Genomic DNA, 56,233 nt, shown 5'->3' with positions numbered 1-56,233 from the left:
ATGCTGGTCTCGATATCCGTCGTCATTGGATCGCAACGTCGAGATCGGCCCAGATGCGCCGGACGTAGCGGCTAAAATCCGGGTTTTCGCGCAGCGAGATGACGTCGGCGCGATCGGAGCCGAGTTCGATCTCATAAGCCGCCTTCACCGCAGTCGGCCGCCGCGTCAGCACGATGACGCGATCCGCAATCGAAACCGCCTCCTCAATGTCATGGGTGATGAGCAACATCGAGCGCCCGCCTTTGCGGACCAGACTGACCATGTCACTCTCGATGAGCAGCTTGGTCTGAAAATCGAGTGCGGCGAACGGCTCGTCCAGGAGCAGCACGTCCGGGTCATTCACCAGCGTGCGCGCCAACGCGACCCGCTGCCGCATACCGCCCGACAACGTCGCGGGATAGTGGTCTGCGAACCCATGCAGTCCAAGCTGGTCGAGCATGGCCCGGCTGCGGCCTTCGGCCTCGGCAGCAGGAACACCCCGGATCTCCAGGCCGAGCATGGTGTTGGCGAGCGCCGTGCGCCACGGGAACAGGAGGTCCTTCTGAAGCATGTAGCCGACGTTCTGAGGCTGACCAACGACCTGCCGACCGTGCCAGCGGATGCGGCCGGCATCGGGCGCCAGCAGACCACAGAGCGTGTTGAGCAATGTGGTCTTGCCGCAACCGGAGGGACCGACAATGCTGACGATCTCACCCTTGCGCAGCGTGAGGCTGAGATCGGCAATCACCGGCACGACCTGCCCGTTGAGGTCGTAGCCTTTTGCGACGTGCTCGACGACGAGCGGGAGAGCAGTGCCGTTCACGGCCTCGCCCTCGCCAGGCCTTGCGTGTGTGGCAGCCTCAACGCTCATTTCAGGCTGGCAATCGCCTTTTCGGCAAACGAGTTGTCGATGATCTGATCGAACGGGACTGATCCCTTGGCGTTACCGAGGTAGATCTGCATGTCCATCAGGTTCTTCCACTGATCCTGCTTGGTGATGACCGACTGCGCGGGAATGAGATATTTCAACTCGGCGTCGATCGCCTTGTCGACGACGTCGCCGGGAAGATCGGGGAATTCCTTGCGCGCGACCTCCTTGGCGAAGGCGGGATCGGCGTAGGTCTTGCGCGAGGCCTCCTCGAAGGACGTGACCAGCGCCTGCACCATTGCAGGGTCCTTCTGGAGCGTCGAGGGCAGCACCATGATGCCGGTATTGCAGAACGGCCCGACATAGTTCGAGAAGTCGAACACGACCTTGGCGCCTTGAGCCTCCGCGGCGGCGACGCTCGGCTGATAGGCGACCGCCATGTCGGCCTGCCCGGCCAGCATCGCCGCGATCTCGGTGCCGGGATTGACCGGAACGATCGTAGCGTCGGTGCCCAGCTTCAGGCCGGCTTTCTCCAGCATCCGCTTGGTGACGCTGAAATTTGTGTTGGGCTCGGGCGAAGTGACGATCTTGAGACCCTTGAACTCCTTCGGGTCGGTGATCGGTTTGAGCGTCTTGGACACCCCGAAATAGTGCGCACGCTGCACGACCGTACCGACCACGACGCCGGGGCCGCCGTTCTCGCGGGAGATCTGCGCCATGGTCGCATCGCCAATCGCGAAATCCGCGGAGCCGCCGAGCACGGCCGCAAAGGTCTGGGTGTCGCCGCCGGCGGCGGTCACCTTCATGTCGAGACCGTTCTTCTTGAAGATGCCGGCGTGCATGCCGACGTAGAGGTTGATGTAGCCCAGATTGTGCACGGCCTCGCTGAAGCGAACGGTCTTGAGCTCGGCGGCGGAGGCAATGCGGGATCCAAGCAACGGCGCGGCGCCGATTCCAGCAGCGACAACGGACGAGGCGGCAAGGAAGGTGCGGCGGCTGAGCGCACGGCTGCTCGGCGGAGCGGGACGAACACGGTCGGTCATGGCGCTGACTTCTCCAGGGAAATGCTGGCGGGGTAGCCCAAAGACTAGGCGCCGACTGCTCCGCATCAAGCCGAAATAAGCGACGCAATTTGCTTGCGATTTGGCGCGGCCCCTCAATATGTCACGCCATTGACGCAGAGTGCCGGTGCATGGCCTGAAGACGCGGCTTTGCTGCCCGCCGCATCATCGCGCTGCCGAATTCAGCACCGCGCGCGAATGGTTTTCGTCATTTCTGACATTTTGACTGCATAAAAGATTTGCAGGCCGCGTAGCGTATAGCCACGCCGTCCGCGACGGCCGCACGCGACTACGGATTGACGCGCACCGAGGAGAAGCGGCCAGTCAAGGCTCCTCCGCATTTTTCGGCCGCGATGCGGCTCGCCCGGGTCGGCTCGCGCGGCGGCGCCGGGGACTGCAAAGGAACCTCGTCCTTCCTGACGCCGCCATCCGCCTTGCGCAGAAGTTCGAAGAGATTATTGACCAGCCCGCGCAAACGCAGATTCTCCGATTTCAGATCGTTCATCCGCTGGACGGCGGGAACATCGAGCGTGCCGAAGTTGCGACGCCACCGGTAGAAGGTACGTTCTGTGATGCCGGCGGCCTTGCAGATTTCTGCAATGGACACCCCGGAACTCGCCTCGGCGAGGAGATGAATGATCTCATTCTCGGTGAATCGGGATCGCCTCATCGTTCTCTCCATCGGCCCGTCATTTGCAGAGGCTCGAACGCCGGCCCCGCGCTGGGCCTGAGGTCAGTATAGCCGAAGGATTGCCGGCGCCTAGAATATCCGAGGACGATTTTGCCGATCGCAGCCGTGGCGATCCGGGGCGGATTGCTCTTGGAGCCAAAAATGCCGAACCGCTACGCCTGGAGTTGTCCAATGCAGCGCCGCCACGAGATACCCGCCACGCCCGAAAACATGGTGTGGGGCTATTTGGACTGCAACACGCCGCCTGTCCTCGAGGTCAGTTCCGGCGACAGCGTGACACTGCACAGCTTCCCGGCCGGAGGAAAGGAGACGCTGCCGGACGACCGGTCTTTGGTCCCCGAAGACTATCTGCTCGCCCTGGATACCATGCAGCCCGGGCCGGGGCCTCACTTCATTACCGGGCCTGTCTATGTGCGCGGTGCCAATGTCGGCGATGCGCTCCAGGTCGACATCCTCGACGTGAAGGTGCGCCAGGACTGGGGCTTCGTGTCAGTCCTTCCTCTGCTCGGAACGCTGCCGGACGAGTTCACGGATTATGAAACGATCCATCCCAGGATCGACCGCAAGCGCGAGGTCTGCATCATGCCGTGGGGCACTGAGATCCCGCTCGCTCCCTTTTTCGGCATCATCGCCACTGCCCCGCCACCGAGTTGGGGCCGCTGCGGCTCCCCCGTTCCGCGCGCGTTCGGCGGCAACATGGACAACAAGGAGCTGCGGGCCGGCACGACGCTGTATCTGCCGGTGTTCAACGAGGGCGCATTGTTCTTCGCCGGCGACGGCCACGGCGTGCAGGGCGACGGCGAAGTCTGCATCACCGCGCTCGAGACCGGCGTGACCGGGACATTCCGCCTGACCGTGCGCAAGGACATGGATATCAAATGGCCCTTTGCCGAGAGCGCGACGCATCTCATGTCGATCGGCCTCGACGAGGATCTCGACGATGCCGCCAAGCAAGCGGTCCGGGAAATGGTCAAGCATGTCTGCGCACGGACGAACCGAACGCGCAACGAGGCCTACATGTTGTGTTCGCTGGCCGGCAATCTGCGCGTCACGCAACTCGTCGACGGCAACAAGGGCATCCATATGCTGTTGCCGAAGGCGCTGCTATAGCGGCCCGCCCAGGCACCGAAATTCGATCCCAGGCACGGCTATCGCCGGCGTGGCCCCGCCATGCGTCGCCGGCGGCTTGACCTTTGCCGATTATGTAACATATAAAGTTACATGAAACGGGATTCCCGACTATCCGGCGTGCTCCACGTGCTGCTGCACATGGCACAGCAGCCCGGGCCGTTCACGTCCGAGACGCTGGCGAAAGCCATGACCACGAATCCCGTGGTGATCCGGCGCATCATGGCGGGCCTGCGTGATCTCGGTTACGTCCGCTCCGAGAAGGGGCATGGCGGCGGCTGGCGGCTTGCGTGCGACCTCACGAAGGTGACGCTGCGAGACGTCTACATGGCGCTCGGCAGTCCCTCGCTGCTGGCCATGGGCAACCGGACCGAGGCGCCGGGCTGCCTGGTCGAGCAGGCCGTCAATGCCGCGCTCGATCAGGCCTTTCGCGACGCCGAGGCACTGCTGCTGTCGCGGCTCGGCGAGGTCACGCTGGCGATGCTGGGCGAGGACCTGCGCAAGCGGCTCGGGTCTCGAAAGATCCACGATATCAGCGCGCATCGCGCGAACGGCTCTAAAGCATGATGCGATCAGATGTGATTGCGCCGCCGGCGGTGCACTCCCTCTCCCGCTTGCGGGAGGGGGCTGGGGAGAGGGTGTTTCCGCAATGGGACAGTCTCCAAGGGGAGAAAGCCCTCACCCGGCGCGTGGGACGATGCTTCGCATCGCCCAGACGCGCCGACCTCTCCCGCAAGCGGGAGAGGTGAACGAGCGCCGCGGCAATCGATTCATCCTAAAGCCATTCCGCTCCATTCACTGGGACGACATCATGACCGACATTCAAGCCGCATTCTCCGATCCGCAGTTCGTGGCGAGATACACCGAGGGGCCGCGGCGCTTCGTACCCGGCTACGACGCCATGCAGTCGATGGCGGCGATTCTCCTGGCCGAACGCGTCCCCGGCGATGCGCGGGTGCTCGTCCTCGGCGCCGGCGGCGGCCTCGAGCTCAAGGCCTTTGCGCAAGCGCACCCCGCCTGGAGCTTCGACGGCGTCGACCCGTCCGCGGCGATGCTGGCGCTCGCCGGCCAGACTCTGGGCGAACTCGCACCACGCGCACGCTTTCATCACGGCTATGTCGACGATGCCCCGGAGGGGCCGTTCGACGGCGCCACCTGCCTGTTGACCCTGCACTTCGTCGACGTCGAAGAGCGGCGCCGCATCGCCTCGGAGGTGCGCCGCCGGCTCAAGCCGCGCGCACCTTTCGTGGTCGTGCACCTGAGCGCGCCCCATGGCGAGGAGGAACGCCCGCTGTGGCTGTCGCGCTATTCCGCATTCCTGGCCGCATCCGGCGTCGAGCCGGACCGGGCGGCGGCCGCGCGCGATGCCGTCACCAACCATCTGCAGATCCTCGCGCCCGCGCAGGACGAGGCGATTCTGCGCGAGGCCGGCTTCTCCGACCCCACCCTGTTCTACGCCGGCTTCGCCTTCCGCGGCTGGGTGGCCTACGCCTGAGGCGTCACGGCTCGGTCACCGATCTACCGGCACGCCGGGGCCGAGATGATACCGACTTGAAAAGAACACCAACGGCGTGGAGTCACGATGGTCGCAGCCCGAGACTTCAGCGATGATCAGGGTGTGGTCGCTGACCTCGACGTGCCGTGTGACCTCGCAGGCGAACCAGGCCATGCAGCCGGACAGGCGCGGCAGGCCGTCGACGATCTCGTAATGCGGCGCCGCGCCGGTGTTCGGCTGGCTCGCAAAATGCCGCGACAGATCCCGGCCGTGATCCGGCAGGACGTTGACGCAGTAACGTCCCGTCGCCGAGATCGCCCGAAGCATGCGGCCGGGCATGACGGAGACCAGCACGGTTGGTGGCGAAAGGCTGACGGTGACGAAACTGTTCGCGGTCATGCCACAGACACAACCGTGCTCGTCCAACGCGGTCAGCACGGCGACGCCGGTCGCAAAGCGCGACGCGGCCTCGCGGAACGAGGCGGGATTGACGCGGGGCATCTCAGTCTCCGCTCGCATCGATTTCAAGCAATCGCCCTGACGGGCTCAGGCGGCGCCGACATGCGCTCGATCCAGGCCTGGATGCGCTGCGGCGTGGAGATGCGGTCCCACTGCCGGTCCGGATAGTTGAAATTCTCCGTGAACTCGTTCGCCAGTGCCGGATTCTGGCTCATCGCGCCGATCAGCATGCCCAGCGCTTCCGTCGGCGGCTGCAGCATCACATTGGTCCAGCGCGAGGCCGCCAGCACGCGGTCCTGCCGCTTCAGATCGATCTTCTCGCAGAGGCGCGAATCGAGCGCGTCCGCGTTGACGATCTCCTCACCGAGCACGAAGGCCGCATAGGAGGCGACATTGGCGCCCTGGCCCATCATGGGATCGACGATGGCATGGACGTCGCCGAGCGCGATCGCGCATTTGCCGTCGTCGAGTTCGACCACCGTGTTGCGCACGGTCGGGACCACGCCGCCTTGCAGCAGATCCTGCGGCTGCGCGAGATCGAAGCGGGCGGTATCGATGCGGTCGTAGGTGGTCGGGTGATGCTTCTCCAGCTTGCCCAGCAATACCTTCAGGAAGTGCTTCGGGTTGTCGTCGTAGCTGAGCGTCGCCAGCTCCTCCATGTCGCCGCCCGGGACATTCTCCATCAGCAGCGCGTTGGCAATCCCGCCGAAGGTAATGGTCGGGATCACGATCATCTCGCCATGCCCGGGCGAGACCGAAAGCGTGACGTTCATGGGATCGGGCTGCCGCACGCCGTTGTAGAGCCCGACGCACAGCCGCCGCTGCGGCTGCGAATAGGGCGTGTGCTCGGGGCGGTAGGTGAAGAGCTGACCGAGCGGCCCCTTGCCGGTGGAGACGACCAGCAGATCGAAGCGCGCGACCAGCGGACGGATGTCGCGCTCCTCGATGCGGCGATATTCGATCCTGCCGCCGCGCGTCGTGAAGTCCTGCATCAGGGCAGGAAGATAGATCCGGTAATCGACGGCGCGGCTCGGCTTGGAGAAGTCGCCGCGAAAGCTCAGCGGCTGCGGGAAATTGAAGACGTGGTCGTGGTAGTAATAGTGATCCTTCGGATCGGTCCAGTGATTGACGCCGAGATAGTCCTCGCGGGCGATCGTGACGTGGTGATGCGCGACGGTATTGAGCAGCCGGATGTTGCGGTAGTCCTCGGGCGGCCGATCGGTGATGACCGTGGCGTCCACGCCATGCTTTTGCAGGTAGAGCGCGAGATGCAGGCCGGCGATGCCGGCGCCGACAATTCCGATATGGCGTGCCACGTGACTCCCTCCCGATTGCTTGTTTTGAGGCAGCCTAGCGGCCCGACATGTTGCGCACTACGGAATATATGGGATATCATTTATTCCGGATCGGAATGAAATATGGACCGGATCGATTGCCTGCGTGCTTTCGTTCGCACCCTCGAAGGCGGCAGCTTCTCGGCGGCGGCCAAGGAGCTCGGCATTGGCCAGCCCGCGATCAGCAAGCGCATCGCGATGCTGGAGAGCGAGTTCGGCTCGCAGCTGTTCTCGCGCACGACGCGCACGCTCAAGCCGACGGCCGAGGCGCACCGGATCTACGATCTCGCGCGCCAGATCCTCGACAATTTCGACATGGCGCGGTCGCGCGTCGAGCACGCCGCGCCCCGCCCGACCGGCACGCTGCGGATCGGCGTGCCGTCATCGTTCGGACGGCGCTACATGATGCCCGTCATCGCCGAATATGTGCGTCACTATCCTGAGGTTCGGGTCGACATCCGCTTCAGCGAGCGGTTCGTCAATCTGGTGGAGGAAGGCATCGAAATTGCCCTGAGGATCGGAAACCTGGAGGCGAGCACGCTGGTCGCCCGCCGGCTCGGCACCGTGCAGCGCTACCTGGTTGCGACGCCCACCTATCTGCACGGCCGCCCGATGCCGCGGACGCCCGACGATCTCGGCGCGCACCAGTGCATCGTCTATTCCAGGATGTCGCCGGCGCATCAATGGGCGTTCGAATCCGAGCATGGACGTCACGTCGCGTCCATCAACGGACCCATTCATGTCGACGATGCCGACGCGATGCAGGAGGCGACGATGCATCATCTCGGCATCGCGGTCCTGCCCGACTGGAATGCCGCGGACGGTCTTCGCAGCGGCGAGCTCGAGCATGTGCTGCCGGACTACACGATCGCCGCGCTGCCGCTGCATGCGGTCTATCCGGAGACGCAGTGGATGTCGCCACGCGCGCGAGCCTTCCTGAATCTCCTCGTGGAGCGCGCCGAACATTTCGCAATGTCCTGGCCGCAGAGCACCGGCATCCGTGCAGATGGTTGACGCCGTCCCGCGCATCATTAAATGACGCCCATGAAAAAGATCGGATTTCTCTCCTTCGGGCACTGGACGCCCTCGCCGCAATCGCAGACCCGCTCTGCCGGCGACACGCTGCTGCAATCGATCGAGCTTGCCGTTGCGGCCGAGCAGTTAGGGGCAGACGGCGCCTATTTCCGCGTTCACCACTTCGCGCGGCAGCTGGCCTCGCCCTTCCCGCTGCTTGCGGCCGTCGGCGCCAGGACCAGCAGGATCGAGATCGGCACGGCCGTGATCGACATGCGCTATGAGAACCCGCTCTACATGGTGGAGGACGCAGGCAGCGCCGATCTCATCGCCGGCGGCCGGCTGCAGCTCGGCATCAGCCGCGGCTCGCCGGAGCAGGTGATCGACGGCTGGCGCTATTTCGGCTATCAGCCGGCCGAGGGCCAGAGCGATGCCGACATGGGCCGGCGCCATGCGGAGGTCTTCCTCGACCTGCTCCGCGGCGAGGGTTTTGCCCAGCCCAATCCGCAGCCGATGTTTCCAAATCCGCCGGGCCTATTGCGCCTGGAGCCGCATGCGCAAGGCCTGCGCGAACGCATCTGGTGGGGCGCCGGCTCGAACGCGACCGCGGTGTGGGCGGCGAAGCTCGGCATGAACCTGCAGAGCTCGACGCTGAAGAACGACGAGACCGGCGAAGCTTTCCATGTGCAGCAGGCCGCTCAGATCCGCGCCTATCGCGCGGCATGGAAAGAGGCGGGGCACACCCGAGAGCCGCGCGTGTCCGTCAGCCGCAGTATCTTCGCACTGATGAACGATCGCGACCGCGCCTATTTCGGCGGAGAGCGCGGCGGCGAAGACCAGATCGGCTTCATCGACCCGCAGACCCGGGCCATTTTCGGCCGGAGTTATGCGGCGGAGCCCGACGTGCTGATCGAGCAACTCCGCCAGGACGAGGCCATCGCCGAAGCCGATACCTTGCTGCTGACGATCCCGAACCAGCTTGGCGTCGCCTATTGCACGCATGCGATCGAGGCGATCCTGGAGCATGTGGCTCCGGCGTTGGGGTGGCGGTGACATGGACCGGCGCGGCACGACCAGAAGTCGCGATTGACTTCGTGCACCACCCCCGCCAAGGATCCCCCGGGGACTGTTGGACTGAATCAGGGGGTTGGAATGGGCTTGCGTCCGGGGATCTTCGTTGCGGCTTTCTTGCTTGCGGGGTGTGCGTCAGGGCCGATGGGCAGCGCGGCTCTGACAGATAACGTCAAAGCAAATACCGCACGGCTGGTGGTCTATCGCTCATCCGCCCTGGGTTTCGCAGTCCAGCCAAGCTATGCGGTCGATGGACGCGTCATTGGAGGCAGCCAGGCTGCGGGGTTCGTCGCCTGCGAGCTGCCTCCGGGCCGCCACGAGGTTGCAGTCAACAATCTTCCGCTGAGCAGCAACCTGTTCGGGCAAGGAAGTGAGAAGGTGAGCCTCGATCTGCGTGCCGGCAGCACCACCTACCTCTCCGCCCAACCGCAGATGGGAATCGTCACCCCCGGTGCAATCACGTTGATCCAGGTCACCGAGAGCCAGGGCCGTGCCGACGTCGCCGGCTTGCATCAGAGCAACAGCTCATGTGGCAAGGCTTGATCTGAGGCGCTTCGCTGCCGAAACGCGGATGAAACGTCTTATCCTGCAAATCATCTTGCGCCTTGGCCGCTATGCGATCCTTCCCGTCGTCGCGCTGGCTTGCACGATTCTCGCCATCTGGCTGATGATCATGGACCGGTACACGATTGCGGCGCTGGCCACGGCACCGATTGTGTTCACAATCTTCATGGCCGCGATGGCACTCGCAATTGGGCTGCTGTTCCTGCCTTCGCGCAAGCATCGCAGCTTCGAAGCCGACGAGGAGACCGCCCCGGGGCTCTGGGCGGTATGGAAGGAGCTCGATCGCGGCTTTGTCGGATCGAACCGCACTCTGCTGGTCAACACCGATTTCAACGCTTCGATCTCGGAAGAAAGCCGGTATGCCGGAGTGTTCGGGCAGCATGTCACGATGACCGTTGGTCTGCCATTGTTGATGATCCTGGATCAGCGGGCGGTTCGTGCCGTTGTCGCTCATGAAGTGGCGCACGCCCGGCTTCGGCACACCTCGGGAGGCACCAACCTTGCGGATTTCATGGCGGCCGCGGAGAACGTTTTCTTCTACGCCGATCCGGAGCACACCGTTACCGGATATATTGTCCGCATCCTCCTCCATTCCCTGCTCGAAAGGCTCGAAAAGGAATACCGCGCGTTGTCACGGGAGAACGAGCTTGCCGCCGATTTCGAAGCGGCCGAGCAAGTTGGACGCGAGGAGATGGCACGCGCGCTCGTGATGATGGAGGTTTGTGGAGCACGTCTGACCGATCTCGTGTTCGCCCCGCTGCAGAAGGAGGTGCTCGGCGCAATCAAGGCGCCATTACCGCCGTTCGCGCGAATCTTAGATCAGATCGCAGCCATAAGAGCGCCCGGACCCATGACCGCCGCCGTTGCCAGTCTGAGCCGCGAGCACGATCCCGATTCGACACATCCGCCTTTTGGCCAGCGGCTGGCGAGCCTCGGATACACCGACATACCTGACATCGGCGAGATACAAGCGTCCGCAGTTGACCAGCTTCTCTCACCGGACGCTGCCAACGAACTCACCTTCCGATTCGATGAGGAATGGCGGAAGAAGGTCCAGGAGTGGGTCAGCGTCGGCAGATGAATGTGCGGGCTGTGGATGAGCGGCCCGTCATGCATGTCCAGTTGCTTCATTGCCCGATGGCGCCTGATGCCGATCGTTCGATATTTCATGTCTGCGAGCTGTATCAGCCTGGCGTTGCTGTCTTGGTTGGATCACTGCCTGCCGCCGCTCGGAGACAAACGGGGAGGTGCACCCGCCCCAGTCTCATCCCGTCTTCGTGCCGGTGATGACGGCCAGCGCCTCGACGAGGCGGTCGAGGTCGGCCTCGTCAGTGTAGAGGGCGGGCGTCACACGGATGCACTGGCCCCTGGCGACGCCGGCCCGGCGCACTGTCATAATCTGGTGGCTGTCCCTCAGCTTCGCCACGATAACCTCGTTGTCGACCTTGCTGGTCTTGCCGGTGAGGCGGAAGGACGTGATCGCGCCATATGAGCCGGCTTCATCCGGCGTCAGAATCTCGATGCCCTTGAATCCGCGGACGCGGCTCACCCAGTAGTCGCGCAAATAACGCAGGCGGGCTTGCTTGGCCGCCGCGCCGATCTGCTGATGCAGCGCCACGGCCGTGGGCACCGTCAGCACCGTGGCGAAATTGACCGTGCCGGTATGCACCCGCGAGCGGATGTCGCTCTCCGGAAAATCCTCGTCGCCCATGTCGCGATCGATGGCCGCGAGGCGGTCCTTCCTGATGTAGAGGAAGCCCACGCCGACCGGCGCGCCAATCCATTTGTGCAGATTGAACCCGACGAAATCGGCCTCGAGCTCGCCCACCCGGAAGTCGATCTGTCCCCAGGAATGGGCGGCGTCGACGATGACGTCGATGCCCTTGGCCTTCGCCATGCGGGCGATCTCGGCGACCGGCATGACGAAGCCGGTGCGGTGGCCGACATGGGTCAGGAGGAGGAGTCTCGTCTTCGGGTTCGTCTCGATGGCGCGGGCATAGGCGTCGAGCACCGCCTGGCGGGTGGCGGGTTCCGGTACATCGAACTTGACCACATCGACGCCGCGGCGCGCCTTCAGCGCGTTCATCGCATACTGCATCGAATCATAGTCGAGATCGGCATAGAGCACGCCGTCGCCGGGCTTCAGCCTGTTGTAGCCGCCGATGAGGAGCTGAAGCGCTTCGGTCGCGCCGCGGGTGAGCGCGATTTCCTCGGGTGCCGCGCCGACCGCCTCCGCCACCCTGGCGCGTACGGCCTCGAAATCCGTACCCGCGCGCAGCCGCGCGTAATAGGTGTTCTGATAGTTGACCATGTCGGACTGGCGGATGAACTCGCGCCTGACGGGCTCGGCCATGATGCCCCAATAGCCGTTCTCGAGATTGACGACATCAGGCGTGACGGCATAGAGCCCCTTCACAGCCGTCCAATAGGCCTTGTCGGTGGCGACAGCGGCCACGGAGCCGGTCGGCTGCGCCGGAAGGCCTTCGGCCGCCATCGCCGGTGCCGCAAGCGGCACCACGGCTGCTGCCGCGAGGCCCTTGAGGACGAGCCGGCGGTCGGCTGAAATCGTCTTGATCAGTTGCATGTCAGCTCTCCCCAGAGCGTTCTCGAGCGACGTGACGTCCGGCTCGCGTCAAGAGAACGCGTCAAGCAGCAATCCAGAGCTCCGTTCTGATGTCATCGGAACCGAAGAGGCTCTGGCGCGCCGGGAAAAAAGCAACGGACGATGCAGCTAAGATGACCGGAGCATGACAATGCGATGATCGCCAAGCCAATGCCGGCCGGCTCCGCTTTGGGCCGCTCGCAGGCGGGCGCCCAACCGATCGGCGGGATCGCCGGCCCTGATCGGGTAAGGCAGGTTGCGGATGTCGTGCAGCGGATCCTGCTCATCAGAGCGACGGCAACATCGACGCCACCGCGTTGTCGTCAAACCGCAAGGCCCAATGCGCCACCCTCGGGCTGAGGCGCCACTGCACCGGCGGGCACATGATTGACGACGACGCCGGTCGGCACCGCCGCATGTTTTGACAGCGCCGCGGCCACCCTGCGCATCGCGGCTGAACCGAGCTCGCCGGCGCGCGCCACCAGGATGATCAGGTCCGCATGCGCGGCCAGGGCGATGGCGTCGGGCTGCAAGGCGAGATTGCCGGCGTGGACGATGATCAGGTCGAACTCCGAACGAATGTCGTCCTCGGGCCGCGCATCGGGCTTGCGGCCGGCGCTCAGCAGCTCCTCGATCGATTGAAGGCCCGCCGTGGTCGAACCGTCGTGCCATTCGGTCACCGGCGGCTGGTGACTTGCGAATTCCGGCTGGAGCCGGATCAGCACGCTCATCATGCCCCGATTCACGGCGGCGCGATTGAGGGAGCGCGCAACCGTGTTGCCGCCGGCGCTCTTGCCGACCGACAACACCAGCGCCACCTTGCAGCCGCGCACCGGCACACGGTCGATGCGTTCGAGCAGCGGCCGCAGATGGGGGCCGACATCGAGCTCGGCCGAGGTGGCGACCGGCTTTTGCCAGACGGTGCTGGTCCCGGCTCCGGATGACAGCTCGGGGATGCGGACCCAGACGGGAAGGCTGGGCATCGGCTCGGCCCGGGCCACGCCGGCGGGCGGTGGCTGGACGTGCCGGTTGGGCGCCTCCTCCGCATCCACAGATGCCGGCGCCTGAGTGGACCCGGGCTCGTCGGCGGACACGCTCGTCATCACCGCAACGGCGCCGGTCGACGTCAACAGCGAGCCGATCGCCAGCGCCGCGAGCAGCAAGGCGAGCGGCGGACGCGTCGAGCGCACCGGCGGAATGGCGATCGAGGCGACCTTGGTCTGGGACGCCTGCAGCTGACGCTGCTCGTTGGTCGTCTTGAACCTCGACAGGAACTGCTCGTAGATGTTCCTGTTGGCGTCGGCGTCGCGCTGCAGCTCCTGCAGCTTCACGAGAGCCTGGCCGTCGACCAGCATCTTGGTCTCGACGGCCTTGAGCTGCTTCTCCAGCGCGTTCTGCTGCTCGCGCTGGGCCTCATATTCGGACTTTGCCGTGTCGATGTTCTTCTTCCGCTCGATCTCGATCTGCCGGTTGATGTCGGCGAGCTGGCTGTAGGAGATCGCGAGGTCGGGATGGCGGTCGCCATACACCGCCTTCTTCTGCGCGATCTGGTCGTTCAAGGTCGAGCGCTGCGCGCGCAGCATGCTCAGCAGATCCTGCTTCACCGGCCCTTCGACATTGGCCTTGAGGTCGCGCTGCACCTGCTCGTAGCGTGCCTTGGCCTCCTCGGTGCGCGCGCGAGCCGCGGAGACCTGCTGGGTCAGATCGGTCACGCGCAATTGCTGCGTGGTGGATTCCTTGCCGGCATTGACGATGTTGTGCTCGAGCCGGAAGGCGGCAACGGCATCTTCCGACGCGCGCAGGCGCTCGTTCAGCGTCTTCAACCGGTCCTTGAGCCAGTCGGCCGCCTCGTCGGTTGCCTCGGTGCGAACGCGGCCCTGGCTGGCAACGAATGCCTCTGCGATCGCATTGGCGTAGTAAGCGGCCCGCTCGGGGCGGTTCGAGGTGAAGGAAATCGCAATGACGTAAGTGAGCCCGCGGCGGGTGATCTCGAGGCGGTTGCGGAATCTTTCGAGCAGGCGCGTCATGTCGGTATAACCGCCGGCGACATCGTCGTCGTCCGCGATCTTGAGCTGCTCGATCAGGGGGCGGAGAAAGCCGTCGGATTTCGCGATCTCGATCTGGCTCTGGAGCGCTGCGGCATCCTGGCCGATACCCGGCAGCACCTCCTGATCCGAGGTCACGCGCAGCTCGCGGGGATCGAGCACCACCAGGGCCGTCGCGGCGTAGCGGACCGGAAGAACCACCAGGACGACGATGCCGAGGGCGAACAGCGCCGCGGCCAGCGTCAGAATGCGCCGGCCGTTCTCGCGCAGGAAGGAGAGTGTACCGGAGACGGTCAGCGATCCCTTGATCAGGGCCGGCCCGGTGCCGTCAGGCTTCACCTTCGCAGCCCGCGGCGCTTCCCACGAAGCCGCTTGCTCCGTCGGGGCGATGCTTCGCGGAGATGCGCGGCTACCGAACGCCATGGGTTGGACTCGAAATCAACTGACAGTCATAGCTCAGAGGCTTGCCGCACCGTAAATATCCATGGTTAACCGGCGGTTACGGCGCGCGGCGCGAAGCCGTCATGGCACGCGGCTCGGCCATGCCGGCGGCAACGGCGGCTTGGCTGTGGCCGGGGGCTCGAGCTCGACATGGCCAAGCAGGCAGGACCGCAGGGTCTCGATCTCCGGACAATCGGCGGTGCCGAGCGGGCCGATCAGGAAGCCACTGTCCAGAGGCTCACACCTGTAGCCTGGGTGGCGCTGCACGCGGTCGGCGATCACGACGTCGACCTTGCCTTCGAGCAGCTCGTGCAGCCCGGCCGGCTGGCTGATGCGAACGGCGAGCTGGGGCTGGGCCCTGCGGAACCGTGAAAGGCGCGCCCGCAACCCATCGACGGCAAAGCTCGCGTGAAGCCCGATATGCAGCAAGCTCGTGACGCCCTCGGGCTTGAGTTCGGCAGTGGCCTCGGCGAGGCCGCGAAACGCCTGACGCACCCGCGCCAGATAGGTTTCGCCGCCGGACGTCAGGATGACCTGCCGCGTCCGTCTCTCGAACAGCTGCACGCCCAGCCGCTCCTCCAGCAGGCGGACTTGCTGGCTGACGGCGCCGGCCGTGACGTGCAGCTCGTGAGCGGCCTGCTTGAAGCTGAGATGGCGCGCCGCGGCCTCGAAGGCGCGCAGGGCATTGAGTGGCGGCAGCAGATACGTCATGGCCGGCTCCGGACGATGCAGGAAGGTTCGGGAAGATGCATGAGTTTCGTTCGCGCGACAAAAGAGAAATCCTGCTTTGTCGCCGCTGACGGCGGGCGATACCCCGGGGCCAACCTCCAAGCAGCCCGAGGAAACCTGCCCCAGTGCCGCCTGACATGCCGTCGATCGAAAATTCCTATTCCTGGATTCGTCTCGCCGCCTCCATCATCCTCAGCACATTGGGCTGCGTCGGGATGTGGTCCCTGGTCGTCGCCTTGCCGGCGGTGCAGGCCGATTTCGATGCGCCTCGCGCCGAGGCAACCTTGCCCTACACGCTCACCATCATCGGCTTCATGATCGGCGGCATCGTCGTCGGCCGGTTGGCGGATCGCTTCGGCATCCTCCCGCCCCTGGCCGGCGGCACGATCCTGATGAGCCTCGGCTACGTGCTCACGGCCTTTGCTCCGAGCCTGTCAATCTTCGCGACCATTTGCGGCCTCACGATCGGCCTCGGCGGCGCGGCGAGCTTCGCGCCCCTGGTGGCCGACGCCTCGCTGTGGTTCGACAGGCATCGCGGCCTCGCCGTTTCCCTGGCGACGGCCGGCAGCTCCCTGGCTGGAGTGGTCTGGCCGCCCGTCGTCCAGCATGCCATCGCGGCGATCGGCTGGCGGCAGACCCATATCGGCATCGGCCTGTTCTGCCTCGCAACGATGCTGCCGCTCTCCCTGGTTCTGCTGCGGCGGCCGATCTTCCACAAGATGACGCCCGCAGCGGCGAGCAGCGGTGACACGATGCAGGCCATAGGCCTGTCTCCCGGTGCCACGCAGGGTCTGCTCGCCCTTGCCGGGATGTGCTGCTGCGTCGCCATGTCGATGCCGCAGGTCCACCTGGTCGCCTATTGCGGCGACCTCGGCTACGGCCCTGCGCGCGGCGCCGAGATGCTGGCGGTCATGCTCGGCTTTGGCGTCGCGAGCCGGCTGATCTTCGGCTGGGTGTTGAACCTCATCGGCGGCCTGCCGACCTTGCTGCTGGGCTCGGCGATGCAGACCCTGGCACTCGCGCTCTATCTGCCGTTCGACGGGCTGGTCTCACTTTATGTCGTTTCCGCCATCTTCGGCCTGGCGCAGGGTGGCATCGTGCCGAGCTATGCGGCGATCATCCGTGAGCTGTTCCCGGCGCAGGAGGCCGGCTTTCGCGTCAGCCTCGCCATCTCGGTCACTCTCGCCGGCATGGCGCTGGGAAGCTGGATGGCCGGCGCGATCTACGACTGGACCGGCTCCTACGCTTCCGCGCTGGTCAACGGCATCGCCTGGAATATCGTGAACATGGCGATCGCAGCCTGGCTGCTGGAGCGCCAGCGCCGGCATGCTGCCGGCGCGTGCGCGGCGGACGCGGCGCTCAGCTGATGTTCAGCAGGATCCGTCCCGACGTGCCGCTGCGCATCAGGTCCAGCGCGTCGTTGATGTCATCGAGCGCGAACTCGTGGGTCACGATGCCGCGGTAGCTCACCTTGCCGGCATCGCTCAGGCGAACCAGGCGCGGGATATCGCGCGCGGGCTGGCATTGCCCGCCTTCCGAGCCCTTCAGCACCTTCTCGAAGTGCAGGGGCAGCGTGTAGATTTCGGCCTTCTCGCGGGGAACGCCGACGAGGATGCAGCGGCCTTTCTTGGCCGTGATCTCGTAGGCGAGCTCGATCAAGTTCTTGACACCGGTGGTCTCGACGACCTTGTCGGGTCCGTCGGCCCCCGTGATGGAGCGAACCTCGGCGGCCACATCCTTCACCGCCTCGGAGTTGATGGTGTGGGTGGCGCCGAAATCCTTCGCCATCGCCAGCTTGTTGTCGAGGCGGTCGATCGCAATCACGGGCCAGGCGCCGACCATCGCGGCGAATTGCACGATGTTCAGTCCGACGCCGCCGACGCCGAACACCACGACGGCTTCGCCGATGGCGATCTGCGCATCGTTGTTGACGACGCCGAGCGCGGTCGTGACCGCGCAGCCGAGCAGCGGCGCGCTGGTGCGATCGATCGAGGCGGGAACGGGCGTGACGCGATTCTCCGAGACCACGGCATATTCATTGAAGGTGGTGACCCACCCCGCATTGAGACGCTTGCCGCGCCAGGAATAGACCGGTGTGTTGGACTGGATGCCCTTGCCCGGCCGCCAGTGCATGATAACGGTGTCGCCCTGCTTGCAGGAGACGACGCCGGGACCGGTTTCGACGATGGTTGCCAGCGCCTCGTGCCCCAACAGATGCGGCAGGAACTTGTCGACGCCTTTGACGGCGTCGATCTCGTTGATCTGCGCGCCGCAGATGCTCGAGGTGTGCACATGCGCAAGCACCTGGCCGTGTTCGAGCGTATCAGGCAGGGTGAACTCGTCGACGACCAGCGGCTTGCCGGATTCGACGAGGATTGCCGCCTTGGCAGTCTTGATATCCATCAGCAGCGCCCGGTCACTCGAAATAGATGAATTCGTAATCGCCGGTGTAGCCGAGCTTGCCGTACAGCCAGATCCATTCCGACGTATGCAGGATGGACTCCGCCGTCAGCGCCCAGCATTCGAGGTTGTGCAGTTCGGCGACGGTCCGGTAACCCTCGACCATGATGTACTTGTTCTTCCCGACCCGCTCGATCTCCTTGACCGCCGCCTCGAGCTCATACAGCCTGAGATTGTGCAGGGTGCCGAGCGAGATGACGAGATCGAAACTGTCGTCGCCATAGGGATAGACGTCCTGGGCGCGATAGTTGAAGAGGTACGGTTTCACCCGCTCGTGCGCATGTTCGAGACCATGCCTGGAGATATCGAAGCCGACCACCTTCAAGCCGGGCAGGATCTTCTGCATCTCGTAGAGCAGGAAGCCCTTGCCGCAGCCGACATCGAGCACGCTCGACCCATCCTTCAGGCCATAGGCCTCGATCAGCGCCTTGGCGACCGGCGCCCAGCGCCCCTCGATGAAGCGGTAGCCGCCATAGCCGAAGCGGCGGTCGCCATCCCAGTAATCGGCCTCGTATTCCCGCGCTTTCAGCGAGCAGGCGATCTTGTCGTCGTTCATGCGGGCCATGTAGTCGCGCTTGGTCGCCGTATGCAGCGGCGTCACAATATTCAGTAGTCGTCCCATCGAGCCCTCGGATTCCATCACGCGCGGAGATTGTCTTGTACTGGCCTGGGGAGCCTTGCGCCGTGAACTGCGACTCGCCCTAGCATCTGACCCGCGCGCCATCATTGCTTCAGATCAATGACCGGCGAATCATGCCGCGGCAGCGGCGCCGATCCTCCGCAGAACAAGGAGAGGCTGCGGCACATCGCGGGCGAACGGCACCAGGTTCCCTGGTGTGGCCGCTGGAGAACAAGACGTCGAAGCGCATGCAACCAGAATGCGAACATCGCGTTCTTGCTGAAGGATTGCCGATCCGCGCTCAAGATCATTTGTCATTGCCGCAAGGGAGGCCGCCATGCCGACCAAACCGACCATCGCCCGCATCTGGCGCGGCCGGACCCGCCGCGACCTCGCTGACGCCTACCAGGCCTATCTGCAGGCCGAGGGCATTCCGCCGCTGTTGAAGACCGCGCTCGGCGTGCAGCAGTTGCGCGAGGACCGTGCCGAGGAGACCTGGTTCACGACCATCTCCTATTGGCTGGACATCGAGGCGATGACGGCTTTCACCAGGGGCGAGCCGACCAAGGTCCACCATCTCGCGCGCGACGCGGAATTCCTGATCGAGCTGCCGGAGCGCATCGAGATCCACCGCATTCTGATCGACGAGCGGGGCCTGCGGTGAAGGGCTCAGCTCCATATTGTTCCGCCTGCATCCTCGGGAGAGCTCATTTTCCGCGGCCCTCTGCCGCTCGCCTTGCGCGGAAGGAACGGAGCGGGCAACCAGCCGTTGCTCCAGTACCCTCGACAACACGGAGCGCGACATGACAATGCGTAAAACTTTCGTCGTCCTCGCGGCCGCCGGAGCGATGCTCTCAACGGCTGCCTCGCCGGTGCTCGCGGCGCCGCTGCCGATCGGCAACCCCGGTCCCGACTCAGGCGTGCAGCAGGTGCAGTACCGGCATGGATACGGACATGGGTACGGACATGGATACGGTCATGGGCGTGGTTACGGCCCCAGGCACCATCACGGCCATTACGGCACCGGCGCAGCCGTACTCGGCGGCCTCGCAGCGGGCGCGATCATCGGCGGCGCAATCGCCAACAGCCAGGCTCAATCCAATGCCGCCTCCTACTGTGCGCAGCGCTTTCGCTCCTACGATCCCGGCTCGGGGACCTATCTGGGCCGCGACGGTCTGCGCCACCCTTGCCCGTGACGCGCGCATGAGCTTGCGGCAGCCTCATCGCGCAGCGAGAGGCTGCCGACACTCGGCATGCACCCGCCAAGCGGCGGGCGTGTCTTGATTTCGCGCTCCGCCGCGCTATACGTTCCCATCATGATGTTCACGTCCACATTCTTCCCGCTGATCTGAACGGCAGAAAGTCGTTCCGGCGCATCTGCGCCAATCAGATCAAACCGGCTGCGCTTGATGCGGTGGCCGAGCGGAGAATGTGCAATGCCCAAGACCGAACAGGTTGGCCTGACGCCCCGTCAGGTCCAGAACTTCATCAACGACGGTTTCGTCAAGATCGAGAATGCCTTCAGCACCCAGCTTGCAAAGCAATGCAGGGACGAGCTGTGGGCGGATATTGGTCTGTCGCCGGACCACCCCGAAGACTGGACGCAGCCCGTTGTCCGGGTGGGGTCCAAGGCTTCGCCCCCCTTCATTGAAGCCGCGAATGCGCCGCCCCTGCACCGAGCCTACGATCAACTCGTGGGCGAAGGGCGCTGGCTTGCGCCCAGGGGCCTCGGGACCTTTCCGATCCGCTTCCCCTCGGCCGAATCCCCTGGTGATGATGGCTGGCACGTGGACATGAGCTTCGGCACCACCGATCCGGATTTCATGGAATGGCGTGCCAATGTGAAGAGCAGCGGACGCGCATTGCTGATGCTCTTCCTGTTCTCGGATGTTGGCCCGGACGATGCACCCACGAGGATCCGGAAAGGCTCGCACGCTGCAATCGCGCGGGAGCTGCTGCCCTACGGCGAGGCAGGCGCGACGCTCCGGCAGCTCTCTGCCGAGAACTACGCCTCGACGGCGAATTGCGGGGTTGAACTGGCGACCGGCGCGGCAGGCAGCGTCTATCTGTGCCATCCGTTCCTGGTTCATGCCGCGCAACCTCATCGCGGAAAACGGCCGCGCTTCATGGCACAGCCTCCGCTGTTGCCGAAGGGCGAATTTGAACCCGCGTTGCCACCTTCGCCGGTTCAGATCGCGATCCGGCAGGCCTGCGGGCTGGCGGTGCAGGCGGAGGACATCCGGGACTGAGCCCGGATTGATCACGTTTTGATCCTGCAAAGCAAAAAGCACTCGGGGATCGGCGCGACGCCGTCACAGCTTCCCATACACCCGCCCTGCGACCGCCTTCAGGCGCTCGACCGAGCCGGACTCCGGATGCGGCTTGACCGGCGCGAACAAGATCGAAGCCTGCCTGCCGTTCTTCCAGACATAGATATTGACGGCGTTGCCGTTGCCCTTGGTGCAGGAATGCTCGCCGAAGGCTTCGCTGCCGAGCTCAGGGATCGCCACGTGCTTGCATGGCCCCGCGCGCTTCATCATGCCGGCGGCGGTGTCGCGCGAGGTCGCGATCACTGCGACGGTCATGGCGTTAGCCTCGCGATCGAACATCATGCAGCTGCCAGCGCCGGTGCGCTGCACCGTCAGCGTGCTCGCGTCGAGAAAGCCGTCTGCATCGGCGGCCGTGAGCCACTCGCAATTGCCGAACCGCTCGCTGCTTTTGCTCGCGCTGGCGATGGCAATGCGTGCGGCCTCGGTGATCGGTCCGAGCAGCGCATCGTCGGCGCGCCGCCCGCTCGGATAGACGCTGATCTGCAGGATGTAGTCGCCGGCCAGAGCGACGACCGAGGCTTCCTGGCGCTCGGCGCCGGCGGCGCTCGTGCCGCCCTGGCCTTCGTCGCCGATCCCGGTCACGGTGTTCAGCGGCATGCGCTCGGCAAGCGTCTTGACGAAGGTCGCGTACAATTCCCTGGCGCGGTCCTTGTCGGGATTGCGAAACACGCTCAGCATCATCGTGTCGCCGCGCCCGGCCTGGTAGATGCAGCCGCGGCCGTCCTGATTTGAAATCAACGACCATTTGAGCGCCGGCATCGCAGCGGCGAGCTCTTTCGCGCTGATGAACGGGCAGGTTTCGGCCCCGCGTGCGGGAAGCACCGGGGCGGCTGCGATGGCAAGGAAGAGGGCGAGGGAGGAGAGCAGGCGGCCGATTGTGCGCATGGAACGTACCTACTACCGAATTGGCGCGCCGCGCCGGACGTTTTCGTCGTCAGTTCGAGAACTGTACTTAGTCATCTGGACGATTGATAATAGGAAAGCCGAACAATCTATGGATCGTCCAAGTGGACCCACTCAGCGATGTGATTGCCCTGCTTCGGCCAAGCACGGCCATTTCCAAACCCATCTCTGGTCGGGGTGCTTGGGCCGTGCGCTATGCCGCCCACGACGCCCCCGGCTTTACGATCATTCTGAGAGGTGAATGCTGGATTGCATTTGACGGTGAGCCCCCGTTGAAGCTCGAGACAGGGGCCTTCCTGCTTCTGCCCACCACGCCAGCCTTCACCCTTAGCAGTCATCCCGGCATGGCCGGGACGCCGCGAGATCCGATGGATGTACCTGTTCGTCATGGCGAGCAGGAGGGTGAAGCGGATTTCGAGGCGCTGGGCGGCACGTTTTGCATCGAGACGGCGAATGCGCCGCTGCTGCTCGCCCTGTTGCCGCGCATGATCCATGTGCCGCCGCCCGAGGGGCGATCGGTGCGGCTCGGCCGGCTGATCAATCTCATCGCAGAGGAATGCCGTGGCAATGAGCCCGGCAAGGACATGATCCTCCAGCGCATGTTGGAAGTTCTTCTTATCGAGGCCCTTCGCTCGCATGGCACGACGATGGATGAGGACCGCGCCGGTCTTCTGCATGGCATGCGAGATCCGGCTTTGGCACGGGTCCTTGCGGCCATGCATGCTGATGTGCGCGCCGACTGGACGGTGGCCAGCCTTGCCCGCATCGCCGGCCAATCGCGTTCCGCCTTTGCCGCGCGGTTTGGCGCGGTGCTCAGCTGCGGCCCGATCGAATATCTCGCCCGATGGCGGATGGCGCTGGCGAAAGACGCGCTATTGCGCGGGGCAAAGACGCTCGACCGGATCGCCGACGACATCGGCTACGAATCCGCTAGCGCCTTCAGCACCGCCTTTCGCAAGCGGCTCGGCTGTCCGCCGGGGCAATTTGCCCGGATCAACGGCAGCACCGATCACGCCTGAGACCAAAGCATCAATCTGGACGATTGAACAATATGAATGGACTATAGATTATAGATCGTCTCGAAGACCGAGCCTATCAAGGACCATCCGAAATGAATGATGGTCCCCATGCAAACGATCCTGATTACCGGCACATCCTCTGGCTACGGCCTGGAAACGGCGCTGCATTTCCTCGACAAGGGCTGGAATGTCATCGCCACGATGCGGCGCCCCGACGCCAGTCTTTTTCCTGCGTCACCGAGGCTGCGTCTCCTGCCGCTCGACGTGACGAGCGACGAAAGCATCGCGGCAACCGTCGCAGCGGCCGGGCCGATCGACGTGCTGGTCAATAATGCCGGCATCGGCGTTGTCGGCGCATTCGAGGCGACGCCAATGGCGCATATCCGCAAGGTCTTCGCCACCAACACGTTCGGCGTTATGGCGATGTGCCAGGGCGTGATTCCGCAGATGCGCGAACGCCGGTCCGGCATGATCGTCAACGTGACCTCAAGCGTGACGTTGGCCGCCATGCCGCTAGCGGCCGCCTATACGGCCAGCAAGCAGGCGATCGAGGGCTTCACCGGCTCGCTCGCGCATGAGCTTGGCTATTTCAATGTCCGCGCCAGGCTGGTGGAACCGGGTTATGCCCCGACGACCCGCTTCGCGCAGAATACGGACGTACGGATCGAGGATCTGATTCCGCCTGCCTATGCTGGTTTCGCGGCCCCCATCTTCGAGGCCTTCGCCCACCCTGCCATGACGACAAAGGAAACCGATGTCGCCGAGGCCATCTGGGCGGCCGTTCACGACACGTCCAACCGGCTCCAGTTTCCGGGCGGTGCCGACGCGGTGGCGCTCTATGAAGCCCGTCAGGGGTAAGCTCAACGGCCTGTCGATTACACATGCCAGTCGCAGCGCGGCATTGGTTCTCACGCCGGTGCCGGCTGTTCTCGATCATCGTTTCCATTCGGAGACGCGAACTTGCCGGATGCAACGCAGGGCCGTCGTCACTGCCCGTTATATTCGGCCCAACAATCCGCTGTTTCATAGACGCGGACCGCCCACAGTTGCTGAAGGCTCGGCTTTAGCCGATCCCAGATCCAGACCGCGATGTTCTCGGCGGTTGGATTCTCGAGTCCTTCGACGTCGTTCAGGCATTGGTGGTCCAGCGCGCCCATGATGTCGGCGAAGCATTTTTCGATGTCGAAGAAGTCCGCAACAAAGCCAGTGTGCGGGTCTACCGGACCATCCAGCTGGACTTCGACCCGATAGGAATGACCATGCAGCCGGCTGCACCGGTGAGTCTCGGGCACGTTTGGCAGCCGATGCGCCGCCTCGAACTTGAACGCCTGCGATATCCTCATCCAGCTCCTCACACGGCGTGGCCATCCGGTCTCGGCCCGGTCTGGCGACCAGATGCTGCCTTGCCTGAACTTCCGGCGAAGAATGGCGCGCCATTCAGAATAAAACTACGAACTCGTATGTGATTGAAATCGCTATTTAAAAACCTCCACGCGCGTTGGGCCTCATGGCGCGGTACTACTTTGCGAAGGTGACTTGGCCTCCCCTGATAACGTCGGTGAGGATCTGGGCGGGATAGAGGCCGCGCCAACAGGCCTTCACTGGCCTTGGAGAAGCGGTAGGCGACTTCACCGCCAAAGGTCTCACTCGTCGGGTAGCGGTCGAGGTCAGGGACGGCAGAGGCTCCCTCCTGACTGTCTCGGCGATCATAGGGTAGCACAGCTAAAGACAAAAGCCTTGCATTTAGGGAATGACTCCGGCCGCTCGGGGACCATCAGGATGAGGCGCGCCGGGGAAGATGTCCTGATCGCTGTTGAACTACGTCGGGCCGACGTTGGCGATGGCGACCAAGCGGGTCGTTCTTCTTGCCCAGCCCCGTCATACCGCCGGCTCAGATCAAAGAAACCGAGCTGTCCCATCGCCCAAGCCCTGCTCGTCACGCCTGCGTATCCTGGATCCGATTTGTGCAGCGCCGGGAAGGGCTATTTTTCGAGGTGCCCTCAGGAAGATCCGTTCGATGTGGTGTTGCGTTCAGCAAGCAGCGCCTACTTTTTGTTGTGAGCCTTTCCGACAACATGGTAAACACGACGCCGTCAGAAGAGCCTCAGCATTTGAAAAGGGAGAGACAGAAATGTCCGCAATGAAAAAACTCGCGGTCCTTTCGGCCGCAGCCGGATTGCTCGCTGCGTCATCGAGCAGTGTTCTCGCACAGAAGAAGTACGACACGGGCGCGACCGACACCGAGATCAAGATCGGCAACATCATCCCCTATAGCGGCCCGGCGTCGGCGTACGGCTTGATCGGCAAGACCGAAGAAGCCTATTTCAAGATGATCAATGACAAGGGTGGCATCAACGGACGAAAAATCAATTTCATCAGCTATGACGACGCCTACAGCCCGCCGAAGGCGGTTGAGCAGGTCCGCAAGCTGGTCGAAAGCGACGAAGTACTGGTTGTGTTCAATCCGCTCGGTACCCCTTCCAACACCGCAATCCAGAAATACCTCAACAGCAAGAAGATACCGCAGATATTCGTCGCGACCGGCGCCACCAAGTGGAACGATCCCAAGGGCTTCCCCTGGACCATCGGCTGGCAGCCAAGCTACCAGAGCGAAGCGCAGATCTATGCGAAGTTCCTGCTGAAGGAAAAGCCGGACGCCAAGATCGCAATCCTCTATCAGAACGACGACTTCGGCAAAGACTACCTCAAGGGTACCAAAGATGGATTGGGCGCCAAGGCCGCGTCGATGATCATCATGGAGGAAAGCTACGAGATCTCGGAGCCGACCGTCGACTCGCACATCGTCAAAATCAAGGCCGCCAAGCCCGACGTGCTGCTGATCTATGCAACGCCAAAGTTCGGCGCGCAGACCATCAAGAAAACCGCCGAGTTGGGCTGGCAGCCGCTGCAGATCATGACCAACGTTTCGGCCTCGGTCGGCGCGGTGATGCAGCCTGCCGGATTCGACAACGCCCAGGGCGTGCTTTCAGCGGCCTACGCCAAGGACGCTGCCGATGCGCAGTGGAAGAGTGATCCCGGCATGACTAAGTGGAGCGAGTTCATCGACAAGTATATGCCGGGCGCCGACCGCACCGACAGCGCGCTGGTCTACGGCTACGGCGCTGCACAAACCTTGGCGAAGGTGCTGGAAATGTGCGGCGATGATCTCTCCCGGGCCAACGTGATGAAGCAGGCGGCCAGCCTAAAGGACTTCACGCCTGACACGCTGCTGCCCGGCATCAAAATCAACACCAGCGCTAGCGACTTCGCTCCGATCAGCCAGTTGCAGATGCAGCGCTTCAAGGGCGAAAAATGGGAGTTGTTCGGCGAGATTATTAGTGGCGACGTCGCCGCTGAGTAAGACTGCTGTCGCCGTGCGCTGTAGGCCGTAACTCGTCGTCCGTGAAGAGCGGCTAAGCGATTGAGCCGGAATCGCATTTTTAGTTTTAGACTGTTTCGCGATTGCAGGGATTTAATGCTTCGGGCATTGAAACCTTGCAATTATTTTCATCATTGATCGGGATAGGGGTAAGCGACGTCCACGTCCCATTCGCAAAGATTTGGAGGGACGGATTGCAACGCGTGGCGCCACGGACTGCAAATCCGTTGATCAACGCGTTGCAAATCGTTGAAGTCGCGACTGCGGCGGCAGCTGCGGAGAATTAGGGGGAGCGGCCGAACGACCAGGGCAAGAGTTCGTCGATCCGCAACTGCGGGTGACCGGTTGCGATCACTTCGAGGGTCGCTTTCATCCAGGCGTAGGGCTCCACGCTGTTAATCTTGCAGGTGGCGATGAGCGAAGCTATGCGGGCCCATGAACGGCCACCTTCGTCGTGACCTGCAAATAGACTATTTTTGCGCGTCAGAGTCAGCGGTCTGATTTGATTTTCGAGGGGGTTAGTGTCCATCTCAACGCGGCCATCGTCGAGAAACAAAGTGAGGCCATCCCAATGGTTCAGCAGATAGGCGATCGCCTTGCCCATCTCGCTGCCCGGCAACAGGCGGGCAGCTTGCTCGCGCAGGAAGCTCTCGAGTTCGGCGACGAGCGGCCGTGATCGCTCGTTGCGCGCCTTTTGTCGGATCGTGGCGTCGGAGCCACGGATCTCCTTCTCGATTACATAGAGCGCGGCGATGCGCGCGAGGACGGCTTCGGCGATGGGTGAGCCGGCCTTCGGAGTCGCGGCAATGATCTCGCGCCTGGAGTGGGACCAGCATGCGGCCAGCCGCAGCGGCGCGCCGCCTTGACGCTCGGGTCGTGCGAGCCTGTGATAGCCCTGGTATCCATCGACCTGAAGGATGCCGTCGAAGCCGTCGAGGATATGCTCGGCATGTTTGCCACTGCGTCCTGGCGCGTAGTGGTAGACCACGATTGGTGGATCAGCGCCGCCGTGGCCGCGATCGTCGCGCAGGACAGCCCACAGATAGCCGGTCTTGGTTCGGCCCCGGCCCGGATCGAGCACGGGCGCCCTGGTCTCGTCCATGAACAAGCGGCCCGATTGCTTCATCACGACGCTCATGCGCTCGATCAGCGGCGCGAGGTGGAAGGCGACCGTTCCCATCCAATCCGCCAGAACGGCGCGATCGATGAGGATGCCATGCCGGGCCAGAACCTGGGACTGACGATAGAGCGTCGGTGAGAGGTCCCCGATGACACCAAATCAAGGGATCGGCCGTATAGCGGATGAGTTGGATCGGTTACGGTGATCTGTCCCGACCGATCATCTGGCTCCCGAATTGGGGCATCAAGCTGTGTGCTCGTACGATCCCCGATCGGTCAATGATCGGATGCTTTTGGGTTTGAAAAGAACATTCAGTGAGCTCGAGCTGTCGATGTTTCGGCAGCGTTCACAGCAGGCGCTGCGTCTGAAAGCAGCGCGCGGCGAGCTGAACACGACGGTGGCAATCGGCTATCGACGCGGTGCTGATGATCGCCTGGAACAGGACCCGGACAAACGGATCCGCGAGGCACTGTCGCTCGTGTTCCGCAAGTTCGCTGAGATTGCCAGCGTGCGCCAGCTTGTCTTGTGGCTGCGGCAGGAACGAATCGATCTGCCAATTGCTGTCCATGGTGCTCAGGGGCGGAGCGTGCAATGGCGCTTGCCGCCCTACAATACTGTGCACCGGCTGCTCACCAATCCGGTCTATGCTGGAGCGTACGTCTACGGTCGCACCTTCACCCGAGTTCGGTTCGAGGGAGGACGCAAGGTCGCCACACACGGTATAGTGCGTCGGCCGGAGGAGTGGGATGTGGTGATCCACAACCACCATGATGGCTACATCACGTGGGAGGAGTATGATCGGAACCAGAAGGTCATCGCAGGGAACGCAAACATGAAAGGGGCGATGGTGCGAGGTTCTGTGCGTAACGGCAGTGGGCTGCTGGTTGGATTGCTGCGATGCGGACACTGCGGACGCAAGCTGAAGGTGCATCACAATGAACGTAAGGGTGCGCGCTATGTTTGCACGACCGACATCGCGAACCTTAGCAACAAGAACTGCATTGCGTTTAGCAATATGCGTATCGACACGGCGGTATCGGCAGAAGTGCTGCGCGCGGTATCACCGCTGGCCTTGGAAGCCGCACTCCAATTGATCGCCGACCATGAGCAGGCTAGAGCGGCTGCGACACTACGAGCTGGCATTGGAACAAGCACGCTACGAAGCGACGCATGCGCGTCGGCAGTACGATGCGGTTGATCCCGACAACCGGCTGGTCGCCGGCGAGCTCGAACGGCGATGGAATGAATGCCTCGCAGCGCAGGCACGACTCGAGGAGCAGATGGAGAACCTGCGCCACGAACAGCCACGGATGCTGAGTGAAGATGATCGCGCGATGCTGCTGGCACTCGTTGATGACCTGCCGCGAGTTTGGAACCATCCCGATGCTTCCATCGAAATCCGCAAGCGGATCTTGCGGGCGGTTCTCACGGAGATCGTTGTCACGATCGAGGGCGATCGACTGTGCCTCGTGGTGCATTGGCAGGGCGGGGATCACACCCGACTTGAAGTGGTGAAGAACCGCATCGGCCAAAATCGCTTCAAGACCGACAAGGAGACCGTGCAGCTCGTCCGCGAACTCGCTCGCGTGTTGCCCGACCATAGCATCGCTCCTGTCCTCAATCGGCTCAGAATACGTTCGGCCAGAGGCAACAGCTGGAACGAGCTGCGCGTCCGCAACTTCCGCGGCACACACCAGATCGCGGCCTATCGCGAAGGCGAACGGGCAGAGCGACGTGAGCTGATACTGCATGAAGCCGCTAGTCGTCTTGGCATCAACAAAATGACGGTTATTCGCCTGATCCGGGACGGGATACACTGCCCGGCAGAGAGATCTGTGCTGGCGCACCCTATGTGATCCGCAAAGAAGATCTCGATCGACCGACGGTGCGTCGTGCAATCCGAAACGGCCGTGCAGTATCACCAGACGCACGGCAGCAAAAACTGCCTTTTCAATAACATTATGAGGTAGTGCATCATGTCACGAGCCTGTTCACGACAATGACCGAGACCGTGCGGGCCTTCTGGAGCAACGGCATTGCGTCTGTAATCGCGCGCCTTGCCTCACGAGTCGCATTCCACGCCACAAGGATATTTTCGGCAATTGTTCCGGCGTTCCAGCGATCCGGCACGATCCGAACGGGAACGCCAGTGGCCAGCAGCATCGACTCGGCCGACTGGTATTCGGGAAGCCCGCCCGGCTTTGGATGCCCGACCGTCACGATATCGGCATGCAGGGAATGAAAGAGCGCATCATCGGCGATATCGCTCGGACGGATCGTCCGAAACTCAAAGCTGATGCCTTCCTGTTCGGCCACACTTTCAAATCGTCCACTGGCGCTCGCCACGGTCCGCGCTTCCTTGGCTCTTTGCTCCTCGATCATCTGTGCGATCGCATCGTGCCCGCGGAGATATGATGCATGCGGCCATTCGGAGGGCGTGACAAAGATGCCGACTAGTACCTCGTCACAGTGATTCTGACCGGTTGATTCCAAGCCAATTGAGGATGGGGAGGTTTTCCGGAGCGACGAGAATTTGGATGCTTCTGGCGATGCCGGGTTGACGGCTGATGAGACCATTTCGTTCGAGCGTCAGGATCATCTGATGGACCGATGGCGGGGTGACCTGAAAGTGGCGCTGGATGTCGGCCTCGGCTGGCGGGTGGCGGAACATGTGCGCATAGGTGTAGATGAAAGCGAGGTACTGGCCTTGCTTTTCGGTGAAGCCTCGAGCCGTGAGGCTTCGCGCGGCGCCTGATTTTTGATTTATTCCTCGATTCGTCCGGTCCTCCAACGAGGAGGTCGGGATGAATGTACGTTATCGGGTTGAACTGAGCCAATCCGAACGCGATGAACTCACCGCGATGTTGAGCAAGGGCAAACGGGCCGCGCGCAAGCTCAAGCGCGCCCAGATATTGCTGGCTGCCGATGCCGGCTGCCGCGATGAAGATATGGCCCACACGGTAGCAGTGAGCGGTTCCACCGTGTACCGGACCAAGCGGCGCTTCGTGGAAGGCAATCTGGAGCGGGCACTGAGCGAGGATCCGCGTCCCGGGGCAGAGCGCAAGCTCACCGGCAAGGAGGAAGCCCTGTTGGTGGCAACCGCCTGCGCCAAGCCTCCCGAGGGTCGCGCCCGCTGGACGCTGGAGCTTTTGGCCGGGGCGATGGTCAAGCTCACCGACCACGACAGCCTGTCGGGCGAGACGGTGCGCCGGCGGCTGGCCGAGAACGGTCTCAAGCCGTGGCGCAAGGACATGTGGTGCATTCCAAAGGTCGACGGCGAATACGTCGCCCGCATGGAAGACGTGCTCGACCTCTATGCCGAGGCGCCCGATCCCGACCGGCCGGTGGTCTGCTTCGACGAAAGCCCGGTCCAGCTCATCGGCGAGGTTCGCCAGCCGATCCCGCCCGAACCCGGCCAGCTCGAACGCTACGATTGCGAGTACAGCCGCAGCGGCACCGTCAATCTCTTCGTCTGCATCGACGTCCACCGCCCCTGGCGCAAGGTCAAGGTCACCGAGCGGCGGGCGGCAGTAGACTACGCCCACTGCATGCGCGAACTCGTCGATGTCCATTATCCCGACGCCAGATGCATCCGGGTGGTGCAGGACAACCTGTCAATCCACTCACCAGGCGCCCTCTATGAGGCATTCACACCCGCCGAAGCCCGGCGGATTCTGCGCCGCCTGGAGTTCCACTACACCCCCAAGCATGCCAGTTGGCTCAACATGGTCGAGATCGAGATCGGCGTGCTGCGCGGCCAGTGTCTCGACCGCAGGATCGACGATCCAGATTGGCTCCGCCGCGAAATCGACGCCTGGGAACGACAACGAAACGCCGCCGGCGCCCGCATCAATTGGATGTTCACAACCGACAAGGCTCGCGACAAAATGGGCCGCGCCTATCCCGTCGCGGCCAAAGAGTCATAATCACTGTGGCGAGGTACTAGATGAGCGCGATAGCGAAGGGCGAGCCTTACGGCGTAGCCGGCGCGAACGGAGCCAACCGGCGGTTCATCGAGGAAGACTGCGATATTCTTAAGCGACACTGAACTTCTGCACTAATCTGATGTTCCGCGGTGAAAGTTCTATTGCATAAGGTGGGTATCGAGGAAGGCGACCACCTGCTCAGTGAATGGGTCATTGACGTCACCAGCTACCATATGCGAGGCGCCGTGCACGTCGACATAGCGGGCGTTTGGTACCTGACCGACGAATTCGCGGGCAATGTCCTCCGACACCAGTTCGCTTGAGCCGCCTCGTACCAGTAGTATAGGGACTTGCAGCCGCCGTGCGGCGGCGGCAAGGCGCGTTTCGCGGTCATGGTCAGCGCGTGCAGACATTCCGTGTATGAAGGCCGGATCGTAGTGCCAGCGATAGCGACCATCCTTTCCACGCCTGAGATTTCTCCGCAAACCATCGAGGCTTTTGGGCCGAGGCCGGTGTGGAAGATAGGCCGCGATGGCATCAGCAGCTTCCTCAAGGGAAGCGAAACCGTCGTTGATGTGCGCGGCCATGAACTTTCGGACGCGCTCGACGCCGGCAGAGTCGATTCTCGGCGTGATGTCGACCAGAACCAAAGCTTCCGCAAGGGAGGTGTCGGCTTCCCCTGCTGCGATCAAGCTCGCCATTCCCCCGAGCGAAGCTCCAATCAATACGGGTCTGCGAGAAAGGCTGGTAGCGAGCTGACGCACATCATTTGCAAAATGGTCGATCTCGTACTTGCCGTCGGATGACCAGCCGCTGTCGCCGTGGCCGCGCTGGTCCACTGCGATGGCGCAATAGCCATGACGAGCAAGGACGGCCGCCGTGCGTTTCCATGCGTGTCGGGTCTGTCCACCGCCGTGCAAAAGCAACGCAGGAGTACGATCCGCAGTGCCCCAGACATCGCCTACGAGCTCGACGCCATCCGCCATACGAAAGCGTTGCCGAATGGGAGCCGATTCGACTGAATCAGAATAACCGTGCATCTCAGATCACGTCCTTTCTTCTTACCACGAACGCAGGCTGATCAAGCGCGTGCTCGATTTCGTCGAACAGACGTGTGCAGGCCTCAAGATCAGCCGCGCGAACACTTCCCAGTACGCGCACTGAATGTTGCTGCTGCTCCGGGCAATTCGCTGCTGGAGCCGGCGGCCGGCCTGCGTCAAGTAAATGCCGCGGACACGTCGGTCGCTTTCCTGTTCGCGGCGCTCGATCATGCCACGGCGCTCCAACGCATCCAGGAGACGTACCAGAGACGGCCCCTGAATCCCGAGCGCTTCAGCGAGCTCCTTTTGCCGCACGCCTTCGCCCAGATGACCGACATAAGCCAATGGCCGCCACGTCGCCTCCGTCAGGCCAAATGCCCAGAGTTCACCGTCCACGGCCTGCCGCAGACGTCTTGCAACGTATGCCAAACGAAAGCCAAAGCTGTGTAGATCGATCGGATCGGTCATCTGCATTAAATAGCAAGCTAGCTATCTAGTTTCAACCGACATCCATACGACCTCACGTGCTCACGAAGCATTTGCAGGGCTCGCCCGGTCGCCCCTCCGACCGCAGCTTCGCCGTGCCGCCGACTTCACCGAACAGCGCGATCCAATGGAAGAACCACCGGCGATTCGAAGGCATTCCGCTCAGCAATTTGCAAGGAAATCGTCGTCCGTGCCGCAAAAAGCAGCCAAATCGCAATACCCGCCTTTGCCGATGTATCCAGCCCTGTCATGGTCTGCACTCTCTTCACGGATAACAATGTAGCAAATCTACGCCGCAATTTTTGCCCTACTCCTCGTACCGGATTGAGAGAGGACTGCTTCTTCGAGCAGGGCATCATCTTGGTTCCATGACCGCACCTCGATGCCGCGTCAGCCGCCTGAACGCAGGGCCGTGTCATCTAAGTCTTCCTTCTCACCGCCGCACAGCGTTATTCTGGTTTTTGGGCTAAGCCTTCCTATGGTCGAGCAGGATCAGCCCGACGAGCACGAATGCTACCGGCCAGATCCACGAGGCAATTTGCCCTAATCGACACCGCCAGCAGTCCCTGCAGGACAACTCCAGATGATGAGCGGCCACGAGAACAATCGTTTCGCTGGTGGTCGGGGCGGGGCGGCGCATCAAGTCCTCCTCCTCGCTTTCCACCTCGAACACCAGCGTGCAGACGGGATCGATCACCATCTCCAGGAAGGCGATGTGGATCGGACTGAAGATGATCAGGAGGCCGAGGATCAGCGCCAGCCCCGCGATGGGCACATGGACGGCGAAGATGAAGCCCATCGCTTGCGCAGGTTGTCGTAGATGCGCCGTCCAAGCCGGACCGCAGTAACGATGGCGCCGAAGTCGTCGATCGAATCCGGACACGGCCTTCCTCATGGCCGGAACAGGCCGTTGCGGTGGCTTGCCCGCTTCACCGGCTGTCTTGATCTTTCGTATTCTCCTTTACGAGCCAATTCTCGAGAACATGGCGCTGGATTTTGCCGCTCGTGGAGCGCGGAAATTCCTCAAACCGGACGATGCGGAACTCGCGGGGAACTTTGTACCCGGCAAGCTCAGCCCGACAAGTCTGCTTCAATTCGTCCTCGACCGGCTCGCTGCCATGGACAGAGACGAAGGCCACGGGGCTTTCGCCCCAACGTGCGTCATGCGCCTTGACAACGGCAGCGTCCGACACCCGCGGATGCCCAAGCAGCACGCGCTCGATCTCGGCAGGATAGACGTTCTCACCACCTGTCTTGATGAGATATTTCGCGCGATCCACGAAATCGACCGTGCCGTCGGGATTGCGGCGGAACAGATCGCCCATATGAAATAGGCCATCACGGAAGTCCTTTCGGTTTGTCTCCTCTGCCTCCCAATAGCCGGAAAACAGCGTCGGTCCGCGCACCGCCACTTCGCCCGGCGTACCTTCTGGCACCTCTCTGCCCTCGGGATCGACCAGGTGCACCTCGCAGAACACGCTCAGCCGCTTGGACAGCCGCTCGGGCACGACCCCCGGTGGAATCAGGGATGCCGTCGCTGGCGGCAGCCCGGTTTCTGTGGCTCCGAAGGAGTTCAGATAGGGCGCATTCAGAAGGCTGGTTAGTTCCGCAATCTGATGCGGCGGGACCAGATCAGCCATGGCCCCGACGACCCGGACGCCCTTGACCGGCAGCGGATTGGCGCGCCGCTCTGCGATGAATACCTCGATGGCGCCGGGCATCATGACCAACCATCCGACCCGGTGGCGTGACAATGCGGCATTGATTTCGCGTGGCTGCAATCCGTCGATCATCACGACGGTGCCACCGTGCAGGAGCGTCGCCAGCGCGTGATCGGTCGAGGCCATGTGAAACATGGGTGCCCAGGCGATGAAGGCGTCCGCCGGATCGAGCGCCAGCTGCGCGGCAAAGACCAAGGCGCGCGCGATATGGGCGCGATGGGAGATCAATGCTCCTTTGGGCAGCCCGGTGGTGCCGGAGGTATAGAGGATTGTAAGACCGGCTTCGGGCTCCTGCACCAATGTGCCGATGCGCCGATCCGGCGCGGCCGCGCCGATCGCCTCTTCCCAATCCGAACCAATCTCTAGAACGAGAAGGTCGGAGACGGCCTCGAATGAGGCGCGAAGGTCTGGTTCGACCACGCCGAGACGTGGCGAAACGAGTTCGACGCAATGCTTCAATTCGGGCGCGGCAAGCCGCCAGTTCAGGCAGGCCACGATGGCGCCGATCCCTGCAGCAGCAAGCTGGAGTTCGATATATTCGGCCCGGTTGTGGGCCAGGATCGCAATGCGATCGCCCGGCTCGACCCCCCGCTGCAAGAGGGCCGCCGCCAGACGATCCACGCGTTGGAGGAGCATGCCGTAGGTCCAGCCGTTGCCCGCCCATTCGATCGCTAGCCTATCGCTCTGCGCCGGGGCACGGCCGCGAAACAGGGCGTACAGGTCAGACCAGCCCGCTCGCGCAACGTCAGGAATCATGGCATTCCTTTCCGATCACAACGACTGCGCAAGCCTGAGACCTTCATCGATCGCTCGCAAGGCATCGAGTTCCACCGCCTCGGCTGCACCGCCGATGATCGAGGTAGGAATACCACGGAGCACAAGCGCCTCATACAGCGCCCGCTCAGGTTCCTGTCCGGTACATAGAACAATCGTGTCCGCGGCGATAACTCTTCTCTTGCCGTTCGAGGTGATGTGGAGCCCCTCGTCGTCGATCCGCTCATAAATCACGCCCGCCATGATCTCCACCCCGTGTTTGCGCAATGCGTTGCGCCGGATCCAGCCAGTCGAAACACCAAGCTCCTGTCCCGGCTTGCTCGTCTTGCGCTGAAGCATCACCACTTTACGTTTTGCGGGCACGTTGGCCAGCGGATCGCCCGCCAGCGCGCCGACGCTCCTGAACTGTCCGTCCACGCCCCATGTTTGGAAAAAAGCCGCGACCTCGTTGGCCTCGACCGCAGGGGTCACGAGAAATTCGGCTACGTCATGGCCAATCCCGCCTGCGCCCATGATCGCCACGGTCTGTCCCGCCTCGCGTGAGCCGGTGAGGATCTCGGCATAGGTTGCGACTTTGGGATGGTCTATGCCCGGCAGGTCGGGGATGCGCGGTGTCACGCCGGTTGCGATTACCACGTGGTCGAACCCGGTCAGATCGTCGAAGGTGGCGGGATGGCCCAACTGCAGGGTGACGCCATGCCTGTCCATCTGACCGCTATAGTAGCGCAGGGTTTCATTGAACTCGCTCTTGCCCGGGGCCGCGCGCGCCAGGTTAAGCTGTCCGCCCAGGCGATCCTCGGCCTCGAAAAGCGTGATCGTGTGGCCCAGCCGCGCGGCCTCGACCGCCGTGGCCATTCCCGCTGCCCCACCCCCGACAACCGCCACCTTCTTCGGAGAATTGCTCGGTGTGTCGCGGAATTCCGTCTCGCGACCGGCGCGCGGATTGACAAGGCAGCTTGCGGGACGATCCGAGAAGATGAAATCCAGGCATGCCTGGTTGCAGGCGATGCAGGTGTTAATTTCATCGGCTCGACCCTCGCGCACTTTGCGCACGAAATGCGGGTCGGCAAGGAACGGCCGCGCCATGGACACCAAGTCCGCTTCGCCGGACGCCAGAATGTCCTCGGCGATTTCCGGGGTGTTGATCCGGTTCGAGGCCACCACTGGGATCGATACCGCCGCCTTCACATTCGCCGCCGCCTTCCGCCAGGCGCCACGCGGTACCGGATAGGCAATCGTCGGCACGCGCGCCTCGTGCCAGCCGATCCCGGTGTTCAGAATGTCGGCGCCGGCGACCTCGATCTTGCGCGCGAGCGCAGCGATCTCCTCGGCGGGCGCGCCCCCCTCGACAAGATCGGCCGCCGAAATGCGATAGATGATCAGGAAATCAGGGCCGCAGCGGTCGCGCACCGCGCGCACGATTTCCGCAGGAAAGCGGTGACGGTTTTCGGCGCTGCCGCCCCAGCCGTCTTCGCGCTTGTTAGTATGGGTGACGGCGAATTCGTTGATCAGATAGCCTTCGGACCCCATTACTTCGATGCCGTCGAAACCGGCGACCTGCGCGTTGACCGCCGCCTGGGCGAAATCGCCGATGGTGCGCCGAATGTCCTCCTCGCTCATCTCGCGCGGGGAAAACCGGTTGATCGGCGCTCGGATCGCCGAGGGAGCCACGCATTCCTCGATCTTTGCATAGCGTCCCGCATGCAGAAGCTGCGCGCAGATCAGGCCGCCTTCGGCATGGACAGCATCGCAGATCGGGCGAAGCTTCAGCGCGTCGACCGCATCGTCGAGCCGCGGCCCTTCGTAATCGAACATCCCCTCCCGATTGGGTGAGAAGCCGCCGGTGACGATCACCGCCGCCTCCCCGCGAGCCCGTTCGGCGTAGAAGGCGGCCTGACGGGCAACGCCATCCGGTTCGGTTTCGAGCCGCGTGTGCATCGACCCCATGATGACGCGGTTACGCAGCCTGTGTCGTCCGGCGGTGATGGAAGACAGCAAATTTGCGTAAGCGGGGCTGCCGGAATTTTTGTCGGACATGGATCCTCCCGTTGTCCCGTTCGGTCTTGCCAGGCATTCTAACATTTGTTAGGTTTTTGAAAAGCAAGATTCATAGATCGGGAGGGTCAGCACGTGCAGTTTCAGCCGACAGAAGACCAGCAGGCATTCCGGGAGACAGCGCAGCGTTTTGCACGCGAGAAACTGGCCGAGAGTTATCAGAAGCGAGCCACCGAACACGTGATGGACCGCGTGCTGATCAAGGAGATGGGAGCGCTTGGGCTGATCGGCTCTGACCTGCCCGAGGAGTTCGGCGGGTTGGGTGAAAGCTCGGTCACGGCGGGATTGATCGTGGAGGAAATCGCGCGCGCCGATTTCAATGTCAGCTATGTCCAGCTTCTCGGCTCGCTAATGGGCGGTATGGTGGCCAAATACGCATCCGAGGGCATTGCCAAGGACTGGGTACCGCGCGTCGTCTCAGGCGATGCGGTGATCGGCCTCGGCCTGACAGAACCTCGAGGCGGCTCGGATGCGGCGAATCTGCAGCTACGGGCGGAAAAATCGGGCAACGGCTGGCGCCTAAACGGCGAAAAAACCTCCATGAGCTTTGCCGCGCAGGCCGACGCGGCAGTCGTTTTCGCCCGTACCGGCGACCCCGGGAGCGGCTCGCGCGGGGTCAGCGCCTTCTTCGTAGATCTCACCGAAAAGGGTATCAAGCGGACCCATTTCGACGACATCGGCACAAAGCCGGTGGGGCGCGGATCGGTTTTCTTCGACGATGTCTATGTCCCAGTCGAATTCATGATGGCCGAGCAGGATCGCGCATTTAGCACGATCATGTCGGGATTTGACTATTCCCGAGCATTGATAGGGCTGCAATGCCTTGGCGCTGCGCAGGCGTCGGTGGCAGAGACCTGGCACTACGTGCAGGAGCGCGAGGCATTCGGGGCGCCTCTGGCGCAATACCAAGGGGTGAGTTTCCCTCTAGCCGAGGCGGAGACGCAGCTGACTATGATGCGCCAGCTTTGCTACTACACGCTCGATCTGCGGGATCGAGGGCTTCCCCACACAGCAGAGGCGGCGATGTGCAAGTGGTACTTGCCCAAAACCGCCTGCGAGATCATCCAGCAATGCCTAATCCTGCACGGCCATTACGGCTACACCACTGACCTGCCCCATCATCAGCGCTACAACGACGTACTCGGTTTGCAGATCGGCGATGGCACCGCGCAGATCCAGAAGCTCGTCATCGCGCGTGAAAAGATCGGCCGCGTAGCGCTTCAATACGACAACAAGGTGAAGGGACGCGCGAAATGAGCGCTCCCGTCAACGTGTGTGTTGAGGGCGGTGTTGGCATCATCGAGCTGGCGCGACCCGAAAAGTTCAACTGTCTGTCGCTGGAGGTGCATCAATGCATCGCCCGTGCCCGTGCCGATTTCGAGGCAAACCGGGAGATTCGGTCGATTCTGATCCGAGCGCAGGGCAAGCATTTTTGCACCGGCGCCGACCTTACAGAAGTGAAAGGCATCATGAGGGACCAAGAGGCGCTGGATCACTTCATCGCTTTTGGCATGGACAGCCTTCGCGCGCTCGAGAAAAGCCCCCTGCCGGTAATCGTAGCCGTCCATGGGCTCTGTCTGGCGGGCGGTATCGAGCTGATGCTGTCCTGCGACGTGTGCTTTGCCGCTGAGAACGCGCAGTTCGGCGACCAGCACGCCCAGTTCGGGCTGATCCCCGGCTGGGGCGGCTCGCAGAGGCTGAGACGGCTGCTGGGACTGCGCCGGGCGCTCGATCTCATGTTCTCGGCCCGCTGGCTCAAGGCAGAAGAGGCGAGAGAGGCCGGGCTCGTCAACTACATTGTTCCCGATACCGAGCTGCATCGTGTGGCGCAGGAGTACTGCCAAAAGATCGCTACCCGGTCACGCGCCGGCATTGCCGAGATGAAGCGTCTGGCGCGCGAAGGCGCCGACTTGAGTATCGACCAGCAGATGCGTCTCGAGCGCGACGCCGCAGTGCGCACTTTGCCAAGCGAGGATGTGGCCGAAGGCCTCGATGCGTTCGAGAACCGCCGACAGCCGGCCTTCAAGGTTTGAGGTAGAAGACATGGATTTTACACTGAGCGAGGAGCAGCGCCAGATCTACGAGTACGGGAGCCAGCTCGCGCAAAAATTTGACAATGCCTACTGGCTCGACCACGCCCGCCGCCATTGTTTTCCGAGGGAGATGTTTCAGCAGATCGCCCATGACGGTTTCCTGGGCATCATGGTGCCCGAAGAATACGGCGGCGCGGGTCTCGGCATGACGGAAATGGCGCTCTTCATGGAGGGCACCGCGAACCACGGTATTCCACTTCTGATGATGGTGGTCGGACCGACTATGTCGCTCGCCCATATCGCAAGCCACGGCACCGAGTTCCACAAGAAGGAGCTGTTGCCCAGGGCCTGCCGGGGCGAGATTCAATTCTGTTTCGCTATCACCGAGCCCGGGGCCGGGTCGAACACGATGAAGGCTACGACGCTTGCCAAGCGCAAGGGCAACCGGTTCAGCCTTTCGGGCGAGAAGACCTTCATCACCGGCGCGGACGTATCTGATTACTGTCTGGTGGTGGCTCGAACCAGACCGCACACGGAAGTGTCGCGCAAGACCGACGGATTTACGCTCTTCGCCGTGGACTTGAAGAAGAAGGGCGTGAACATGCAGCGGGTAAAGGTCTCGATTCCCCTGCCGGAGGAACAGTGGACGCTCTTCTTTGATGATGTCGAACTCGGCCCCGAGGATGTGGTGGGCGAGGTGGACGAGGGGTTCTCGATCCTATTCGATAGCCTCAACCCCGAACGCATCATCTTGGCGGCGCTCTGCTGCGGCATCGGCCGCTTCGCGCTGAACAAAGGCGTGGCCTATGCCTCGGAGCGATCGGTATTCGGCCAGCCTATCGGCGCGCATCAGGGCGTGCAACATCCGATGGCCAAGGCCTACACTGCCGTGGAAATGGCCAGCCTGATGACCCGCCGTGCGGCCTGGGAATTCGACAACAAGCTGCCCGCTGGAGCCTCCTCAAACATGGCGAAATATGCCGCCGCAGAGGCCGGAATCGAAGCTGTCGATGCCGCCCTTCAGGCACATGGCGGCTCAGGCTTTACGGAAGATACTGGGCTCTACGAGCTTTATCCACTGGTCCGCCTGCTGCGCACCGCCCCGGTAAATCGTGAACTGTGCCTCAGCTTCATCGGCGAGAAGGTCATGGGTCTGCCGCGGTCCTACTGAGCGTGCGACCACAGAGGGAGGACGTCATGGAGTTTGGAATGCGGTTCCGGCGGACCGATGCTAGAATGAAAGCAAATGCGCGTTTCTGGCATGAGGTCGAGGGAGTTCCGCTCGACGAAGTGCGCAAGATCCAAGAACGGAAGCTCGTGGAGCAAATGGCCTATTTGAAGGCCAACTCGCCTTTCTACCGGGACAAATTCGCCGCAGCCGGCGTCGATCTCGATGAGATTTGCACCATCGACGATCTGCAAAGGCTTCCTTTCACCTATAAGACCGAGATTCGAGAAAGCCTGTCGGCCGAGCCGCCGTTCGGGCGCCATCGCGCGGCGCCCATGGCCGACATCGTGCAGATGCAAGCCTCGTCAGGGACGACCGGCAGCCCGTCTTACGTCGCGCTGACCGAGTCCGATGCCGAGATGTGGCACGAGATGAGCGCCCGATGTTTCTTCGCTAACGGCGTACGGCCCGGTGACATGGTGCTTCACGCGTTCTCGCTCGCCAAGGGGTTCGTAGGCGGCATCCCGTTGATGCAGGGACTGCAATATATGAGTGCCATTGACGTGCCCATCGGCGCCGATGGCGGGGTCGACCGGCTCTTGCGCGCCTGTGCCGACATGCGCCCGCGCTGCGTTGTTGCAGCACCGAATTTCGTGATCCATCTGGCCGAAAAGGCCAACGAGATCCTGGGCTTTCCAGCGAGTGAACTGGGTGTGGAGCGCGTCGTCGTCGGCGGCGAGCCGGGCGGCGGCATTCCGGCAATCCGCGCCAAAATCGAAAAACTGTGGGGTGCGAAATGCACCGAATTGCTCGGTGGCACTGACCTGGGCGTGACCTACTGGGCCGAATGCGACGAGCAGTCGGGCATGCACATGGTCAACATGGACTATATCATCACCGAACTGCTTGATCCCGATACTGGCAGGATCATTCCTTGGAAAGATGGCGTTAAAGGCGAGCTAGTCTATACCGCCCTCGGTCGTCGTGCGAGCCCGCTGGTGCGGTTTCGATCAGGCGATTTCATCGAAGTGCTAGGCACCTCCTGCGCCTGCGGTCGCACCGGCCCAAAGATTCGCTGCACCGGGCGCACCGACGACATGTTGATCGTGCGCGGGGCCAATGTGTTTCCTTCGGCGATCAACAGCATCATCAACGAGATGGTTCCCGAGACCAACGGGGTGATGCGGATCGTGGCCGACTTCGAGGGGCATACCACGCAAGGTGCCCTGAAGACGATCGTTGAGCGCGGCCCCGGGCGTCGGCGCGAAGACGATCCGGCGCTGAAGAAGAAGATCGAGCAGCGCCTCCGCGACGCGCTGGTGTTCAAGGCCGATGTGCGGATCATCGATCCGGATACCTTCGAGAAACCGAGCGTGTCCAAGGTGGCTTTCGTGCTGAGAAAGTACCCAGACCTGCCATGACAAGGATGAAATCCCTGCTCGACACCGGGTCGGAAGATTTCCGGGCCAATGACGCGAATTACCGCGGGAAGTTGCAGGAGCTGCACAAGCTGCGCAGGGTGCAGCGCGTCGGCGGGCCGGAAAGTGCGCGAGCTCGCCATATGGAGAAGGGCAAGATCCTGCCGCGTGAGCGCATCGAGCGGCTCATCGACCCGGGTTCGCCGTTCCTCGAGCTCGGCGAACTCGCCGGGCTCGACAAGTACGACGGCGTGCCGCCCGGTGCGGGGATCATCACCGGCATCGGAGTGATCGAGGGCCGCCATTGCATGATCATTGCCAACGACGCAACCGTGAAGGGAGGGACGTACTTCGGGATGACCTGCAAGAAGCATGTCCGGGCCCAGCGGATCGCCTGGAACAATCGGTTGCCGGTGATCACGCTCGTGGATTCCGGCGGCGCCTTCCTGCCCGAGCAGGAAAACATCTTCCCCGACGAGGGGCAGTTCGGCTCGATCTTCCACCAGCAGGTCGGCATGTCGGGCGACGGGGTGCCGCAGATCGCGGTAGTAATGGGCCCCTGCACCGCTGGCGGAGCCTATATCCCGGCGCTCTGCGACGAGGTCGTGATCGTACGTGGTCAGGGCTTCATGTATCTCGGCGGGCCGGAACTGACCTTCGCAGCCACTGGCGAAAAGGTGGACAATGAAACGCTGGGCGGCGGCAAGATGCACTGCTCGGTCTCAGGCGTAACCGACCATCTGGCCGAGGACGACGCACACGCGCTGGCCATCACGCGCGAGATTGTCAAGCATTTGGGCGAAAGGCCGACGCCGCGAAAGGCACCGGCGCCACCGCGCCCTCCTGCCTATCCGGTGGAAGAGATCTACGGTATCGTCAGCCGCGATGCCAAGGTACCGACCGACAACCGCGAGATCGTAGCGCGGCTGGTGGACGGCAGCGAGTTTCACGAATTCAAGCCGCTATACGGCGACACGCTGATGACCGGCTGGGGATGCATCCATGGCCACGAGGTGGGCATTCTCGCCAATACCGGCGTGCTCTTCGTCGAGTCGGCGCTAAAGGCCACGCATTTCATCAACCTCTGCGTCCAGCGCGATACCCCGCTGCTGTTCCTCGCCGACGTCAACGGCTTCATGGTTGGCCGGGAGGTGGAGCAGATGGGCATCGCCAAGGCGGGCGCGAAGATGATCACCGCCATGTCCTCGGCTCGGGTACCGAAGTTCACAATCATCACCGGCGGCTCCTACGGGGCGGGCTATCTCGCCATGCTGGGCCGGCCTTTCCAGCCAGACGCTATGTTCGCCTGGCCCACGGGCCGCGCGGCCATCATGGGGCCGGAACAGGCGGCGAGCGTGTTGGCGCAGGTACGCGCCCAGATCAACGAGCGCGAAGGCAAGAGCTGGACTAAGAAGGAGGAAGAGGCCTTCAAGGCGCCCATCCGTAAGGAATACGAGGATTTCCAGGGTGCCTACAACTTCGCCTCGAACCTGTGGATCGACAGCGTCATCGAGCCTTGTGAGACCCGTGATGTCATGGCGCTGATGCTCGACATTACCTCGCGGCGGCCCAAAATCGAAACTCGTTTCGGCGTGTTCAGGATGTGAGGCGGCGGTAGTGAAGATCAAGACCCTTCTCATCGCCAATCGCGGCGAAATCGCCTGCCGGATCGCTCGTACTGCGCGTCGTCGCGGCATCACCCCCGTCGGTGTCCATTCCGAAGCCGACGCCAATGCCCTCCACGTGCGCGAGATTGGCCATTCGATCTGCATCGGCAGGGCAGCGGCCTCAGAAAGCTATCTTCGGATCGACGCCGTAATCGCGGCGGCAAAGGCCGTGGGGGCCGACGCCGTCCACCCCGGCTACGGCTTCCTCGCCGAAAACTCTGATTTTGCCCGCGCGGTGGAAGCCGCCGGCATCATCTTCATGGGGCCGACGCCCGAGACGCTGGAACGCCTTGGCGACAAAGCGAGCGCCAAGGACGCCGCGGTCGTGGCCGGTGTACCGGTGATCGCGGGGGCGGAAGGCGCCAGGTCGGCCCCTGGGGAGATCGCGGCTGAAGTGCGCCGGATGGGTTTGCCCGTGCTGCTCAAGGCTGTTGGCGGCGGCGGCGGGCGCGGACAGAGGCTGGTCGAAACCGAAGCGACCCTCATGGACGACATTAAGGGCGCCCTGCGCGAGGCGAAATCCACTTTCGGCTCCGAAGGGCTGCTACTGGAACGTTTTCTGCCCGAGGCCCGCCATGTCGAAGTGCAAATCGCCGGAGACGGCAAAGGCCATGTGGTGCATATCTTCGAGCGCGACTGCACGCTTCAGCGCCGCCATCAGAAGGTGATCGAGGAAGCCCCCGCGTGGGGCCTTCCCCGCGACCTGCTCGAACGGATCACACAGGACGCCGTGCGGCTGTGCGAGGCGCTTGACTATCGCGGGTTGGGCACGGTCGAGTTTTTGGTATCGGGCGAGGAGTATTTCTTCCTCGAGGTGAATCCGCGCATCCAAGTCGAACATCCCGTGACTGAGGCGATCACCGGGCTCGACCTAGTGGCGCTGCACGTGCGTATTGCCGAGGGTGCGGGACTTGGCCTGACGCAAGACGATCTGACGATCGGCGGCCACGCCGTCGAGGCGCGGCTCTATGCTGAGGATCCGGCGATGCAGTTCGCTCCTTCCACCGGCACGCTGACCACGCTGAGTCTGCCCGAAGGGCTCCGCATCGACAGCGGGGTCGAGGCTGGCGATCCCGTCACACCCTACTATGATCCGATGATCGCCAAGCTGATCGTCCACGCGCCTGATCGCGAGACGGCGCTGGCGCGGCTGGCGCAGGCGCTGGATCACGTCGCGGTCGAAGGAGTCGAAACCAACCGCGCCTTCCTCGCCGCCTTGGCCCGCGATCCCGATTTCGCCCGGATGCAGGTGCATACCCGCTGGATCGACGGCCGGATCGACGCGCTGACGCAGCCTCGCAGGATCGCGCGTGCGGATTTGTGGAAGGCGCTTGCCGCCGTGCTGTTCGTGTCGCGGGCGCGCCGGGACGGCGCGCCCGATCCATGGATCAACCGCGACCGCTTCACCGGCTGGCGGCTCGGGCTTGGCGGCGATGCAATGGAGGCCGGCCAGCGCGTGACGCTGATTGATCCCTGGGGCCCGTCCGATGAGCTGTGCGTGGGTCCGGTGAAGGCCGGCCACAGCTACGACATCTACTGCGCGGACGGCACTCGGATCAACCTGTCGGTGCGCGAGCTTTCGCCGGGGCGGTGGCGCATCGGCGATGGCGACACCGTCCATCTGGTCGATGCCCGCCTTTCAGCGGATGTGATTGAGATCGACGCGCCGGAGGGCCGCCTAGTCTTTCGCCCTGCCGCACCACTTGCTTTCGCTGGCGCGGAACCAGCGGTCGACCGAGCCGTAACCTCGCCACTGACCGGAATGATCGTCGAGGTGAAGGTTGCCGACGGCCAGCAGGTCGCCGAGGGCGATGTGGTGGCGGTAATGGAGTCGATGAAGCTCGAGATATCGATACGCGCTGCCGCGTCCGGCATCGCGTCCAGCATCTCGGTCTCTAGCGGTGTCATGGTCGATCGCGGCCAGGTCATTGCCGAAATCCTGCCCTGTGAGGAGACCCCGACATGAGCGACTTCCCAAGATTTGTGGAATTTCGGGAGGAAGGCCCGCGCGAGGGTTTTCAGATCGAGAAAGAGATCTATCCAATCGAGCAACGGACCGAGCTGATCGACATCCTCAGCGAAACCGGGCTCAAGCGGATCCAAGTGGGGAGTTTCGTCAGCCCCAGCTACGTGCCGCAGATGGCCGATACGGGCGAGCTATTCCAGCGCATCGCTCGCAAGCCCGGCGTGAAATACACCTCGCTTTGGCTGAATGAAAAGGGCTTCCGCAAGGCGCTGACGGCGCATGAGGTGGATATCGACCCGCGGCTTCTTTTCTACCCCTCCGAGGCCTTCGCTCAGTCCAACAACAACTGCTCCTCGGCGGAGATGCGCGAGCGGCAGCGCGACTGGGTGCGGCTCTACAAGGAAGCGGGCTACACCGTCGATGCCGCCTATGTGATGACCGCGTTCGGCTGCAACCTTCAGGGGCCGATCCCGCAGGAGCGCGTCCTGAACGACTTCCGCTTCATCCTCCGGCTTTGCGAGGAAGAGGATATCCCGGTGCCGATCCTGGTCATTGCCGACACAATGGGCTGGGGCAACCCCGAGGCGGTTAAGCGCATGATCGGCGCCCTGCGCGAGCTGGCGCCCAGGGCGCGCCTCGGAATGCATCTCCACGACACCCGCGGTCTCGGCATCGCCAACTTCTATGCGGCGCTGTCGATGGGAGTGGACATGTTCGAGAGCTCGGTGGCGGGGCTGGGTGGCTGCCCCTTTGCGGGCCACGGCCATGCCCGCGCGGCGGGCAATGTATGCACCGAGGACGCGGTCTTCCTGTGTCACGAGTTGGGTATCGAGACGGGCATCGACCTGGAGAAACTGATCGCCGCGGCGGTCAAGGCCGAAGAGATCATCGGTGCGCCTCTGATGGGCCGGGTGATGCATTCCGGCGGGCTCGGCAAATTTCGCAAGGCGACATGAGGAGGATTGATATGCGAAAGGCGCGCGAGGGAAAGGTGGTGCTGGTCACCGGCGCGGGCGGCCGGATCGGCCGCGACATCGCGCTAATGGCGGCGGCCGAAGGGGCGGCGGTCGTGGTCAACGATCTGGGCGCGACGTTCAAGGGTACCGGCAAGAGTGTAGCCGCCGCGCAAACGGTCGTGGACGAAATCAAGGCCGCCGGTAGTAATGCTATCGCCGACGGCGTAACTGACCCGAACGCCGCCCAGGCCATGGTCGAGGCTGCGCCGGTGGCCGGCTATCTGATGAGCGACAGGGCCGCCGGAGTTTTGGGCCAGATCTTTGCCATCCACATGAACAAGACCTTCCTGATGAGTCAGCCGCGGCCGGTGCGTTCAGGGCATTCCGGCGAGGGGGGCCGCCGAGACGATCGCTGAGCATGCCATTCCCGCGCTCAACTCGCATATCACGCCGCCCGAAGTGTCGGCGGACGTCTTTTCCTGGGATCCGGTTTGATGAGCAGGCGCAAAGAGAAAATTACGTCGAATATCGGCTGGAGCACACCCGACAAGATTTGCGTGCGCGGACTGGACCTGCCGAACGAGATCCTGGGCCACATGAACCTCGGCGATCTGGCATTTCTACAGTTGACGGGCCGCAAGGCCACGCCCGCGGAAAGCCGGGTGTTCAACGCCATCGTCATCACGCTGGTCGAACATGGCATCACGCCGTCCGCCCTGGCCGCGCGCATGACCTATATGGGCGCGCCGGAATCGCTTCAGGCGGCGGTCGCGGCGGGGCTCTGCGGGCTGGGCACGGTGTTCGTGGGCTCGATGGAAGGCGCCTCAAAGATGCTGTACGAGGCGCTGCCGCAGGACACGCTGGGCACCGGCGCAGACCTGGACGCTATCGCCGCTGAAACGGTCGAAAAATTCCGCGCTCGCAAGGCAATCGTGCCGGGGCTGGGCCACCCGGTGCACAAGCCGGTCGATCCCCGCGCGCCGCGGCTGTTCCAGATTGCGACCGAGAACGGTAAGTCGGGCGAGTACATCGAGCTGATCCGGAAAATTCAGGCTGTGGCCGAAGATAAATCGGGCAGGATGCTGCCGATCAACGCCACCGGCGCGATCGGGGCGATCTGTTGCGGTTCGGTTTCCCATGGAAGATCGTGCGCGGCTTTGGCGTGATGGCGCGTGCGATCGGGCTGGTGGGCATATCCTCGAGGAAAGCGAGAACCCGATAGCCTATGAGATCTGGCAGCGCGCCGAAGAAGAGATCCTCGAGACCAGCGGCCCCGACGCGCACAAGGCGATATAACGGCTTCGCGAGAAACGTGGCAACGCGTGATTGGTCGCCGGAATTGGCGTCAGAAAAATGATAACGGAGGGATATGATGGCGATGGATCCAATCTTATCAGAGCAGCGCAAGCAAGCGATGCGAGCCGCTGGTTTTTGGACCGATCAGACGCTGCTTGACGCTTTTTCCAAGACGGTCAGGTATGATCCAGGGCGCATAGCGGTCGTTGGCTACGAGGGTGCGTCTAACCGACGTACGGTGCTGACATACGGCGAATTGGAGCAAACTGCAGATCGAATCGCAGCTAATTTGCTGCGGCTTGGTGTCAAGCCTGGCGAAGTGGTGTCGTACCAGTTGCCGAATTGGTGGCAATTCGTGGTCCTTCACCTCGCGCTGCTGCGGATCGGCGCGGTCACAAATCCCATCATGCCTATTTTCCGCGATCGCGAAATGAAATTCATGCTGACCTTGGCCGAGACGCGTGTGCTGATCGTTCCACGGCAATTTCGCGATTTCGATCACGCCGCAATGGCGAACCGCCTCAAGGTCAAGGTGCCCACACTTGAGCACATTGTTGTTATCGGTTCCGGCGACGATCGCGACTTCGAGGCAGCGCTGAATGCGCCGGGAAAGCGGATAGAGGAAGCGACCGCTGGCTCGGCCGATGATGTCGTGCAATTGCTTTATACGTCGGGCACAACCGGTGAGCCGAAGGGAGTCATGCACACAAGCAATACCTTGCTTAACAGCGTGCGATATTTCGAGGATCGTGTCCACCTCACAGCCAGCGATGTCGTGCTGATGGCCTCGCCGATGGCCCATCAGACCGGGTTTCTCGTTGGCCTGCTTCTGCCGTTGTATCTTGGAGGACGGGTCGTTCTTCAGGATATCTGGAATCCAGCCAAAGCTGCAGACATCATCGAGACAGAACGTGTAACGATGACCATGGCGTCTACGCCGTTCCTGGCGGATTTGACCGCGGAGGCGGAGCGGCGGCCTGGCGTAACGCGTTCACTGCGCACTTTCGTATCGGCAGGCGCTCCAATTCCTCGTGTTTTGGTACGTCAGGCCACACAGACTCTTGGTGCGCACATCGTCTCGGGATGGGGCATGACGGAAAACGGACTGGTGACGACCACCAAACTCGACGATCCACCGGAAAAGGTCTTTGAGACCGACGGTTGCCCAAGCCAGGGTATGGAAGTCAGGATCGTCAACGGCGAGGGGAAAGTCCTGGCTCATGATCAAGAGGGGCGTCTACAAGCGAGAGGCCCCGGCACCTTTGTAGGCTACCTCAAGCGGCCGCAACTCTATGCCGTCGATCAGGATGGCTGGTTCGAGACAGGCGACCTCGCCCGCAAAGACAAGGACGGTTACATTCGCATCACGGGGCGCACCAAAGACATCGTCATCCGCGGCGGCGAGAACGTTCCTGTGATTGAGATTGAACAGCTGATGTATCGCCATCCCGCCGTGCAGGAAGTCGCGATTGTTGGCGTGCCGGACGAGCGCTTGGGCGAGAGGGCGTGTGCCTGCGTGGTGCTGCGCGATGGAGCTTCACTTACGTTGCCGGATCTGACCGGCTACATGGCAGAGAACAATGTGACCAAAAACTACTGGCCGGAACGCATCGAGGTGTTCGACGCCTTGCCTAAAACGCCCAGCGGCAAGGTGCAGAAATTCAAGCTTCGCGAGAGCGTTAGTGCATTGAAGTAGTTCTCGGCTGACGCGCGCTTGCAAAAAGAAAGCCAGGTGAAGACCCGCCTGCTTCTCCTATGATCTTCGCAGCGTGAAGATCAGAGCGGGCAATCCTGCGGAGACACTGGCTTGCGTTTCGAGATACGAGGTGAGCCTTACGCGCGCCAGCTTTTCGAGTCGACACAAACCTGCTATGAATTCGATCGAACAGATGTTAGAATTTGAGAGACGATTGTGAGACGCAGCTCATACTTATTAAGTTGTGGGCCGCGGTCGCAGGCGAACGGCTAGGTTCGGAGGATTTGCCGTGGTGGAAAGACGCGAAAAGGAGGTGATAATTATGGCGGGCGCCAATCCACAATTGGGCGAACTGTTTTGCGCGAGCGCGCTGATGCATAACTCGTCGATCTCGATCGAGTACCAGGGAAGGCATGTCAGCTATGGCCAGCTCTATGACCGTGTAAGTCGCACGACTTCGATGCTGACGAGCCTAGATCTTCGACGAGGCCACTGCGTAGCATTGCTCTCGCGCAACCGTCCGGAATTTCTCGAAGTGAATCTGGCGGACGCCAATCTTGGCGTAGAGGGACTACAGTCACGCGACACCGTTGCACGGCGGAACAGTCGTGCCAGCTTCGAGGAGCAGAAAGCTAGCGTAAAAGGCGTTCGTCTTTACGGCGCGCTGGCCGATATATCCCTCCGGACGTCATTGCCGAGGTAACTGACTTGCTGCGGGCTCCCTACGTCAACAGTTTGGATTCGACCGCAACCCGGTCCCTGCTCCCGGTAGGCGAGATATCTCCCGGCATGGCGAAGCAACAGAGCGCATTTTGTGATTCGGCGGTACGGCTGGATGGTCTCACGTGTGCCCGCCAGTTGCACAGGAGCGCAAGCAGTTGCTGCCGCGTGAACGCACCGCCGACTCTGCTGAATCCTGGCTCGCCGTTTCTCGAATTCCGCCAGATTCGCGGACATGTATGACGGCGCGCCGCCTTGCCGAGCGGGCGAGACTGTTAAGGTTGTAGTGGTGGTGGAGCAGGGGCGGCAATCGCAATTCAAGCAACCGTAATTCACTTGTAAAACTGGGAGCGACGAATATGGATCTCAATCTAAAGGGCAAATCGGTCGTCGTCACTGGCGGCGGCTCCAACATCGGCCGGGCGATCGTGCTAGGGTTTGCAGCTGAGGGCGCCAACATCACGGTCGGCGATCTCGACGAGTTGCAGACCGAGAAAGTTGCCGATCTTGCGCGGAAGAATGGCGCTGCCAGCGTTCAGGTAATCAAGACCGACGTGACCGATATTGATCAGGTGAAGGCCATGTTCAAGGCAGCGATTGACAAGCATGGCACCGTTGATGTGCTGGTCAATAACGTTGGCTGGGATCAGTTGATGTTCTTCACTCAGACGACGCCCGAGTTCTGGCAGAAGATCATCCAGATCAATTATGTCGGCGTGCTTAACTGCACCAAATGTGCACTCGATATCATGATTCCGAAGAGCACCGGTGCTATCGTGTCGATAAGTTCTGACGCGAGCCGATCGGGCGAGCCGCGCGAGGCGGTCTATGGTGGCGTTAAGGCTGCCGTCAATTCTTTCATGAAGACCATTGCCAAAGAGAACGGCCGCTATGGCATCCGCTGCAATGTCGTTTGTCCCGGCGTCACTGTTCCCGTGGATACGGAAGAAGTTGGCACCAACAGCATGTGGACAAAACCAGATTCAATGTTCACGGCGGAGCAATTCGAGAAAGTTGCCAAGGCGCTTCCGCTGCGCAAGCTCGGTCGCCCGAATGATATCGCCAACGCCGTAGTGTTCCTGTCATCCGCCGCCGCAGGTCACATCACCGGCCAGGTCCTGTCGGTGTCAGGCGGATACACTATGATCGGCTGAGTTCGGTTGTTAATTCGTCAAAACAAAATGGAGCTCCATCGTGTCCGAAAACGAGATCATGTATGACGTCAAGGATTACGTCGCGACCATCACCATCAATCGGCCAAAGACCCTCAATGCCTTTACCGGCGATAACATCGTGGAGATGGAGCGGTTGATGCTTGAGGCAACCGTAGACAAGAAGGTTGGCGTCATTGTACTCACCGGCTCCGGCGATCGCGCGTTCTGCGTCGGCGGCGACGTTAACTGGGAGAAGGATGCCGGTGGCAAGAGCGGGCTTGAAGGACTGAAATTCAACTTTAATCGCCACATCGTCGAATGCCCAAAACCCGTGATCGCGCGTGTCAACGGTTATGCGATCGGCGGCGGACACCACATCGCCTATTTTTGCGATTTCACCATCGCCGCAGAGCACGCGATTTTCGGCCAGAACGGTCCGCGTGTTGGCTCTCCGGCGGGAGGCTACATCGTCTCGCACAGCGCGAATGTGCTTGGTCACAAGCGCGCCCGCGAGCTCTGGATGCTGGCGCGACGTTACACCGCCAAACAAGCGGCCGACTGGGGGCTAGCTAATTCCGTCGTTCCGATGGCCGAACTCGACGTCGAGGTGAGGAAATATTGCGACGAACTCCTGGCTTTGAGCCCCACTTGCCTGAAGATTCTCAAGCGCTCATTTTATTATCACATGGCTCCGATCATGGAGCGCGACATGGATGACCTCGTCCGTGAGGTAGCACCTGCCTATTTCGCGACACAAGAACAGCAGGAAGGGGCCAATGCATTCCTCGAAAAACGCAAACCGGATTTCAGCGCGTTTCGCTAAAGCGATCACGCCATAGCGTAAGGGAGACTGCGATGAGACTAGGCAGCGTCAACTATGAAACCAAAGGGAAGATCGCCATTCTTAGGCTGGATGAACCGGGCAAGCTTAACGCGCTCAGCACAGGCATCCGTGAGGGTGTTCTCGATGGCTTGAAGAAAGTCGATGAAGACGACGACGTCCGCGTCGCCATCATCACCGGCAACGGCGACAAAGCATTTTGCGCTGGCGCCGATATTAGCGGCTTCAACTTTGATCCGGACAAAGTACGCAAATTTATGATCGAGGCTTTAGCGGTATTGGCTGCACCAGAGAATTGCCGAAAACCCGTGATCTCCGCCGTCAATGGTATTGCGTTCGGCGGTGGCTTTGAGCTCGCGATCGCTTCAGACTTCATCATCGCGTCCGATCGCGCACGCTTCGCGGTGCCAGAGATCAAGCTCGGGCTACTGCCCGGTTTTGCGATTGTGCGTCTTCACGATCTGATTGGCCGCGCCAAAGCTAAGGAGATGAGTATCCTCGGTGATCCAATCAGCGCCGATGAGGCATTCCGACTAGGTCTTGTACTACGTGTGGTTCCCCACGTTGATCTTGTCACAGCCGCTCTGGAATTTGCGGAACGAATTGCATCAAAACCAAAGCTTGCGGTGCAGATGGCAAAATCGTTTTACAACCGCGGTCTCGGCGGCGATGAGATGCGGCACGCGATCGATGGCTTTCCACTCCTGTTCATGCATCAAGACGCACAGGAAGGTATCGCTGCCTTTCTCGAAAAGCGCGAGGCGAAGTTCAAGAATTGACCAAAGCCTCTCGGCCAAGGTGGCGCGGCAGCATGGCCATGCCGATGGTGATGGCGGCGAGCACGGCGTCGAGCCAGCCGCCGCGCAGCATGCCGTAGAGCACCAGCACGACAAGGCTGACCAGTCCGCCGCCCAGGGCCGAGAGGCGTACGAGGCGTGCGGTCTGGGTGCGCAGGCGCGGTGGTTCCGTTTCGAGGCTGCGAAGCGACTGACCTATTTTGCCGATTTCGCTCCTCGGCCCCGTGGCAAAGACCTCCGCGATCCCGCTGCCGCGGACGATCAGCGAGCCGGAATAGACATAAGGAAGGTCATCACCTCCCGGCCTGACAGACGGCGGCCGGCTTGCCGTCACGGCCTTGCGGACCGGCACGGATTCGCCCGTCAGCAGCGACTCGTCCGCCTGCAGGTCTTGGCATTGCAGAACTGCGGCATCCGCCGGTACGCGGTCTCCCTCGGCGAGGACGACGATGTCGCCGCGAACCACCTCCCGGCCCGGAATGCGGCGGTGAGCGCCGCCCCGGATCACCGGCGCCCGCGGGCTGGTCAGGTCACGCAGGGCCTCCAGGACACGTTCAGTGCGTGTCTCCTGGACCACCGTGATCACAACCGACAGGCTCGCAAAGACGAGCAGAATGATGGCCTCCTGCAGATCGCCCAGCAGGAGACAAGGAACAGCAGCATCGGCTCGCGCAAGACTTCCAGAACGATGCGGAGCCGGGTTCGATGCTCCTGCCGTGGAAGTTCGTTGACGCCCTCAGCCTTCAGTCTTTCGCCCGCCTCGTCTTCGCTGAGGCCCGTGTCGATGGCTTTGGAGAACCGCGTAAATCTGGCGACATCGTGCGCGCGGCGAGATTGAGCGGGAAGCTACTTCGTCACGGATGGCGGATGGCGGTGTTGCCCCACGACGGGCTGGTAGCCGGGGCGGGGCGCGGAGCTGTCCCCGGGTTGCGCAGCGCCCCGCCTCGGCGGATAGGGAACGGGTCGCTGAAGAGACCACAGGCGCGGCGCCGTCGTAACCCTAAAAGTGAAGCCGGAGCCGCGCCTGTACCCAATCCACCCACAGTCTGCGTGATCGGCAGACGGCGGATTGCGTGGCACGCAGTATAGCAGCCATCGCACCTCGGTCGAGCCTCACGTCGGCCTCGTCTTCGGCGTTTGCCGGGGATCGCCGATGCAGGCCGCGGGCCGCTTGTTCTTGTGTGCCCGCTGCCGGGCCCAGGTGCTGATCTGTGGTCGTTGTGATCGCGGTCAGCGCTATTGCACAACAGAGTGCTCCAGGACGATGCGGCGGGCGAGCGTGCGCGACGCCGGCCGGCGCTATCAACGCACCCGTCGAGGCCGCCATCTGCATGCGGCTCGCGCCCGACGTTACCGCGCTCGCAATAAAATCGTGACGCATCAGGGTTCACCCGCTCCGGAAGTGGATGATGTAGTGCCGCCGGCCTCGATCGCTGTCGCCGGCGGACAACCGGCACGTCTCGAAGGCCCTGCGGCGACAGCGACATCGCGTTCATCACGATGCTGTCGCTGCTGCAGCCGGCTGCCATTGTTCGTGCAAATCGACTTCGTGCGACGTCGCAGGCCGTCCCTCGATCCACCCGACTGACCACGGAGCGTGTTTGTGACCATCACCGCTGAACTGGAGGCCCGGATCCTGCGCCGGTATCACGTCGAGAAGTGGCGCTGCGGCACCATCGCGCGCCAGCTCAACCTGCATCACACGACCGTGCGTCGTGTGCTGGCGCAGGCTGGACTGCCGCGGCATGGCCCGCAGTTGCGCGCCGCGATGATCGACCCTTATCTGCCGTTCATCCGGCAGACCTTGACCAAATTCCCCGACCTCACGGCCAGCCGGCTGCATGCCATGGTGACGCCATGACCGTCCGGCAGGCCCTGGCCCAGGAACAGCCGCTGCTGCTGCCGCTGCCGGAGAACCCCTTTCCGGTCGAGGAGCAGTTGGCCGTAAAGGTCGGCAAGACGCCCTATGTCCGCTTCGACCTCAACGCCTACACCGTCCCGCACGCCTGCGTGCGCCGCACCCTGACCGTACGCGCCGACGTCGATCAGGTCCGGATCTTCGATGGCGCCGAGATGATCGCAAGTCATCGCCGCAGTTACGATCGCGACGCGCAGATCGAGGACCCGCACCACCTGCAAGCGCTCGTGCAGTTCAAACGGCAGGCCCGCCAGCACCGCGGCGTCGACAGCCTGACCAGGGCCGTGCCGGCCTGCCAGCTGCTGCTCACCCGTGCCGCCGAGCGCGGTACCAACATCGGTGCTCTCACCAGCGCGCTGCTGCGCCTGCTCGATCGCTACGGCGCGGCCAGCTTGCAGACCGCCGTCGAGGATGCGTTGCGCGCCGGATCGCCGCACAGCAGCTACGATCAACTCACCACCAGGGATGACGATGATAGCCAATCCAACCCAGACTGAACCGCTGCGCCTGCGCGCCAAAGCTCCGCACCTGAACGGCCTCGTCGCCCACTGGTCGGAGGTCGGCGATGCCGAATGGATCGCTCCGCTGCTAAAGCGGGAGGAAGAGGAACGCGCGCACCGCTCGTTGCAACGTCGCATCCGTCAGGCTAGGCTCGGCCACTTCAAAACCATGGCCGACTTCGATTGGGCATGGCCAAAACGGATCGACCGCGGCGCCGTCGAAGAGCTGATGTCGCTGGCCTTCCTCGCCGACGCCACCAACATCGTTTTTGTCGGCCCGAATGGCGTCGGCAAGTCAACCCTTGCCCAGAACGTCGCCTACCAGGCGCTCATCCAGGGCCATACCGTGCTGTTAAAGCCCGCCAGCCAGATGCTCGGCGAACTCGCCGCCCTCGATAGCGATGCCGCGCTGCGCCGACGCCTGCGCCACTACGCCGCTCCCGACGTTCTGGTGATCGATGAGGTCGGTTATCTCTCCTATTCCAACCGCCACGCCGATCTGCTGTTCGAGCTGATTAGCCGCAGATATCAAAATTGCTCCACACTCGTGACCACCAACAAGCCCTTCGCGGAATGGTCCGATGTCTTCCCGAACGCTGCCTGCGTCGTCTCCCTGGTCGACCGTCTCGTCCATCGTGCCGAGGTGATCTCCATCGAGGGCGATTCCTACCGCTTCAAGGAAGCCCGCGAACGCGCCGAAATCCGCGCCAGTCTGCGTATTCCAGGGATGGTGATCAGGTGTTCCAGGCGATGGTGATCACGGATTCCACTGATCGTGATCAGGTTCGGA

At 62.6% G+C, this 56,233-nt stretch carries 54 protein-coding genes and 3 pseudogenes (1 of these 57 cut by a window edge); 34 read left to right on the top strand and 23 right to left on the bottom strand.

From position 1 onward, the window contains the following. The 4 genes from AC1RQP_RS33205 to AC1RQP_RS33190 all read right to left on the bottom strand — a co-directional run. Nucleotides 1–2: a 2-nt sliver of an ABC transporter permease gene (locus AC1RQP_RS33205; protein WP_492941255.1), read on the bottom strand. The gene continues 826 nt to the left of window position 1, outside the view; only 2 of the gene's 828 nt are visible here; the start codon is cut by the window's left edge — 2 of its three bases fall inside, at nt 1–2; the stop codon falls past the left edge of the window. A 20-nt stretch (nt 3–22) separates the two neighbouring features. Further along, on the bottom strand, nt 23–850 hold the full coding sequence (locus AC1RQP_RS33200) for an ABC transporter ATP-binding protein (protein WP_492941253.1): 828 nt from the start codon (nt 848–850) through the stop codon (nt 23–25). Beyond that, a complete protein-coding gene (locus tag AC1RQP_RS33195) occupies nt 847–1,890 on the bottom strand; it encodes an ABC transporter substrate-binding protein (RefSeq protein WP_131871764.1) in 1,044 nt (347 codons plus the stop codon). Before AC1RQP_RS33195 ends, AC1RQP_RS33200 begins: the two co-directional genes overlap by 4 nt. 307 nt (nt 1,891–2,197) lie before the next feature. Beyond that, a complete protein-coding gene (locus AC1RQP_RS33190; RefSeq protein ID WP_239627781.1) occupies nt 2,198–2,590 on the bottom strand; it encodes a transposase in 393 nt (130 codons plus the stop codon). Between the two features lie 180 nt (nt 2,591–2,770). On the opposite strand from AC1RQP_RS33190, the gene AC1RQP_RS33185 reads away from it, so the two are divergent. The 3 genes from AC1RQP_RS33185 to AC1RQP_RS33175 all read left to right on the top strand — a co-directional run bounded on the left by AC1RQP_RS33185 (nt 2,771) and on the right by AC1RQP_RS33175 (nt 5,222). Continuing rightward, nucleotides 2,771–3,709, top strand: coding sequence for an acetamidase/formamidase family protein (locus AC1RQP_RS33185; protein ID WP_492941251.1), 939 nt, complete (start codon nt 2,771–2,773; stop codon nt 3,707–3,709). Between the two features lie 111 nt (nt 3,710–3,820). After that, nucleotides 3,821–4,294 (top strand): Rrf2 family transcriptional regulator, encoded by a 474-nt coding sequence (locus AC1RQP_RS33180; RefSeq protein ID WP_492941249.1) that lies wholly within the window; start codon nt 3,821–3,823, stop codon nt 4,292–4,294. Nucleotides 4,295–4,538: 244 nt separating this feature from the next. Then, the gene (locus tag AC1RQP_RS33175; protein WP_492941247.1) at nt 4,539–5,222 is read left to right on the top strand and encodes a class I SAM-dependent methyltransferase; all 684 of its coding nucleotides are present in this window, start codon (nt 4,539–4,541) and stop codon (nt 5,220–5,222) included. A gap of 15 nt (nt 5,223–5,237) precedes the next feature. Here AC1RQP_RS33175 and styB read toward each other — a convergent pair whose 3' ends face one another. After that, nucleotides 5,238–5,723 carry a styrene monooxygenase NADH-dependent flavin reductase subunit StyB gene (styB, locus tag AC1RQP_RS33170; RefSeq protein WP_492941245.1) on the bottom strand — a complete coding sequence of 162 codons (486 nt, stop codon included), beginning with the start codon at nt 5,721–5,723 and terminating at the stop codon, nt 5,238–5,240. Between the two features lie 23 nt (nt 5,724–5,746). Next, the gene (gene styA, locus AC1RQP_RS33165) at nt 5,747–6,997 is read right to left on the bottom strand and encodes a styrene monooxygenase subunit StyA (protein WP_492941243.1); all 1,251 of its coding nucleotides are present in this window, start codon (nt 6,995–6,997) and stop codon (nt 5,747–5,749) included. 102 nt (nt 6,998–7,099) lie between these two features. On the opposite strand from styA, the gene AC1RQP_RS33160 reads away from it, so the two are divergent. The 4 genes from AC1RQP_RS33160 (at nt 7,100) to AC1RQP_RS33145 (ending at nt 10,745) form a co-directional block, all read left to right on the top strand. Further along, a complete protein-coding gene (locus AC1RQP_RS33160; RefSeq protein ID WP_492941241.1) occupies nt 7,100–8,029 on the top strand; it encodes a LysR family transcriptional regulator in 930 nt (309 codons plus the stop codon). A gap of 30 nt (nt 8,030–8,059) precedes the next feature. Next, nucleotides 8,060–9,082 (top strand): LLM class flavin-dependent oxidoreductase, encoded by a 1,023-nt coding sequence (locus AC1RQP_RS33155; protein ID WP_492941491.1) that lies wholly within the window; start codon nt 8,060–8,062, stop codon nt 9,080–9,082. 99 nt (nt 9,083–9,181) lie between these two features. Then, nucleotides 9,182–9,643, top strand: coding sequence for a DUF2846 domain-containing protein (locus tag AC1RQP_RS33150; RefSeq protein ID WP_492941239.1), 462 nt, complete (start codon nt 9,182–9,184; stop codon nt 9,641–9,643). Nucleotides 9,644–9,671: 28 nt separating this feature from the next. Then, nucleotides 9,672–10,745 (top strand): M48 family metallopeptidase, encoded by a 1,074-nt coding sequence (locus AC1RQP_RS33145; RefSeq protein ID WP_239627791.1) that lies wholly within the window; start codon nt 9,672–9,674, stop codon nt 10,743–10,745. A 183-nt stretch (nt 10,746–10,928) separates the two neighbouring features. Here AC1RQP_RS33145 and AC1RQP_RS33140 read toward each other — a convergent pair whose 3' ends face one another. The 3 genes from AC1RQP_RS33140 to AC1RQP_RS33130 form a co-directional block, all read right to left on the bottom strand. Next, nucleotides 10,929–12,248, bottom strand: coding sequence for an aminotransferase class V-fold PLP-dependent enzyme (locus tag AC1RQP_RS33140; protein WP_492941237.1), 1,320 nt, complete (start codon nt 12,246–12,248; stop codon nt 10,929–10,931). Nucleotides 12,249–12,589: 341 nt separating this feature from the next. Beyond that, nucleotides 12,590–14,734: a GumC family protein gene (locus AC1RQP_RS33135; RefSeq protein WP_492941235.1), complete on the bottom strand. Its 2,145-nt coding sequence runs from the start codon at nt 14,732–14,734 to the stop codon at nt 12,590–12,592. 99 nt (nt 14,735–14,833) lie between these two features. Continuing rightward, on the bottom strand, nt 14,834–15,463 hold the full coding sequence (locus AC1RQP_RS33130) for a LysR family transcriptional regulator (protein WP_492941233.1): 630 nt from the start codon (nt 15,461–15,463) through the stop codon (nt 14,834–14,836). 155 nt (nt 15,464–15,618) lie between these two features. Between AC1RQP_RS33130 and AC1RQP_RS33125 the strand changes: the two genes are divergently transcribed. Beyond that, on the top strand, nt 15,619–16,848 hold the full coding sequence (locus AC1RQP_RS33125) for an MFS transporter (RefSeq protein WP_492941489.1): 1,230 nt from the start codon (nt 15,619–15,621) through the stop codon (nt 16,846–16,848). Here AC1RQP_RS33125 and AC1RQP_RS33120 read toward each other — a convergent pair. Together AC1RQP_RS33120 and AC1RQP_RS33115 are read right to left on the bottom strand one after the other, a co-directional pair. Beyond that, on the bottom strand, nt 16,841–17,884 hold the full coding sequence (locus tag AC1RQP_RS33120) for a zinc-binding dehydrogenase (protein ID WP_492941231.1): 1,044 nt from the start codon (nt 17,882–17,884) through the stop codon (nt 16,841–16,843). The two genes, AC1RQP_RS33125 and AC1RQP_RS33120, sit on opposite strands and share 8 nt — an antisense overlap. A gap of 13 nt (nt 17,885–17,897) precedes the next feature. Then, nucleotides 17,898–18,563, bottom strand: coding sequence for a class I SAM-dependent methyltransferase (locus tag AC1RQP_RS33115; RefSeq protein ID WP_239627800.1), 666 nt, complete (start codon nt 18,561–18,563; stop codon nt 17,898–17,900). Nucleotides 18,564–18,897: 334 nt separating this feature from the next. Between AC1RQP_RS33115 and AC1RQP_RS33110 the strand changes: the two genes are divergently transcribed. The 3 genes from AC1RQP_RS33110 (at nt 18,898) to AC1RQP_RS33100 (ending at nt 20,809) form a co-directional block, all read left to right on the top strand. Further along, nucleotides 18,898–19,224: a hypothetical protein gene (locus tag AC1RQP_RS33110; protein ID WP_492941229.1), complete on the top strand. Its 327-nt coding sequence runs from the start codon at nt 18,898–18,900 to the stop codon at nt 19,222–19,224. Between the two features lie 139 nt (nt 19,225–19,363). Then, nucleotides 19,364–19,756 carry a BA14K family protein gene (locus AC1RQP_RS33105; protein WP_239627804.1) on the top strand — a complete coding sequence of 131 codons (393 nt, stop codon included), beginning with the start codon at nt 19,364–19,366 and terminating at the stop codon, nt 19,754–19,756. Nucleotides 19,757–19,996: 240 nt separating this feature from the next. Continuing rightward, complete coding sequence (locus AC1RQP_RS33100; protein WP_492941227.1) at nt 19,997–20,809, top strand: phytanoyl-CoA dioxygenase family protein; 813 nt, start codon at nt 19,997–19,999, stop codon at nt 20,807–20,809. 63 nt (nt 20,810–20,872) lie between these two features. On the opposite strand, the gene AC1RQP_RS33095 is transcribed toward AC1RQP_RS33100, so the two are convergent. Continuing rightward, on the bottom strand, nt 20,873–21,775 hold the full coding sequence (locus tag AC1RQP_RS33095; RefSeq protein WP_239627807.1) for a hypothetical protein: 903 nt from the start codon (nt 21,773–21,775) through the stop codon (nt 20,873–20,875). A 122-nt stretch (nt 21,776–21,897) separates the two neighbouring features. On the opposite strand from AC1RQP_RS33095, the gene AC1RQP_RS33090 reads away from it, so the two are divergent. Both AC1RQP_RS33090 and AC1RQP_RS33085 read left to right on the top strand, forming a co-directional pair. Next, nucleotides 21,898–22,812, top strand: coding sequence for an AraC family transcriptional regulator (locus AC1RQP_RS33090; protein WP_492941225.1), 915 nt, complete (start codon nt 21,898–21,900; stop codon nt 22,810–22,812). A gap of 108 nt (nt 22,813–22,920) precedes the next feature. Continuing rightward, a complete protein-coding gene (locus AC1RQP_RS33085; protein WP_239627810.1) occupies nt 22,921–23,670 on the top strand; it encodes an SDR family oxidoreductase in 750 nt (249 codons plus the stop codon). A 128-nt stretch (nt 23,671–23,798) separates the two neighbouring features. Here AC1RQP_RS33085 and queD read toward each other — a convergent pair whose 3' ends face one another. Beyond that, on the bottom strand, nt 23,799–24,155 hold the full coding sequence (gene queD / locus AC1RQP_RS33080) for a 6-carboxytetrahydropterin synthase QueD (RefSeq protein WP_492941223.1): 357 nt from the start codon (nt 24,153–24,155) through the stop codon (nt 23,799–23,801). A 797-nt stretch (nt 24,156–24,952) separates the two neighbouring features. Between queD and AC1RQP_RS33075 the strand changes: the two genes are divergently transcribed. Beyond that, the gene (locus AC1RQP_RS33075) at nt 24,953–26,173 is read left to right on the top strand and encodes an ABC transporter substrate-binding protein (protein WP_492941487.1); all 1,221 of its coding nucleotides are present in this window, start codon (nt 24,953–24,955) and stop codon (nt 26,171–26,173) included. A 301-nt stretch (nt 26,174–26,474) separates the two neighbouring features. Here the strand turns inward: AC1RQP_RS33075 and tnpC are convergent. Further along, nucleotides 26,475–27,440, bottom strand: a pseudogene (gene tnpC, locus AC1RQP_RS33070) (IS66 family transposase); the annotation flags it as partial. Nucleotides 27,441–27,609: 169 nt separating this feature from the next. Here tnpC and AC1RQP_RS33065 point away from each other — a divergent pair. Both AC1RQP_RS33065 and AC1RQP_RS33060 read left to right on the top strand, forming a co-directional pair. Then, the gene (locus AC1RQP_RS33065) at nt 27,610–28,509 is read left to right on the top strand and encodes a recombinase family protein (RefSeq protein ID WP_492941221.1); all 900 of its coding nucleotides are present in this window, start codon (nt 27,610–27,612) and stop codon (nt 28,507–28,509) included. Beyond that, on the top strand, nt 28,454–29,167 hold the full coding sequence (locus tag AC1RQP_RS33060) for a hypothetical protein (RefSeq protein WP_492941219.1): 714 nt from the start codon (nt 28,454–28,456) through the stop codon (nt 29,165–29,167). The genes AC1RQP_RS33065 and AC1RQP_RS33060 overlap by 56 nt, the downstream gene beginning before the upstream one ends. A 118-nt stretch (nt 29,168–29,285) precedes the next feature. Here the strand turns inward: AC1RQP_RS33060 and AC1RQP_RS33055 are convergent, their stop codons facing one another. Beyond that, nucleotides 29,286–29,693, bottom strand: coding sequence for a hypothetical protein (locus AC1RQP_RS33055; protein WP_492941217.1), 408 nt, complete (start codon nt 29,691–29,693; stop codon nt 29,286–29,288). Nucleotides 29,694–29,775: 82 nt separating this feature from the next. Next, entirely contained in the window at nt 29,776–29,982 is a 207-nt protein-coding gene (locus AC1RQP_RS33050; RefSeq protein ID WP_492941485.1) for a hypothetical protein, read from the bottom strand. 133 nt (nt 29,983–30,115) lie between these two features. Between AC1RQP_RS33050 and AC1RQP_RS33045 the strand changes: the two genes are divergently transcribed. Continuing rightward, on the top strand, nt 30,116–31,237 hold the full coding sequence (locus AC1RQP_RS33045) for an IS630 family transposase (protein WP_492941215.1): 1,122 nt from the start codon (nt 30,116–30,118) through the stop codon (nt 31,235–31,237). A 158-nt stretch (nt 31,238–31,395) separates the two neighbouring features. Here AC1RQP_RS33045 and AC1RQP_RS33040 read toward each other — a convergent pair whose 3' ends face one another. From AC1RQP_RS33040 to AC1RQP_RS33015, 6 genes and pseudogenes are all read right to left on the bottom strand, one after another. Next, a complete protein-coding gene (locus AC1RQP_RS33040; RefSeq protein WP_492941213.1) occupies nt 31,396–32,277 on the bottom strand; it encodes an alpha/beta fold hydrolase in 882 nt (293 codons plus the stop codon). Nucleotides 32,278–32,298: 21 nt separating this feature from the next. Then, the gene (locus AC1RQP_RS33035) at nt 32,299–32,751 is read right to left on the bottom strand and encodes a MarR family winged helix-turn-helix transcriptional regulator (RefSeq protein WP_492941211.1); all 453 of its coding nucleotides are present in this window, start codon (nt 32,749–32,751) and stop codon (nt 32,299–32,301) included. 119 nt (nt 32,752–32,870) lie between these two features. Next, the gene (locus AC1RQP_RS33030) at nt 32,871–33,014 is read right to left on the bottom strand and encodes a hypothetical protein (RefSeq protein WP_492941209.1); all 144 of its coding nucleotides are present in this window, start codon (nt 33,012–33,014) and stop codon (nt 32,871–32,873) included. A 276-nt stretch (nt 33,015–33,290) separates the two neighbouring features. Continuing rightward, nucleotides 33,291–33,630 (bottom strand): annotated as a pseudogene (locus AC1RQP_RS33025) (cation transporting ATPase C-terminal domain-containing protein); the annotation flags it as partial. Between the two features lie 62 nt (nt 33,631–33,692). After that, a complete protein-coding gene (locus AC1RQP_RS33020; protein ID WP_492941207.1) occupies nt 33,693–35,240 on the bottom strand; it encodes a class I adenylate-forming enzyme family protein in 1,548 nt (515 codons plus the stop codon). A 15-nt stretch (nt 35,241–35,255) separates the two neighbouring features. Next, the gene (locus AC1RQP_RS33015; protein ID WP_492941205.1) at nt 35,256–37,295 is read right to left on the bottom strand and encodes an FAD-dependent oxidoreductase; all 2,040 of its coding nucleotides are present in this window, start codon (nt 37,293–37,295) and stop codon (nt 35,256–35,258) included. Between the two features lie 93 nt (nt 37,296–37,388). Here AC1RQP_RS33015 and AC1RQP_RS33010 point away from each other — a divergent pair, with 93 nt between their 5' ends. From AC1RQP_RS33010 to AC1RQP_RS32945, 14 genes are all read left to right on the top strand, one after another. Further along, a complete protein-coding gene (locus tag AC1RQP_RS33010; RefSeq protein WP_492941203.1) occupies nt 37,389–38,570 on the top strand; it encodes an acyl-CoA dehydrogenase family protein in 1,182 nt (393 codons plus the stop codon). Then, nucleotides 38,567–39,346, top strand: a complete 780-nt coding sequence (locus AC1RQP_RS33005; RefSeq protein ID WP_492941201.1) for an enoyl-CoA hydratase/isomerase family protein — start codon at nt 38,567–38,569, stop codon at nt 39,344–39,346. Before AC1RQP_RS33010 ends, AC1RQP_RS33005 begins: the two co-directional genes overlap by 4 nt. Before the next feature lie 10 nt (nt 39,347–39,356). Beyond that, the gene (locus AC1RQP_RS33000) at nt 39,357–40,517 is read left to right on the top strand and encodes an acyl-CoA dehydrogenase family protein (RefSeq protein WP_492941199.1); all 1,161 of its coding nucleotides are present in this window, start codon (nt 39,357–39,359) and stop codon (nt 40,515–40,517) included. A 65-nt stretch (nt 40,518–40,582) separates the two neighbouring features. Beyond that, the gene (locus tag AC1RQP_RS32995; protein WP_492941197.1) at nt 40,583–41,935 is read left to right on the top strand and encodes a phenylacetate--CoA ligase family protein; all 1,353 of its coding nucleotides are present in this window, start codon (nt 40,583–40,585) and stop codon (nt 41,933–41,935) included. Continuing rightward, on the top strand, nt 41,932–43,539 hold the full coding sequence (locus tag AC1RQP_RS32990; protein ID WP_492941195.1) for an acyl-CoA carboxylase subunit beta: 1,608 nt from the start codon (nt 41,932–41,934) through the stop codon (nt 43,537–43,539). The genes AC1RQP_RS32995 and AC1RQP_RS32990 overlap by 4 nt, the downstream gene beginning before the upstream one ends. A 10-nt stretch (nt 43,540–43,549) precedes the next feature. Further along, nucleotides 43,550–45,565: an acetyl/propionyl/methylcrotonyl-CoA carboxylase subunit alpha gene (locus tag AC1RQP_RS32985; protein ID WP_492941193.1), complete on the top strand. Its 2,016-nt coding sequence runs from the start codon at nt 43,550–43,552 to the stop codon at nt 45,563–45,565. Continuing rightward, the gene (locus AC1RQP_RS32980; protein WP_492941191.1) at nt 45,562–46,521 is read left to right on the top strand and encodes a hydroxymethylglutaryl-CoA lyase; all 960 of its coding nucleotides are present in this window, start codon (nt 45,562–45,564) and stop codon (nt 46,519–46,521) included. Before AC1RQP_RS32985 ends, AC1RQP_RS32980 begins: the two co-directional genes overlap by 4 nt. A gap of 11 nt (nt 46,522–46,532) precedes the next feature. Further along, nucleotides 46,533–46,937, top strand: coding sequence for a hypothetical protein (locus AC1RQP_RS32975; protein ID WP_492941189.1), 405 nt, complete (start codon nt 46,533–46,535; stop codon nt 46,935–46,937). Between the two features lie 78 nt (nt 46,938–47,015). Further along, nucleotides 47,016–47,687, top strand: a complete 672-nt coding sequence (locus AC1RQP_RS32970) for a citryl-CoA lyase (RefSeq protein ID WP_492941187.1) — start codon at nt 47,016–47,018, stop codon at nt 47,685–47,687. Nucleotides 47,688–47,893: 206 nt separating this feature from the next. Then, nucleotides 47,894–49,513 (top strand): AMP-binding protein, encoded by a 1,620-nt coding sequence (locus AC1RQP_RS32965; RefSeq protein WP_492941185.1) that lies wholly within the window; start codon nt 47,894–47,896, stop codon nt 49,511–49,513. A 322-nt stretch (nt 49,514–49,835) separates the two neighbouring features. Next, on the top strand, nt 49,836–50,216 hold the full coding sequence (locus AC1RQP_RS32960) for an AMP-binding protein (protein WP_492941183.1): 381 nt from the start codon (nt 49,836–49,838) through the stop codon (nt 50,214–50,216). Between the two features lie 376 nt (nt 50,217–50,592). Next, nucleotides 50,593–51,387, top strand: a complete 795-nt coding sequence (locus AC1RQP_RS32955) for an SDR family NAD(P)-dependent oxidoreductase (RefSeq protein ID WP_492941181.1) — start codon at nt 50,593–50,595, stop codon at nt 51,385–51,387. A 40-nt stretch (nt 51,388–51,427) separates the two neighbouring features. Next, the gene (locus AC1RQP_RS32950; protein WP_492941179.1) at nt 51,428–52,210 is read left to right on the top strand and encodes an enoyl-CoA hydratase-related protein; all 783 of its coding nucleotides are present in this window, start codon (nt 51,428–51,430) and stop codon (nt 52,208–52,210) included. Between the two features lie 32 nt (nt 52,211–52,242). After that, entirely contained in the window at nt 52,243–53,007 is a 765-nt protein-coding gene (locus tag AC1RQP_RS32945) for an enoyl-CoA hydratase/isomerase family protein (protein ID WP_492941177.1), read from the top strand. Nucleotides 53,008–53,032: 25 nt separating this feature from the next. Here AC1RQP_RS32945 and AC1RQP_RS32940 read toward each other — a convergent pair. Continuing rightward, nucleotides 53,033–53,811 (bottom strand): annotated as a pseudogene (locus AC1RQP_RS32940) (P-type ATPase actuator domain-containing protein); the annotation flags it as partial. An 817-nt stretch (nt 53,812–54,628) separates the two neighbouring features. Here AC1RQP_RS32940 and AC1RQP_RS32935 point away from each other — a divergent pair. The 3 genes from AC1RQP_RS32935 to istB are packed head-to-tail and all read left to right on the top strand — an operon-like array spanning nt 54,629 to nt 56,200. Continuing rightward, a complete protein-coding gene (locus AC1RQP_RS32935; RefSeq protein ID WP_492941175.1) occupies nt 54,629–54,886 on the top strand; it encodes a hypothetical protein in 258 nt (85 codons plus the stop codon). Further along, nucleotides 54,883–55,440 carry a Mu transposase domain-containing protein gene (locus tag AC1RQP_RS32930; protein WP_492941173.1) on the top strand — a complete coding sequence of 186 codons (558 nt, stop codon included), beginning with the start codon at nt 54,883–54,885 and terminating at the stop codon, nt 55,438–55,440. Before AC1RQP_RS32935 ends, AC1RQP_RS32930 begins: the two co-directional genes overlap by 4 nt. Further along, nucleotides 55,415–56,200 (top strand): IS21-like element helper ATPase IstB, encoded by a 786-nt coding sequence (istB, locus tag AC1RQP_RS32925; protein WP_492941171.1) that lies wholly within the window; start codon nt 55,415–55,417, stop codon nt 56,198–56,200. The genes AC1RQP_RS32930 and istB overlap by 26 nt, the downstream gene beginning before the upstream one ends. Nucleotides 56,201–56,233: the final 33 nt, after the last annotated feature.

The sequence above is a fragment of the Bradyrhizobium sp. GW821-FHT13H06 genome, assembly GCF_058803975.1.
This window is presented reverse-complemented; position numbering and strand designations above follow the sequence as displayed.

Bases quoted from the DNA above. Each gene is read 5' to 3' on its own strand.
- AC1RQP_RS32970 (WP_492941187.1), top strand. From the start codon at position 47,016: ATGAGCAGGCGCAAAGAGAAAATTACGTCGAATATCGGCTGGAGCACA.
- AC1RQP_RS33185 (WP_492941251.1), top strand. From the start codon at position 2,771: ATGCAGCGCCGCCACGAGATACCCGCCACGCCCGAAAACATGGTGTGG.
- AC1RQP_RS33030 (WP_492941209.1), bottom strand. From the start codon at position 33,014: ATGACAGGGCTGGATACATCGGCAAAGGCGGGTATTGCGATTTGGCTG.
- AC1RQP_RS33045 (WP_492941215.1), top strand. From the start codon at position 30,116: ATGAATGTACGTTATCGGGTTGAACTGAGCCAATCCGAACGCGATGAA.
- AC1RQP_RS33135 (WP_492941235.1), bottom strand. From the start codon at position 14,734: ATGGCGTTCGGTAGCCGCGCATCTCCGCGAAGCATCGCCCCGACGGAG.
- AC1RQP_RS33175 (WP_492941247.1), top strand. From the start codon at position 4,539: ATGACCGACATTCAAGCCGCATTCTCCGATCCGCAGTTCGTGGCGAGA.
- AC1RQP_RS33150 (WP_492941239.1), top strand. From the start codon at position 9,182: ATGGGCTTGCGTCCGGGGATCTTCGTTGCGGCTTTCTTGCTTGCGGGG.
- AC1RQP_RS33160 (WP_492941241.1), top strand. From the start codon at position 7,100: ATGGACCGGATCGATTGCCTGCGTGCTTTCGTTCGCACCCTCGAAGGC.
- AC1RQP_RS33050 (WP_492941485.1), bottom strand. From the start codon at position 29,982: ATGTTCCGCCACCCGCCAGCCGAGGCCGACATCCAGCGCCACTTTCAG.
- AC1RQP_RS32960 (WP_492941183.1), top strand. From the start codon at position 49,836: ATGGCGGGCGCCAATCCACAATTGGGCGAACTGTTTTGCGCGAGCGCG.
- AC1RQP_RS33005 (WP_492941201.1), top strand. From the start codon at position 38,567: ATGAGCGCTCCCGTCAACGTGTGTGTTGAGGGCGGTGTTGGCATCATC.
- AC1RQP_RS33195 (WP_131871764.1), bottom strand. From the start codon at position 1,890: ATGACCGACCGTGTTCGTCCCGCTCCGCCGAGCAGCCGTGCGCTCAGC.
- AC1RQP_RS33055 (WP_492941217.1), bottom strand. From the start codon at position 29,693: ATGATCGAGGAGCAAAGAGCCAAGGAAGCGCGGACCGTGGCGAGCGCC.
- AC1RQP_RS33100 (WP_492941227.1), top strand. From the start codon at position 19,997: ATGCCCAAGACCGAACAGGTTGGCCTGACGCCCCGTCAGGTCCAGAAC.
- AC1RQP_RS33075 (WP_492941487.1), top strand. From the start codon at position 24,953: ATGAAAAAACTCGCGGTCCTTTCGGCCGCAGCCGGATTGCTCGCTGCG.
- AC1RQP_RS33120 (WP_492941231.1), bottom strand. From the start codon at position 17,884: ATGGATATCAAGACTGCCAAGGCGGCAATCCTCGTCGAATCCGGCAAG.
- AC1RQP_RS32965 (WP_492941185.1), top strand. From the start codon at position 47,894: ATGGCGATGGATCCAATCTTATCAGAGCAGCGCAAGCAAGCGATGCGA.
- AC1RQP_RS32990 (WP_492941195.1), top strand. From the start codon at position 41,932: ATGACAAGGATGAAATCCCTGCTCGACACCGGGTCGGAAGATTTCCGG.
- styB (WP_492941245.1), bottom strand. From the start codon at position 5,723: ATGCCCCGCGTCAATCCCGCCTCGTTCCGCGAGGCCGCGTCGCGCTTT.
- AC1RQP_RS33155 (WP_492941491.1), top strand. From the start codon at position 8,060: ATGAAAAAGATCGGATTTCTCTCCTTCGGGCACTGGACGCCCTCGCCG.
- AC1RQP_RS32975 (WP_492941189.1), top strand. From the start codon at position 46,533: ATGCGAAAGGCGCGCGAGGGAAAGGTGGTGCTGGTCACCGGCGCGGGC.
- AC1RQP_RS33140 (WP_492941237.1), bottom strand. From the start codon at position 12,248: ATGCAACTGATCAAGACGATTTCAGCCGACCGCCGGCTCGTCCTCAAG.
- AC1RQP_RS33085 (WP_239627810.1), top strand. From the start codon at position 22,921: ATGCAAACGATCCTGATTACCGGCACATCCTCTGGCTACGGCCTGGAA.
- AC1RQP_RS33180 (WP_492941249.1), top strand. From the start codon at position 3,821: ATGAAACGGGATTCCCGACTATCCGGCGTGCTCCACGTGCTGCTGCAC.
- AC1RQP_RS32930 (WP_492941173.1), top strand. From the start codon at position 54,883: ATGACCGTCCGGCAGGCCCTGGCCCAGGAACAGCCGCTGCTGCTGCCG.
- AC1RQP_RS33040 (WP_492941213.1), bottom strand. From the start codon at position 32,277: ATGCACGGTTATTCTGATTCAGTCGAATCGGCTCCCATTCGGCAACGC.
- AC1RQP_RS33020 (WP_492941207.1), bottom strand. From the start codon at position 35,240: ATGATTCCTGACGTTGCGCGAGCGGGCTGGTCTGACCTGTACGCCCTG.
- AC1RQP_RS32980 (WP_492941191.1), top strand. From the start codon at position 45,562: ATGAGCGACTTCCCAAGATTTGTGGAATTTCGGGAGGAAGGCCCGCGC.
- AC1RQP_RS32955 (WP_492941181.1), top strand. From the start codon at position 50,593: ATGGATCTCAATCTAAAGGGCAAATCGGTCGTCGTCACTGGCGGCGGC.
- AC1RQP_RS32945 (WP_492941177.1), top strand. From the start codon at position 52,243: ATGAGACTAGGCAGCGTCAACTATGAAACCAAAGGGAAGATCGCCATT.
- AC1RQP_RS33105 (WP_239627804.1), top strand. From the start codon at position 19,364: ATGACAATGCGTAAAACTTTCGTCGTCCTCGCGGCCGCCGGAGCGATG.
- AC1RQP_RS33095 (WP_239627807.1), bottom strand. From the start codon at position 21,775: ATGCGCACAATCGGCCGCCTGCTCTCCTCCCTCGCCCTCTTCCTTGCC.
- AC1RQP_RS33015 (WP_492941205.1), bottom strand. From the start codon at position 37,295: ATGTCCGACAAAAATTCCGGCAGCCCCGCTTACGCAAATTTGCTGTCT.
- AC1RQP_RS33110 (WP_492941229.1), top strand. From the start codon at position 18,898: ATGCCGACCAAACCGACCATCGCCCGCATCTGGCGCGGCCGGACCCGC.
- AC1RQP_RS33000 (WP_492941199.1), top strand. From the start codon at position 39,357: ATGGATTTTACACTGAGCGAGGAGCAGCGCCAGATCTACGAGTACGGG.
- AC1RQP_RS33190 (WP_239627781.1), bottom strand. From the start codon at position 2,590: ATGGAGAGAACGATGAGGCGATCCCGATTCACCGAGAATGAGATCATT.
- istB (WP_492941171.1), top strand. From the start codon at position 55,415: ATGATAGCCAATCCAACCCAGACTGAACCGCTGCGCCTGCGCGCCAAA.
- queD (WP_492941223.1), bottom strand. From the start codon at position 24,155: ATGAGGATATCGCAGGCGTTCAAGTTCGAGGCGGCGCATCGGCTGCCA.
- AC1RQP_RS33115 (WP_239627800.1), bottom strand. From the start codon at position 18,563: ATGGGACGACTACTGAATATTGTGACGCCGCTGCATACGGCGACCAAG.
- AC1RQP_RS33145 (WP_239627791.1), top strand. From the start codon at position 9,672: ATGAAACGTCTTATCCTGCAAATCATCTTGCGCCTTGGCCGCTATGCG.
- AC1RQP_RS33130 (WP_492941233.1), bottom strand. From the start codon at position 15,463: ATGACGTATCTGCTGCCGCCACTCAATGCCCTGCGCGCCTTCGAGGCC.
- AC1RQP_RS33125 (WP_492941489.1), top strand. From the start codon at position 15,619: ATGCCGTCGATCGAAAATTCCTATTCCTGGATTCGTCTCGCCGCCTCC.
- AC1RQP_RS32995 (WP_492941197.1), top strand. From the start codon at position 40,583: ATGAAAGCAAATGCGCGTTTCTGGCATGAGGTCGAGGGAGTTCCGCTC.
- AC1RQP_RS33035 (WP_492941211.1), bottom strand. From the start codon at position 32,751: ATGCAGATGACCGATCCGATCGATCTACACAGCTTTGGCTTTCGTTTG.
- AC1RQP_RS33200 (WP_492941253.1), bottom strand. From the start codon at position 850: ATGAGCGTTGAGGCTGCCACACACGCAAGGCCTGGCGAGGGCGAGGCC.